The sequence below is a fragment of the Streptomyces sp. NPDC024632 genome (assembly GCF_055559175.1).
The window spans coordinates 115,344-171,726 of record NZ_JBVHLD010000013.1; the positions used below are offsets into that span (position 1 = coordinate 115,344).

Consider the following 56,383-nt stretch of genomic DNA (forward strand, 5'->3'; position numbering starts at 1 on the left):
TGTCGGGTGCCCCGGTGCGGTCGGCAGCAACAGGGCGTCGGCGTCGCCGAGTCGCGCCATGGCCTCGGTGCGCAGTGCGGCCAGCCGCCGCTGGTCGGTGAAGAGGCGGTGCGCGGGCAGGTCGCGGGCCGCCGTGATGACGGCCGCGACGGTCGGGTCCAGGTCGGGGGCGTCCCGGTGCGCCTCGATGAACTCGCCCACGGCTGACCAGCGTTCCGCGACGAAAGCGCCCTCGTAGAGCAGCGCCGCCGCCCGCGTGAACGGCGTCAGGTCCAGTGTCCGCAGCTCGGCCCCGGCGGCGGCCAGCCGGTCCGCCGCCGCCTCGTAGGCCGCCGCCCATCCGGCGTCCATCTCGCCGAGTTGCGCTCGCGCCGCCACCGCGACCCGCCACGGTCCAGGGCGGCGCGGCGGTGCCTCGCAGCTCGCGAGGAGCGCCATCGTGCGGCGTGCCTCGGGCAGTGTCCTGGCGAAGACGGACACGCAGTCCAGGCTCGCGCACGCCGGTACGACGCCGCGCGTCGACACCAGGCCGCGGGTCGGCTTCACCCCGACGATGCCGTTGAACGCCGCCGGGACGCGGCCGGAGCCGGCCGTGTCCGTACCGAGCGCCACGTCCACGAGGCCGAGTGCCACCGCGACGGCCGAGCCCGAGCTGGAGCCGCCGCTCACCCGCTCCGGGGTGACGGCGTTGCGCACCGCGCCGTAGGGGCTTCGCGTGCCGACCAGGCCAGTCGCGAACTGGTCCATGTTCGTGCTGCCCAGCACGATCGCGCCCGCCGCGCGCAGGGCCCGCACCGCCGGGGCGTCCTCCCGCGGCGCGTACGCGTACGACGGGCAGCCCGCCGTCGTCTCCAGGCCCGCCACGTCGATGTTCCCCTTCACCGCCAGCAGCCGCCCCGCCAGGGGCAGCGCCTCCCCGGCCGCCCTTCTCTCGTCCACCGCCGCCGCCTCTGTCCGCACCTCCTCCTCCGCGCGCAGCGCGATCCACACCTCCGGGCGGTCCACCTCCGCGATCCGCCGATACGCGGCCCGCACGCGGTCCTGAGCGCTCTCCATGGGCTTCCTCCGTCTGATGTGCGGGTGCGGGTGCGGGTGCGGGTGCCGGGGGGCCGCTCATTGCCGCTGGGGCTAGTCCTCAATCGCCGGACGGGCTGATTTTTTGCTTCTGGCGTGTCGCACACGCCTGGCCGCATGCGGGGTGAGTTGCCGATCGGCGGTGGCGGCACAAATCAGCCCCGCCGGCGATTGAGGCGGCGTGAGCCGGAAGGGGGTGAGCCAGGGCCTGTCCGGCGGATCACGAACGGCGTCTTCGGCGCCTGGACCGCCGATGATCCGCCGGACAGGCACTAGGGGGAGAGAGTCAGGAGGGGGGTGCCGGGGGTGACTTGGTCGCCGGGGGAGACGAGGACTTGGGCGACGGTCCCGCCGGTGGGGGCGGTGACGGGGGACTCCATCTTCATGGCCTCCAGGGTCAGGAGGTGCTGCCCGGCCGTGACGCAGTCGCCGGGGCGGACGGCGATGTGCCAGACGGCGGCGGCGAATTCGGCGTCGACCGTACGGCCGCCGGGCGGCACGGTGACGGCGGCGGGGGCCGGGACGGCGGCGGCCGAGTCGTCGGTGCGGGCGAACTCACCGGCGGCTTCCCACGCGTCGCGCTCCGCGGCGAACGCGGCCCCCTGCCGGGCGCGGAAGGCCGCGATGGACTCCGCGTTGTCGGCGAGGAACCGCTGATGGTCCGCGAGAGCGAAACTCCCGTCCTCCACCCGCAGCGGCAGCCGCCCGGCCGCCATGTCGGCCCGGAGGTCGAGGAGTTCGTCGGCGGAGACCGGATACCACTTGATGCGGTCGAAGAAGCGCAGCAGCCACGGCTGTCGGCGGGCGCGGCTGGACCAGACCTGGATCGTACGGCCGACGAACTGGTAGCCGCCGGGCCCTTCCATGCCGTAGATACAGAGGTAGGCCCCGCCGATGCCGACGGAGTTCTCCGCCGTCCAGGTGCGCGCCGGGTTGTACTTGGTGGTGACGAGCCGGTGGCGCGGATCGAGCGGCGTGGCGACGGGCGCGCCGAGGTAGACGTCGCCGAGCCCGAGCACGAGGTATTCGGCGTCGAAGACGGTCCGGTACACGTCGTCCACGGAGTCGAGACCGTTGACGCGGCGGATGAACTCGATGTTCCACGGGCACCACGGCGCGTCGTCGCGGACGCCCGCCATGTAGCGCTCGATGGCCTCACGCGTGGCGGGGTCGTCCCAGGACAGCGGCAGGTGCACGGTCCGGCTGGGCACCACGAGCCGGTCGGTGGGCGGCAGTTGCTCCTCCGCCTCGCGCACGGCGTCGAGCAGTTTGGCGGTGGGCAGCGCGCCCGGGTCGGCGTGGATCTGGAGGGAGCGGATGCCGGGTGTGAGGTCGACGACGCCGGGCAGGCGTTGGGCGGCGAGGTGTTCCGCCAGGGCGTGCACCCGCATCCGGAGCGCCAAGTCGAGCTGCATGGGCCCGTATTCGACGAGCAGATTGTCGTCGCCGCTGCGGCGGTACGTCACGGCCGGGCGTGTCGCGGTCGCTTCGGCGCGCCCGAGGACACCCCCGTCGGCGATGACGGGCCGCGACGGCGTCGGCATTGTTGCGGGCGCGCGCCGCAGCCCGGCGGCGGCGTCCTCGCTGACCGGCACGAATCGTACGGTGTCGCCCGGCCTGAGCTGCCCGAGCTTCCAGCGCTGACCGGTCACGACGGTCGCGGGGCACACGAATCCGCCGAGCGAGGGGCCGTCGGGACCGAGCAGTACGGGCATGTCGCCCGTGTAGTCGACGGCGCCGACCGCGTACGGCGTGTCGTGGATGTTGGACGGGTGCAGGCCCGCCTCGCCGCCGTCGGAGCGCGCCCAGCGCGGCTTCGGGCCGACGAGCCGTACGCCGGTGCGCGCGGAGTTGAAGTGCACGCTCCACTCGGCGGCGTAGAAGTCGCGGATGTCGTCCTCGGTGAAGAACTCCGGCGCGGCGTGCGGGCCCTCGACGGCGCCGATCAGCCACCGCGTCCCCCACTCCGGCCGCAGCGAGGCCGGTACGGGGCCGCTCGCCTCCGTCGTCGTACCGCCGTGCAGGACGTCACCGACGCGCAGCGCCCGGCCGCCGTGGCCGCCGAATCCGCCGAGCGTGAAGGTGGCCGCGCTGCCGAGGAAGCGGGGGACGTCGAGGCCGCCCGCGACCAGCAGATATGTGCGCAGCCCTGCCGCCTCCGGCGCGCCGATGTCGAGCAGCGCGCCCGCCGGTACGGTGACCGGCTCCCAGCGCGGCACCGGGTGTCCGTCGACCGTGACGGTCGCGGGCGCGCCGGTCACGCAGACGGTGGTGGGGTGGCTGAAGCGCAACGCCGGTCCCTGGAGGGTGCATTCGAGGCCGGGCGCGCCCTCGTCGTTGCCGAGCGCTTCGTTGCCGAGCCGGAAGGACAGGTCGTCCATCGGGCCGCACGGCGGAACGCCGACGTGCCACAGGCCGGTGCGGCCCGGCCAGTCCTGGACGCTGGTCAGGGTGCCCGCGCGGACCACGTCGATCCGGCGGGTGGGGTCGGTGACCGCGTCGAGGGTCGCGGTGCTGTGCGTCGCGGCGTGCAGCGCCGGATCGGCGACGGCGGCCCGCAGCAGCCCCAGATTGGTCTCGATGCCGTCGATCCTGGTCGCGGCGAGGGCGTCCGCGAGCCGGGAGAGGGCCTGCGCCCGGTCGGCGCCGTGCGCGATCACCTTGGCGAGCATCGGATCGTAGGAGGTGGTGACCTCGGTGCCGGTCTCGATCCAGGCGTCGACGCGGACCCCCGGCGGGAAGACCACCTCGGTGAGCCGTCCCGCGCTCGGCAGGTGGCCGCGCGTGGGGTCCTCGGCGTAGATCCGGGCCTCCACGGCGTGTCCCACTCGCTGTGTCGACAGGTCAATCGGCGTGTCGTCGCCGGTGCTCAGCGGTGTGTCGCCCTGCGCGAGCCGCAGCATCCACTCCACGAGGTCGACACCGTACGTCTCCTCGGTCACCGGATGCTCCACCTGGAGACGGGTGTTGACCTCCAGGAAGTACGCCTGGCCGCGCGCCGCGTCGTACACGAATTCCACGGTGCCCGCCGAGCGGTAGTCGACCGAGGCGCACAACGCCCGCGCGCTGAGCGCCAGTCGCTCCCGCAGGGCGTCGGGCAGGCCGGGCGCGGGGGCCTCCTCCAGGACCTTCTGGTGGCGGCGTTGGAGGGAGCAGTCGCGGTCGCCGAGGGTCAGGACGCGGCCGTGGCCGTCGCCGAAGACCTGCACCTCGACGTGCCGGGCGCTCTCCACCAGCCGTTCCAGGAAGACGCCCGCCGAGGAGAAGCTGGCCGCCGCTACACGCTGCACCGAGCCCCAGGCGTCGGTGAGTTCGGCGGGGGAGTGGCAGGCGCGCATGCCGATGCCGCCACCGCCGCCGGTCGCCTTGAGCATCACCGGGTAGCCGAGCGACGCGGCGGCCGTCAACGCGCTGTCCACGTCGGGCAGCAGTCCGGTGCCGGGCAGCAGCGGCACCCCGGCCGCCTCCGCCGCGGCGCGCGCGGTGTGCTTGGCGCCGAAGAGTTCGAGCTGGTCCGGCGTCGGACCGACGAAGGCGAGCCCCGCCGTTTCGCAGCGGCGCGCGAAGACCGCGTCCTCCGACAGGAATCCGTAGCCGGGGTGGACGGCGCCCGCGCCGGTCTCGCGGGCCGCCGCGAGCACCGCGTCCACGTCCAGATAGCTGGACTTGGCCGGTGCGGGGCCCAGCCGTACGGCGGCGTCGGCCAGGTGCACGTGCGGCGCGGCGCGGTCGGGGTCGGAGAAGACCGCGACCGTGCGCAGCCCCATCCGGCGGGCGGTGCGGATGATCCGGGCGGCGATCTCGCCGCGGTTGGCGACCAGCAGGGTGTCGAAGCGCGCGGGGGCGCGCTTCACGGGCTCGTCGGTCATCGGACCGCCTCTCCGGACGGCGCGCCGACCGTGTCCCCGGCCCGGCCCGGCGTCCTGACCGTCATCAGGACCGGCGTCGGATCGAAGCCGTTGCAGGGGTTGTTGATCTGCGGGCAGTTGGAGACCAGGACCAACACGTCGGTCTCGGCGCGCAGTTCGACCTCAAGGCCGGGCGCGGAGATGCCGTCCACGATGCCGAGGGTGCCGTCCTCCTCGACGGGCACGTTCATGTACCAGTTGACGTTGCTCACCAGGTCGCGCTTGCCGAGGCCGTAACGCGCGCCCTCGGACAGGAAGTTGTCCACGCAGGCGTGCTGCGACCACGTGTGGTGGCCGTAGCGCAGGGTGTTGGACTCCTTGGAGCACGCGCCGCCGATCGTGTCGTGCCGGCCGCAGGTGTCGGCGACCACGGTCATCAGCGGGGTGTGCTCGTTGGACAGCAGCACGCTGCCGGTGGTCAGGAAGAGGTTGCCCTGGGCCTGTACGGTGTCGGGCGCGCTGTAGCGGACGGCGGTGTCGTGGGCGTCGTAGACCAGGAAGTCCACGGCCTGGTTGCCGTGCAGGTCGGTGATGGTGAGGTGGCCGCCCGCCGGGATCACCGCGGACCAGGGTGCCCGCGCCGGTACGGTCACGGAGGTCGCGCCGCCCAGGGGGGACGGGCCCTCGGTACGGTCCTGGCCGCCGGTCCGGTCCGCGCCGTCCGCGCCGTCCGCGCCGTCCGTACGGCCCCGGTCGTCCGTCACATTCTGGCCGTTCATACGATCCCCCTGGCGGTCAGGTGTTCCGCGGTGTTGAGGAAGGCGCGGCGGCCCTCGGGCGTCGCGTCCCACAGCGGGTCGCCGGGCGCGGTGGCGGCGCCGGGCCGTGCGCGTACCTCCAACGGGCCGCAGGTGTAGGCCGGTCGGGGGTCCAGCGGGTGCGGCACATTGGCCAGCAGTACGGTCAGCGGCTGCTCGGCGCGCAGGGTCACGCTCGTGCCGGGCCCCGCGGAACCGATGAACTCCAGTGCCCCGTCGGGCTCCACGCGCAGTCCCTGGAAGAAGGAGAGCGACGGCGGGAGGTCGCGTGCCCCCAGCCCGTTCTTGGCGGCGGCCAGCAGGAACAGCTCGCGGCCCGCGGGGGAGCGGCCCTGCGCCGAACCGTCCCCGTACCGCGCGGTGTTGCGCGCAGCCGACGACGTACCGCACAGCGTGTCGTGCCGCCCGCTGGTGTCCGAGACCAGGGAGGCCAGGACGCGGCCCTGGTCGGACAGCAGGAGGCGGCCCGCGCCGAGATACGCGTTCCACTGGACCTTGACGGTGTCGGCCGCGTTCAGCCGCTCCCAGGGGCGGCCGTCCACGAAGAGCAGGACGTGCGCGCACGCGTCGCCGGTCGGGTCGGCGAGCCGCAGCTCGCTGCCGCGGGCCAGCACCTTGTGGGTGTAGCCGCCGCCCGCCACGGTCTCCGACCACAACAGGCCCTCAGGCGCGGGCACTTGAGGCATCGCGGCGGCGCGGGCCCCTTCCTGGGCGCGGGCGTGCTCCCTGGCCTCGTACGTGGTCCCGGTCGGGCGCGGGGCCCTGCGGGATGTCCTGCGGGCCGTGCTCTGGCCGGTCTTCCTTCCACCGGTCGTCCCTGTCGCCACGGGGCTGCACCTCCGTCGTCTCACGGCTCCTGCTCCACACGAATTTCTGTCGCTCGACAGAAATTAGGCGGCGGTGGCTTCACGGCGATTGCCCGGTTGTTGCCGCCCGGTTACTGGCCCCTCACCGGACTGCCCGCCGTCGTCGTCGCGTCGCCGCGTGCGACGATCGGCGGGTGAGCACGAGCGGAAAACGGGTCGGCAGGCCGCGCGCCCAGCAGCGACCGGACAGCGGCATGAGCGTGCGCGAGGAACTGCTCGCGGCGGCGGCCGAACTCTTCACCACGCGCGGCTACACCGCCACCACCACGCGGGCGGTCGCCGAGCGGGCCGGGATGCGGCAGGCGTCGATCTACCACTACGTCGGCGGCAAGGAGGATCTGCTCGCCGAACTCCTCGAAGGCACGGTCACCCCGTCCCTCGACCTGGCCCGCGCGCTGCTCGCCGACGACGCCCGCCCCGCCGAGGCCCGGCTCTGGGACCTGTGCCGCTACGACGCAGAACTCCTCTGCGCGGGGCCGCACAATCTCGGCGCCCTGTACCTCCTGCCCGAGGTCGCCGCCGAGCGCTTCACCGCCTTCCGCCGCGCCCGCGCCGACCTCAAGGCCGCCTACGCCCGCCTGCTGGCCGCCACCGCCCCGGGGCGCGCGCTGCCCGCCCCCGAACTGGCCCTCCGCACCGACCTGATCTTCGCCCTCATCGAGGGCGTCATCCTCGTGCACCGCTCCACCCCGGCCCGCCCCGTCCCCGCCTTCGCCCGCGCCGCCGCCGACGCGGCCCTGCGCATCGCGGACATCCCCGCTCCCTGAGCCGGGGGACCGCCGAGGAGGTGGCCGAACTGGGCTTTCCGCTCAGCTCAGTTGCTCGGCCAGCCCGACGATGATGCCCTCCGGGCCCCGGACGTAGCAGAGCAGGAAGCTGTCCTCGAACCGGGCGATCTCGCCGAGGACTTCGGCGCCGTGCGGGCGCAGGCGGGCGACGGTGTCCTCGATGTCGTCGACGGCGAACATGACGCGGTGGGTGCCCAGGATGTTGTGGGGCCGGTCGCGCGGTCCGCCGCTGATCGCCTCGGGGCTGCGGTACTTGGCCAGTTCGAGCCGGCTGTGACCGTCCGGGGTCCTGACCATCGCGATGTCGCAGTGGACGCCGTCGAGTCCGGTGCACTGGTCGGCGAAGCGGCCCTTGACCTCGGCCCTGCCCTCCAGCTCCATGCCGAGGTCCACGAAGAACGCGATGGCGGCGTCCATGTCCTCGACGACGATGCCGACGTTGTCCATCCGCTGAATGGCCATGCTGGTCTCTCCTTCGTCCTCGCGCGGCCGGTGGCGGCCGCCGCTGTCCCTGGGACGGAGCCGGTGGCTCGTTCTCGACATCTCTCGTGCCCGGCATCGCTCGTCCTCAACATCTCTCGTCCTCGGCATTTTCGGGCAGGGGCCGCGCCGCCGCGCGCCCTGAGCGCACCGGCGTCTCGTGCCGGTACACCGCCGAGAACCGGCAGGCCATGATGGACTCCCGGGTGGATTCGGCGCGGGTGGTCGGAAAGGCGATCGCCGCCGCCGCGCGGCCACCGCGCCTCTGGCTCCAGATGAGTACGGCGACGGTCTACGCCCACCGCTTCGACGCGGCACACGACGAGGCGACCGGAGTGATCGGCGGCTCGGAGGACGGAGTGCCGGACTACTGGGCGTACAGCGTCGCGATCGCCGAGAACTGGGAGCGCGCGCAGACCGAGGCGCCGACCCCCGTGACCCGCAAGGTGGCGCTGCGCTCGGCGATGGTCATGAGCCCGGACGTGTGTTCGACGTGCTGTCACGACTGGCGCGCCTCGGGCTCGGCGGTCCGGTCGCCGGTGGCGCGCAGTACGTCTCCTGGATCCAGGACGAGGACTTCGTGCGGGCGGTGGAGTTCCTGATCGCGCGCGACGACATCGAGGGGCCGGTGAACCTCGCCTCGCCCGGCCCCCTTCCCCAGCGCGACTTCATGCGGGCGCTGCGCGCGGCCTGGGGCGTACCGCTGGGGCTGCCCGCGACGCGCTGGATGGCCGAGCTGGGGGCGTTCGCGCTGCGCTCGGACACGGAGCTGCTGCTCAAGAGCCGTCGGGTGGTGCCGGGGCGGCTGCTCGCGGCCGGGTTCACTTTCGCCTGTCCCGAGTGGGAGAGCGCCGCCACGTCCCTCGTGGAGCGGGCCAGGACCCGGCGTGTTGCCACGAAGCGGGTCCGTGAATCGGGCGATGCCGCGTAACCGGCTACGGGCCTGCGGCTGACCTGGTCGTTGTCGCCGCGGGCCCGCCGTTTAGGATCCGGGCATGACGTCACAGACCTACCTCTCCGAACTGTTCTCGCTGGAGGGACGGGTCGCCGTGGTGACCGGCGGCAGTTCCGGCATCGGCCGCGCTGTCGCCGGGGCCCTCGCACACGCGGGGGCGAGCGTCGTGGTCGTGGCGCGCCGGGAGGCGGAGCTGGCCGCGACGGTCGGCGAGCTGGCGGCCGACGGCTGCCGGGCGGCCTGGGTGAGCGCCGACCTGAGTACGCGCGACGGCATGCGCGTGGCCGCCGAGGAGGCGGTCGAGGCGTTCGGCGAACCCGACATCCTCGTCAACTCCGCCGGGATCAACCTGCGGCCCCCGATGGGCGAGTTGGGCGAGGACGTGTGGGACACCACGATGGCGGTCAACCTGGAGGCGCCCTACCTGCTGGGGCAGCGCTTCGGGCCCGGCATGGCGGAGCGCGGCTTCGGGCGGATCATCCACATCACCTCCCAGCAGGCGCACCGGGCCTTCGTCCAGAGCGGCGCCTACGGCGTCTCCAAGGGGGCGCTGGAGTCACTGGCCCGCTCGCAGGCCGAGGCGTGGTCGCCGTACGGCGTCACGTGCAACACCCTGGTGCCCGGATTCGTCATGACCCCCCTCAATACGCGCCTGTCGTCCGACCCCGAGAAGGTGGCGGCCCTGGCCGCCCGCACGATGGTCGGGCGCAACGGCCTGCCCGAGGACTTCGCGGGCGCGGCGGTCTTCCTCGCGAGCCGCGCCTCCGGCTACGTCACCGGCCAGGCGGTCTTCGTCGACGGCGGATTCTCCGTTCACTGACGGGGCGGGACGGGGTGGGCCCCGGCAGGACGCGGTAGGCCCCGGTGCGAGCGGGTGCGGTCGCTCACGCGCCGGGAGGCCGCACAGGCGGCCACTCTTCGCTGCTCTCCTGCCGGAACAGCCTCCCGGACACATGAAGGGCCTGTTCCGGCAGCCACCCCTCGCAATAGTCCGGGTCGCCACGGAACGCCAGCGCCAGGCGCCGGACATGCAGGCAGGGCCACTGCTCCACGTCGATGCGGAAGAAGCTTGTGAACAGCGAGCCCGGCTCGATGCGCGAGCACGTGACGCAGCCCGTGAACATCACCATCCTCGACGCGAAAGCCGCGTCAAGGCGTCGGTGGAGTTGCGGAGTCGAACCATTGGCCGTCCAGGGTATCCGGGACGTTCGCGGGAAGAGTCCGGTAACCGGCCCCCTGTCGGCGCCGCCCCATAGGCTTTCGCCATGAGCGACGACACGCGTGTGATACGGATCAGGCCGGGCAGCCCGGCCGACGCACCAGCCGTGTTGGACATGCTCGACTCCGCCGTGGTCTGGATGAACGATCGCGGCAATACCGAGCAGTGGGGCACGACACCGTATTCGAAGAAGCCCGGTGGTGCGGAGCGGGTCGAGCGGTACATGACCGAAGGTGCCCCACATATAGCGGAGTTGGGCGGAGCACTGGTCGGGGCCATGGTGCTGGACTCCGGGCCAAGTCCCCAGATGCCGATCGCCCCGGCCGGGGAACCCGAGCGGTATGTACGGCTGTTGGTCTCCGACCGACGGCACGCCGGTCTCGGCATCGGGGCGACGCTGTTGGCCCATGCCGTGCGGGAGACCCGGCGGGCAGGCGTCGACCTGCTGCGGGTCGACTGCTGGGCGGGCGGCGGCGGCGAACTCGTCGCGTTCTACGAGCGCAACGGATTCGTTCCCACCGATCCTTTCCTGTTCGGGACGTGGCCGGGGCAAGTGCTGGCCCGACGGGTCGGCGCGCATCGCTGACCGGGAGAGACGCCGGAATCCACGCCAAAGGCCGGCCCCGCCCGGCGTTGACGGGCGCTCACGTCCGTGCGCATCGGCGCCCACCAGCAGCATGACCCCTGCGGGACACGCACCACGTCACCCATCGGACGCGACCGATCCAGTTCGCTCCCGATCCCGTCCCGCAGGGGTAATGCTGCGGCCCCAGCCTGAAGCCCTCGTCGGTCCACCGGTCGCCCGGATACAGCCACACAGGCTTGCCCACCAGATCGGCCGGCTCCCACCCGAACGCGGCCAGACGTGGGCATGCAAGTGAGCTCACGCCCGCGCGGGACCGCGGCTGCTCCTCAGGTGGCGCTGAGGGCCTGAGTCGGCGTCAGCCGGGAGGCCCGTACCGACGGGTAGGCGCCGGCGATCATGCCGATCAGGACCGCGCCCAGCAGGCCCGCGGCGAGGGCCGCAGGCGGGATGACCGTCGGCCAGCCCTGGTAGGCGCAGTAGGCGAAGCTCGCCGCGACCCCGATCAGCGTGCCCGCCGCGCCACCGATGCCGGACAGCACGGCCGACTCGGTGAGGAACTGGGCGCGGATCTGGCCGCGGTTGGCGCCGAGGGCCCGGCGCAGGCCGATCTCGCGGCGGCGCTCCAGGATGGAGATGTACATGGTGTTGGCCACGCCTATACCGCCGACCAGCAGGGCGACGGCCGCGAGGCCGAGGAAGAGCGCGGAGAAGGTGGTCCGGGTCGCCTGCTTGGCGGCGAGCACCGACGAGGGGTTGCTGACCCGGACGACGCCCGGCAGCCGCGGGTTGACGGTGGCGGGCAGGACGGCGTGCACCGCGTCGATCTCGTCGTCCGGGGCCTTGACGTAGATCACGGTGGGGCTGCGGTGGAAACCGAGCTCGGTCGCCGCGATGTCCCAGCCGACCAGCACCGACGTGTCGAGGTCCGGATGCAGCGGCACCGGCTTGAGGATGCCCGCCACGCTGAACCACGTCTTCCCGACGAAGATCAGCGGCGGTGTCCGGCCGGTGAGGACCTCGGGGAAGCCGAGCCGATTGGCTGCCGTCGCACCGAGGACGGCCACCGGGAACCGCTCCGTCGCCGCGGTGAGGAACGTGCCGGACGCCATGCTGCCGTTGACGGCGGGCAGCAGGTTGAGCTGGGTGGCGAGGGTGGTCAGCCCGGTGGCGTAGGTGGCCGGGATCTTGTCGGAGCGTTCGACGGGCAGATTGAGGTTGGCCACCGCGCTGGCGATGGTGACCGGGCCGATCCGGGAGACCATCGCCACCGACTCCGGCGGCAGGACCACGGCGGGTTTCGCGTTCGGGTCGTAGCTGACCTGGAGCATGTTGGTCCCCAGCGCGGTGAGCTGGTTGAAGAGGGATCGCTGGCTGGACGCCGGGATGCTGGTCACGACGATGAGCGTGGCGATGCCGATGGATATACCCAGCGCGGACAGCGCGGCGCGCAGCTTGCGGGTGCGGATGCCGAGAAGGCCGAGCCCGAGCAGGTCGAAGGGCGCCAATCGGACCGGCGCCGTGCGCAGGGGCGGTCGTCCCGCCCGCGCGGGAGCGGGCCCGGCCCCCGTACGAGCGGGTGGACCCGCGGCTGAATCCGAGTCAGAACCGAGGCCGGGACCGGAACCATGGCGGGGCGGCTGTCGGCGGGCCGCGTCGGGACCGCTCATACCGGCTCCCCCTGCCGGATGTCGGCGACCAGGCGGCCGTCGAGGATTTGGAGCCGGCGAGGCAGCCGGGCGGCGATGCCCAGGTCGTGTGTGATGACGGCGATGGTCGTGCCTTCCTCGTTGAGCCGGCCCAGCAGGTCCAGGACCGCCGTCCCGTTGGCCGTGTCCAGCGCGCCGGTCGGTTCGTCGGCCAGCACCAGCGCGGGATCGTTGACCAGCGCCCTGGCGATGGCCACGCGCTGCTTCTCGCCGCCCGAGAGCTGGTGCGGCAGATGCGCGGTCCGCCGGGCCAGGCCGACCCGCGCCAGGGCCTCCAGTGCCAGCCGCCGCCGGTTGCGCCGGGGGACCCCCGCGTACAACAGGCCGGTCGCGACGTTCTCGGCGGCGCTGAGCCCCTCGGTGAGGTGGAACTGCTGGAAGACGAAACCGAGCCACCGCCCGCGCAGCGCCGACAGGCGCCGGTCGGAGAGCAGCGCCGCGTCCTGCCCGGCGATCTCGACCACGCCGCTGGTGGGACGGTCCAGGGTGCCCATGATGTTGAGCAGCGTGGACTTGCCGGAGCCGGAGGGACCGACGATGCCCAGCAGTTCGCCTTCCTCGATGGTCAGCGAGACCCGGTCGAGGGCGAGAACGCCGCCGGGGTAGGCCATGCTGGCGCCGCGTACGGCCAGGACCGGGCTCACGCGGCCGTCACCACCCGGGTGCCGGCGGTGATACCCGTCCCGGTGATCTCGACGAGACCCTTGGCGAACATCCCGAGGCGCACCGCGACCAGGGTGCCGCTCCTCAACTGCACCGCGTAGCCGCCGCCGCTGAGCGCCAGCAGCGCGCCGACCGGCACCGCCAGCACCCCCTTCTCGACCTTGCCGGTGAACTCGACCTGCACGGGGGCGGAGTCCAGGTTCCGTACGTCGGCCGGCCGGTCCAGCGCCACCGAGACGTTCTGCTGGGGCGCGTTGCCGGAGTCGTCACCCGAGCCGCCGCCCGCCGAACCCTGCTCCTGGACGGTGGCGCTGACCGTGGCGACGTGGCCGGGCGTGGTGGAGCTGTCCGGCAGGGTGACGACGACACGGTCGTTCTCCTTGATGCTGCTCACGGCGTCCGGGTCGGCGGGCACGGTGACGGTCTTGTCGGCCAGGGTGACGGACATCAGCGGCTCGGCGGCGGGGTCCCCGAGGGCCGCCTGCACTCCGCTGACCCGGACCCTGCCGGGCAGCACCACCACGTCACCCGGGCTGAGGGTGCCGGTGGCCGGAAGGCCGAACGTCCGCTGAAAGCGCTTCAGCGCCGCCATGAGGGACGAGGTGAGCACACCGTCCCCGCGCCGCACGACGACCGTCGTCGGCGACGCCGGGGGCGCCGCGGGCGGGCCGTCGCCGGGCGGGGCCGTCGTACCGGCGGTCGCGGATGCCGGCCCGGAGCCCGAGCCGGCGCCGGGAGCCGAGCTCGCACCCGATCCGGAGCCGGAGCCGTGGCCCGGTCCTGAGCCGTCCGTGCCGGAGGTCGCGGACCCGCTGCCCGCCGCGGGCGCGTCGGCCTGCCGGATCGTGCTGCCGACGGGCGGCTGCGCGCCGATGTCGTAGCCGAGCGCCTTCAAGTTCGCCGCGACCATCGCCACGTCCCGGCCCACCAGCCCCCGCCGGTCCAGCGGCCGGAACAGCGGGGTGCTGCCGTAGAAGAGCATGACGGGGTGGTCGTCCACCCGCAGCAGCGGACGGCCGCGGGACACGTTCTCCCCCTGCGCGGGGAGCTGGGTCACCGTGCCGGTGCCCGCGCCCTTGACCGTCACCGGTTTTCCGAAGCCCAGCGTCCCGCTGAGGCTCTGCGAGCTGGACAGGTCGGTACGCACCACGGCGACGGTCTGCACCGGCGTCGACGCCGTCCCCCGGCCGGGGGACCTGCTGTCGTGGTGCATGACGACCGCCCCCACGGCCGCCGCCGCGACGGCTGCCGCCACCCCGAGGCTGACGAGCGCCCGCCCGCCCGGCCGCCGGGACGGCGCGGCCGACTCCTCGTCCCCGCGGCCGTCGTCGCCCGGCGGTCCGCCCCCGTCCCCGTCCCCGGCCCCGAGCAGATCACCGCCGGGCGACGCACCGCCGCCGCCCGCCCGGTGTCTGGGGCTCTTGCTGTCGGCCATGACCCGGCCCCTCTGTTTCATCATCGGTCGCACACGTACTTTCCGAGCTCCTGTTCACCACGGCCGCTGCCCGGCCCGGTCGGCGGCGGCCGTCACGGCACCGCCCCCGCGCACCCGCTCCCGTTTCCCTACGGGTACACGTGCGAGTACACCTGGATGTGGCAGGCACGCTCCGCCGCCATGGCCTTCTCGCCCTGCTCCTGGGTGCGGGGCGCCCGCACGTAGGTCCAGCTCAAGCCGCCCTCGTAGGCTCTGACCGTCTCGTAGCCCTTGCGGTTGATGCAGTTCACCTCGTCCCGCACGTAGTCCCTGGCGTGCGGGTTGTCCGGGTCCTCGCTGGTCGGCATGAGCGGCTCCTTCGACTCGCAGGCGATGATCGCGGCCCGCGGGGCACCGTCCTTCACGCCGATTGCCTGGATTCCGCCCTGCTCCTTGCCCGCACCCCCGGTCTCGCGGGTGGCACCGTGCTGGATCAGGCAGGACGCGTAGGCGTTGGTGAGGCGCATCTGGGTCGCGGGGGAGTCGTCGAGCCGTATCTGGGGACGACCGGAGGCGGTGTTGGACGGGTCGGGTGCCGGTGCCGCCGGGTTTTCGCCCGCCGCTGACGTCGAGGACCCCGACGACGGCACCGAGCCCGGTGCGGGTGGCGAGGTGGCGGCGAGCGATGCCACACCGCTGCCGCGGGCACCCTCGGAGGAGTGGGAACCGCCGCACGCGGTCAGGGAGGCCAGCGCGGTGACCGCGGCCAGACCGGCGGCGGTCAACGCCGCGTGACGGGACAGGCTGCGGCGGGGGAAGGGCGTGGCTGGGGTCGTGATCGGCATGACCACATCGTGGACAAGAGGTGTGGGCACCTGGTCAGAGACTTGTCAGAATTCTGTTTTTCGTATTTCCGGTCTCTTCGGATCGCACCTGTACGGCTCTACAGTCGTCGCATGAGCGCACGTGTCCTGGTCGCGGAGGACGACGAGACGCACGCCGAACTCCTCCAGCGGTATCTGGAGCATGAGGGCCACGGCGTGGTCGTCGCCCGCGACGGCCGTGAAGCCCTCGACCAGGCCCGCAGATTCCGGCCCGACCTGCTCATCCTCGACGTGATGATGCCCGAGGTGGACGGCATGGACGTGTGCCGGATCCTGCGCCGGGAGTGCGACGTGCCGATGCTGATGCTGACCGCGCGGACGGACGAGGAGGATCTGCTGCTCGGCCTCGGCCTGGGCGCCGACGACTACGTCACCAAGCCGTACAGCCCGCGGGAGTTGATGGCCCGGGTACGCACGCTCCTGCTCCGCTCCCAGCGGTCCGGCGGGTGGTCGCGGCTCACCCTGCACGTGGGCGGCCTCACCGTCGATCCGGCCCGGCACCAGGTGTGGATCGACTCCGATGTCGTGGACTGCACACGCGGCGAGTTCGAGATCCTGGCGGCGATGGCCGCGAAGCCCGACCGGGTCTTCACCCGCGCCCAACTGCTGCGGGAGGTCTCCGGCACGGACGCCTACACCTCCGAGCGCACCATCGACATGCACGTCATGAACCTGCGCCGGAAGACCGAGGCCGATCCGCGCCGCCCGGCGCGCCTGGTCACCGTCTTCGGGGTGGGCTACAAGTTGACGGACGGTGCGAACGGCCGGGACCGCACGGATCGCGGCCACCGTGCCCCGTAGCGACAGCCGCACCCGTAGGAGCCGTACCCGTAGCAGACGCGGCGTCCCGTTGCGCAAGAGCCTGATGGTGCGGCTGCTCGCCACCTCCGTGCTGATCGCGGTCTGCTCCATCGCCGCGACCGCCTGGCTGGCCGCGACGACCACGTCCCACGCGCTGCGGCAGGAGCAGGGGCAGGTACTGGCCCGGGACGCCCAGGTCTACGACGCGCTGCTCGGCTACGCGGCCACCCACCGCAACTGGGACGCGGTGGCCCCCGACGTGGCGTCGCTGGCCAAGCGCACCGGGCGCCGTATCGTCCTGACCACCCCGCAGCGCCGGACGCTGGCCGACTCCGCGGCGGCCGACCACGCCGCACTGCCCGCCGCGGTGTCCGCGGTCGTCAACCCGCTCGCGGTGGACTCCTCACTGACCGGTGGCACCGGCGCCACCCCGATCGACCCGCGGGCTGTCGGCCCCTATCGCCTCACCGCCGCGGAGCGGACGGCACTCGCGGCCTCGGCGCGGAGCATCACCGGGTGCCTGCTCAAACTGGGCGAGCCGTCACAGATCAGCTACGCCCCCAGCGGCCGGCCCCGGGTCACCACCGAGTCCCTCACCGCCGCCGCCCCCGTGATCCCCGACGTGTGCGGCGGCCAGAGCAGGATCCTGACCCGCCCCACCCCGACCGAGGCCGCCGCCCTCCACCAACTGGAGGGCCTGGTCAACCCGTGTCTGCGCCGCCAGGGGATGTCGCCCATCCGGATCGGTCTCGACTACATCGGCCCGCAGTCGATCGAGACGCTCTACGCGCCCATGGACGCAGGCCGGATCACCGAGGGCTGTGTCGAGGACGGGCGCCGCGAACAGCTCGCTCCCTACGTGGCGCCCAGTGCCCTGCTCTTCGTCACCGGCGTTCCGGGCGCCGACACCACCGGCTTCGCCCTGACCGGTGCGAACGCCGTCCGCATCGTCGAGGTCGCCGCCCTGGTGCTCACGGTCACCGTCGCCGCCGCTGTGCTGATGTCGACCCGGCTGATCAGGCCGCTGCGCACCCTGACCGAGGCCGCCCAGCGGCCCGACCAGGCGCGCAACCGGGTCCCGGTCTCCACCGACGACGAGATCGGCTCGCTCGCGGTCGCCTTCAACGACCTGTCCGCGCGCCGCGAACGCCTGGAGGACCAGCGCAAGGCGATGGTCCGGGACGTCGCCCATGAGCTGCGCACCCCGCTGAGCAACATCAGGGGCTGGCTGGAGGCGGTCGAGGACGGCGTGGCGGTCGCCGACCGGCCCCTGACCTCGCGGCTGCTGCGTGAGGCGCTGCTGCTCCAGCACATTATTGACGACCTGCGTGACGTGGCCGCCGACGACGCGCACACCTTCCGGTTGCACACCGAGCGGGTCCGGGCCGCGGAGGTCGTGGAGTGGGTCTGCGCCGCCCACCGTGACGCCGCCCGCACCGCGCGGGTCGCGCTGACCTGGTCCGCGGAAGGCGATCCGGAGCTGACTGCCGACGCGCTGCGGCTGCGGCAGGCCGTCGGAAACCTGCTGTCCAACGCGGTCCGGCACACCCCGCCGGGCGGCAGCGTCGAGGTCCGGACGTCCGTCCGGGACCGGTCGGTGCTGATCGAGGTCGCCGACACCGGCAGCGGCATCAGCGATGAGGAGCTGCCGCACGTCTTCGACCTCTTCTGGCGGTCGGAGAAGTCCCGCAGTCGGCTGACGGGCGGCAGCGGCCTCGGCCTTGCGATCGTTCGCCAGTTGACTGAGGCGCACGGCGGCCGGGTCACGGTGTCCAGCACTTTGGGCGCGGGGTCGCTCTTCACCCTCCACCTGCCGTCCGCCGCCGCACCGCCTCTGCGGCGCGACCCCGCCGGGGCGGCGAAGGACCGCCGGGAGCGCTGAGCTCGACACCTCAGGTGAACACGACGGCCTCGCCGCCCAGGATCACGCCGGGCGCCAGCGCCGTCCCGATCGCTTTGAGGTCGGGCCAGGATGTGGTGCTGTCCCGGCCGGGGCAAGAGACGTCTCGCTGCTCCGTCACCCCAGGTATCACCCGTCGGCGCCAAGGGCGGCCACTGCGGCCTCGTAGGCGTGCAGGCGGTGATGACCGCGGCGCGGTCCGCGGGGTCGAGACCGCGCATGACGCGTTCCCGGGCAGAGGCGCTGCCAGAGAGCCATTCGCCGATCGGTGCGGCGTAGGCGGGGGCGATGGCGACGATGCGGCGGCGGCCGATCCGCCGGTCGACGTGGGCACGAATTGGGAAGCGGATGCGCGAGGACGCGAACCGCGTCCTGATCGCTGTCGGATCGGTGGCGCGGGTGCCCGAGAAGCTGACGCTCCACGGGCTCCGCGACTGGTACGCCGTCGTGTCCGATCAAGAACAACGAGAAACGTGAAGACCGTTCAGGTGCGACTCGGCCACAGCAAGCCGTCGATCACGCTCGACGCGTACACAGGCTTGTGGCCGGTGGGCGACGACACCACGGCGGCTGTCATGGAGTCGGTTCTGGAAACGCTGCCCCTTCGGGAGCGATGCGCCCCCGATGTGCCCTCAGCGCCCTCCAGAGGAAGCCCACCAGCAGCACGGCCAGCAGAAACAGCAGGGTGAACCACTGGAAGTACCAGTGGCCGCCGGAGGGGTCGTAGACGGTGGCGCGGGGCCAGGCGAGGTTGACGGTCATGGCGAGGCCGTAGAGGAGGGCGAGGGCGTTGACGGGGAGGCCCCAACGCCCCAGGGAGAAAAGGGGGTTGCCGGAGGGGTCGGTGGCCGGGGGGAGGGGGGAGCGCAGGCGGCGCAGGAGTTGGGGGCCTGTGACCATCGCGTAGGCGAGGTAGAGCATGACGATGCAGGTGGTGCCGATGGCGAGAAAGGCGTCGGGGGAGCCGAAGTTGAGCAGCAGGAGGGCCGCGGCGAGCACGCCGACGACGAGGGCGGGGGCGGCGGGCTGGCCGGTGCGGGGGGAGACGCGGGCGAGGGGCCCGGAGAAGGGCAGTGCCCGGTCGCGGGCCATCGAGAAGAGCATCCGGGTGGCCGACGTCTGGATGGCGAGGGTCGCCACGGTGACGGCCACCGCGACGTCACAGAGCAGCGCGCGCCCGACACCGTCGCCCAGCCGGCTGGTGAGCACGTAGGACAGGCCCTCGGTGCCGAGCCGCCCGTCGGTGAGGCTGGGCGCGGCCAGCAGGGCGGCGAGGACGAGGAGCGTGGCCAGGGCGCCGGCCGCGGCGAGCGCGGACAGGATCGTACGGGGCGCGACGCGCTGCGGATCGCGGGTCTCCTCGCTCATCTCGCCCGCGCTGTCGAAGCCGATCATCACGTACGCGGCGGCGATCGAGCTGACGAGCAGCGCCGACGAGCCGCCCCCGCCGTGCACGGTCACCGACGGCGTGCGGTCGGCGTGCGTGAAGAGCAGCGTGACGATGAGCACGGCGCCGATGATCTCGGCGGTCACGCCGATCCGGTTGACCAGCGACATCACCGTGTTGTCGAGGAGGTTGACGACGGTGGTCAGGACGAGCAGCGCGATCCCGAGCAGCGCCGCGTTGGCCGCGCCGTCCGACGAGACCGGTGACGTATCGGTCCCGATGAGCTGGAAGCCGGACCAGACGGCGGGCAGGACGACCTGGAGGGCGAGCGCGGCGGCGGCCACCACCACGACCTGGCCGATGACCATGATCCAGCCCGCGTACCAGCCGAAGACGGCGTTGCTCAGCCGGGTCGACCACTGGTAGACGGCGCCGGAGATCGGGTAGCGGGCGGCGAGTTCGGCGAAGCAGGCGGCGACGAGGAGTTGGCCGATCAGGACGGCGGGCCAGGTCCAGAAGAAGCGCGGGCCGCCGAAGGAGTAGCCGAAGGCGAAGAACTGGAAGACGGTGGTCAGCACCGAGATGAAGGAGAAACCGGCGGCGAAGGACGCGTACCGGCCGAGGCTGCGGTGCAGTTCCTGGCGGTAGCCGAAGCCCGCGAGCCCCGCGGTGTCGGTGCCCCCGGTGTCGGTGCCCGGCGCGTCGGTGCCCGCGGCGTCGGCGGCGGTGCCGTGGTCCGGCGGGTCTGAGCGGACCTCGGAAGGTGCGGTGGCGGTCATGGGCCTGGCCCCCTGTCACGAATTCCTGTCGGGCGACAGAAATTAGGGACCCGGTGTTTCGCCGGAATGACACGGCCGTGTCGCGCGCGGGCCGAAGTCCTCACCCCGCCTCGCGCGCGGACGTCTCACCGTGCGGGAGCACCGACGGCCTGCGGAGAAGCACGGCTTCGTGGAGGTCGCGGGGGTCCAGCGGCAGGGCAACCGGCCGGAGCGCACGCTCTACGGGCTCACCGCCGAGGGCCGCACCGAGATGCACGACTGGCTCGCCGACATGGTGGCCGTGCCCGCCAGGGAGTACCCCGCCTTCGAGTCCGCGCTGTCGCTGATCACGGCGCTGCACCCGGACGAGGTGGCGGAACTGCTCGCCGAGCGGGCCAACACGCTGGAAGCGCACAGCGCGGCCCTGCGCGGCGTCCTGGACAAGCTGGACGGTGAACTGCCCCGGATCTTCGTGGTGGAGACCGAATTCCAGGCCCACATGGTCGCGAGAGCATCATCGGCATCAACACGTTCCTGCTGCTGCCGCTGACCTTCCTGTCCTCCGCCTTCATGGCACCCGGCCTGACGCCGTCCTGGATGCGGCACATCGCCGACGTCAACCCGGTCAACTGGGCTCTGGTCGCGGGCCGTTCCGCGATGTCCGCCGACCCCGACCGGAGCGACGTCCTCAGCCGCGGCGGCGGCCTGCTCGCCCTGGCCCTGGTCGCGGTGTGGCTGTCGACCCGCACCTTCCGCTCGTACCAGAAGCCGGTCCAGCCCTCCGGTCCGAGCGGCATCAACGGCCCGAGTGGTGATGGCGGCTCCCGGCGGCAGCGGTCCGCCCCGCGCGGCGGCGGCCCGCCCCCCCCGGGTCACCCACTCGGGCCGAACGGGCGGCGGGCCGCCGCCGCGCGTGTCCACGGTCGGGAGACGTTCCATCCACGGCCGGGCGGGCAACGGGTCGGCCCGGCTCCCCGTCCGTCAGGGACGCCCGCCGCGCGCTCACGCCCGCCGCGCGCTCACGCCCGCCGCGCGCTCACGCCCGCCGCGCGCTCAGCGCCCGGCGCCGCTCTCCTGCTCGCGCTCCACCTGCTCGTTCCACTCCCGCTTGGACGCCTGCCAGCCGTCCTCGTCGGCGCCGCGGCGCCAGTAGCCGGAGATCGACAGGCGCTCGCGGGGGATCGAGCGGTCGAGGCGGAGGTGGCGGCGGAGGTCCTTGACGAAACCGGCCTCGCCGTGGACGAAGACCTGGACGTCACCCGGCGGGAACTCCAGACCGGTGACGGCCTCGACCAGCGCCTCGCCGACCGGCCGGGCACCGCGGTGCAGCCAGACGATCTCGGCGTCGCCCGAGGTGGCCAGCTTCTGCTCCTCCGCCGGGCCCTCGACCTCCACGAAGACCTTCGCCCGTGCCCCCGGCGGCAGTTGCTCGACCGCCGCGGCGACGGCGGGCAGCGCGCTCTCGTCGCCCGCGAGCAGGTGCCAGTCGGCGGCGGGGTCGGGCGCGTAGGCACCGCCGGGGCCCATGAAGTAGATGCCGTCGCCCGGCCGGACACCGGCCGCCCAGGGCCCGGCCAGCCCTTCGTCGCCGTGGTGGACGAAGTCGATCGTCATCTCGGGCGCGACCGGGTCCCAGGCGCGCACGGTGTACGTACGGGTGGTCGGCCACTGCTCGCGCGGCAGGTCGCGGCGGACGGCCTCCATGTCCAGCGGCTCGGGGTACGTGACCCCGGGAGGCGCGAAGACCAGCTTGACGTAATGGTCGGTGTAGTCGCCCACGGGGAGCCCGGCGAGCCCGTCGCCGCCGAGCACCACCCTGATCATGTGCGGGGTGACGCGCTCGGAACGGATCACGCGGGCGTGGTTCAGCCGCGGGGCCCGGCGCGCGGGGCGCTCGGCGGCGGCGGGCGCCGCCCGCTCCTCGGCCCGCGGGTCCTGCGTCGCCGCGCCCGTCTGCTGGTCCGTCGCCCGTCCCACCGGTCGGTCTGCCATGGGCGTGCTCCGCTCTCTCGGTGCTGTGCCGTACTGCGTGGTTCGCGCTGCGCCCGGACTTTTCCCCCAGGCTTAGTTAGGTAAGCCTAACTGATTACGGGCCAGGTGTCGGCGACCCCGCTCGTATGACTCCCTGAGCCCATTCCGACACCTCTTCGGTACTGCCCCCGGCCCCGCCCCCACCCGGCTTCACTACTTGAAGCCTGTGTTTCCTCTTGACGCCACTCGCGTGTCCTCGCTTCCATACGGTTACGAATGGGAGCGCTCCCACCAGGCTTCCGCCGTCCACCCCCACCACGAACTGAAGCGTTCCGTCCCCCCACCGAGAGGAATCGCCACCGTGGTCCCCTTTCCGGGCTCGCTGAGCCCCCTGAGAAAAACGAACAGGCTGCGGGTCTTTCTGGCCGCCGCCGTCGCGGCGGCCCTGCTCGCGCTGCTCTCCCTCGCCGGACAGACGCACGCCACGGCGGCGGGCGCGCCCGCGGCTCCGGCGGCGGCCGAGGCCGCCACCGGCTACTGGCACACCAGCGGACGCCAGATCCTGGACTCCACGGGCAAGTCGGTCCGCATCGCGGGCGTCAACTGGTTCGGCTTCGAGACCAGCAACTACGTGGCCCACGGCATCTGGTCGCGCGACTACAAGAGCATGATCGACCAGATGAAGCAGCTCGGCTACAACACGATCCGACTGCCGTACAGCGACGACATCTTCAAGGGCACGATGCCCTCCAGCATCAACTACTCCGGCGGCATGAACGCCGACCTCCAGGGCCTCAACTCCCTCGGCGTAATGGACAAGATCGTCAACTACGCCGGTTCCATAGGGCTGCGGGTCATCCTGGACCGGCACCGTCCGGACTCCGGCGGCCAGTCCGCGCTCTGGTACACCGCCGCCGTCCCCGAGTCGACCTGGATCACCAACCTCAAGGCGATGGCGACCCGTTACCTGAACAACCCGGCGGTCGTCGGCATCGACCTGCACAACGAGCCGCACGACCCGGCCTGTTGGGGCTGCGGCGACACCACGATCGACTGGCGTCTGGCGGCCGAGCGCGGCGGCAACGCCGTCCTCGGCGTCAACCCCAATCTGCTGATCTTCGTGGAGGGCGTCCAGACCTTCAACGGGACGTCCGGCTGGTGGGGCGGCAACCTGATGGGCGCGGGGCAGTACCCGGTCGAGCTGAACGTGGCGAACCGGGTGGTCTACTCGGCGCACGACTACGCGACCAGCGTCGCCCAACAGCCGTGGTTCAGCGACCCGAGCTTCCCGGCGAACATGTCGGCGATCTGGGACAAGTACTGGGGCTATCTGTTCAAGCAGAACATCGCCCCGGTCTGGGTCGGCGAGTTCGGCACCACCCTCCAGTCGACCGTCGACCAGACCTGGCTGCGGACGCTGGTGGACTACCTGCGGCCGACCAGCACCTACGGCGGCGACAGCTTCAGTTGGACCTTCTGGTCGTGGAATCCCAACTCCGGTGACACCGGCGGCATCCTCAACGACGACTGGACGACGGTGAACACCGTCAAGGACGGCTACCTGGCCAGCATCAAGGCGCCCGGCTTCGGCGACTCGGGCGGCACGACCGGCGGCACCACCAACGGCGGTACGTCGACCGGCACGTCGTCGGGCACGTCGAGCGGCACGTCCTCCGGCACCTCGTCCGGCACCTCGTCGGGCACCTCCTCCGGTACGACGACCGGCACGTCGACCGGTACGACCTCCGGCTCCACCGGCGGTCCGACCGGCGGCAGTTCCGGCTGCACGGCCACCTGGCACACCGACAACCAGTGGAGCGGCGGCTTCACCGCCACCGTGACCGTGGCCAACTCCGGTACGGCCGCGACCAAGAGCTGGAAGGTCACCTGGACGTGGCCGGGCGGGCAGCAGGAGACCAGCGGCTGGAACGCGGACATCCACCAGACCGGAGCGGCGGTGACCGCGGGCAGCCTCGCCTACAACGCCGCGCTCGCCCCGGCCGCCACGACCACCTTCGGCCTCCAGGGCACCTCCAGCGGCACCCTCGGCGCACCCGCGCTGACCTGCACCGCCACCTGACGCACCACTGATGTGCCGGCGCTCCCCGCGGGGCGCCACCGACCGGCGGGTCCCGTCCAGGGGCCCGCCGGTCCCCGTTGCGCGCGGGGCCGGCGCGGCCCGCCCCGGCCTTGATGCGACGCGGAATTGACCCCGTGCAGACCCCTAGGCATACCGACCAGTCGGTACTAGCCTCTGGCCACACCTTCGGGGCCCGCCGCACCGCACCCCCGAGGGACCGCAGCAGTGCCGTCCCCGTGCCACTCCACCCGGTCTCCAAGCATCTCCAGGAGGAGCCGTATGTCCGCCACCCCGACGCCGCTCGACGCCGACAGACCCGGGCCCGACGCCCGGTCCGCAGGCGCCCGTACCGCGCTCAGTCGGCTCTACCGCCGTGACCTGGCCGAATATCCGGCCACCGGGCGTCGTATGGCGTATCTGGCGATCGTGGTGATCACCACGGTCGTGCTGTACTACATGCTCTACATCCAGTACGCGGTCGCCACGTCGATCATCACGCACTTCGACATGACCTACCGCTACTTCGTGTGGGTCTCGGTGATCGGCAACGCGGTGGGCGCCTTCGCCTCGCTGGTGGCCGGGCTCGCCGACCGCTGGGGGCGGGCGAATCTGGTGGTCTACGGGCTGCTCGTCGCGTCGCTGCTGGTCTTCCTCGGACTGCCGAACGCGGGCGGCAAGACCACGTATCTGGTGCTGTTCGCGCTGGTCAGCTTTATCGAGGGCATCGTGCTCGTGGCCACGCCCGCGCTGATCCGCGACTTCTCGCCGCAGGTCGGGCGGGCCACCGCGATGGGCGCCTGGACGATGGGGCCGGTGATCGGCAGCCTCGTCGTCACCACCGTCACCAGCAACACCCTGGACACGTCGAGCTGGCAGGACGAGCTGCGCTACTCCGGCGTCTCCGGCCTGGTGGTCTTCGTGATCGCGCTCTTCGCGCTGCGCGAGCTGTCCCCCGGACTGCGCGACCAGATCATGGTGACGCTGCGGGACCGGGCGCTGGTCGAGGCGCGCGCCAAGGGCATCGACCCGCAGGCCGCGAGGCGCGGCGAGTGGCGGCAGATGCTCCGGCTCGACGTGGCGGGCTCCGCGCTGGCGATCTCGCTCTTCCTGCTGCTGTACTTCGCGGCCGTCGGCAACTTCGTCGTCTACTTCGCGACCACCTACGGCTACACCGAGCAGCGGGCCAACGCGGTCGCGAACTGGTACTGGGCGGCGAACGCCATCGCCCTGGTGGTGATCGGCGTGATCTCCGACCGGCTCAAGGTGCGCAAGCCGTTCATGATCGTGGGCGCGGTCGGTTCCATCGTGGTGACCGCGATCTTCGCCTCCCGCGCCACCCACCCCACCACCGGCTACTACACCTTCGCGTGGCTGTTCATCGGGATCGGCGTCTTCAGCGGCATCGCCTACGGGCCGTGGATGGCGAGCTTCACCGAGACCGTCGAGAAGCACAATCCGGCGGCCACCGCGACGGGCCTGGCGGTGTGGGGCTGGACGATCAGGATCGTGGTGGCGGTCTCGGCCGCCTTCATCCCGGTGCTGGTCACCTCCGTCACCCCGCTGGTCGACCACGGCACCGAGGTCACCGTCGCGCAGCGGCAGGCGGCGCCCGCGCTCGCCGTCGTCAACGCCCATCCCCAACTCTTCGCGGAACTGGGCAAGTACCCGCCGGGCAAGGCGCCCGCGGCCCTCACCCAGCAGGCGGTCCAGGAGGTCGGCCCCGCCGACCTCGCCGTGGTCCAGAAGGCGCAGCCGCAGTTGGCGGTGCTCACTAAGTACGGCGCCAAGGTGCAGAAGGCCGCGCACGACGGCCCCGGCCAGTGGCGTACCTGGTGGTGGATCTGTGTCGGCGGCCAAGTCCTCTTCCTGCCGTTCGTGTTCGTGATGGCCGGTCGCTGGAGTCCCAAGCGGGCCAAGCAGGACGCCGATGAGCACCAGGCGGCGGTGGACCGCGAAATGGCGGCGCTCGCGGCGGAACCCGCCTGAGGCACACGGCACACCCGCGAAATCGCCCGCCGTGCTCAAGAAATGACACAGCGTCAGTCATGCGGGGGTAATGGCCCGGTCATGGGCCCGTCAGGTGCCTCGGCGCCCGGCGGGCCCATGAATGATGTGCGACGGCCATGGCGCGCCTGTGTGAATCGCCGGTCTCGGCGGCCCGTGAGGGCTACAGTCCCGATCATGAGCGAACGTCCGTTTGAGGCTCTGGGGTTGAGTGCCGACGCGGACCGGGCCTACCCGTTGCTGGTGGCCACGCGGGGAGTGGCCGATGCGGAACTGGCTCGGCAGATGGGGGTGTCGAGGGCGCGGGCGGAGGAAGCCTGCGGGGAGTTGGCCGGGCGCGGCCTGGCGAAGCTCGGGCGCGACGGGCGCTGGTATCCGGTGCCGCCGCAGAGCACGCTGCTGCCGCTGGTGTCCCGCGCCCAGGAGCAGTTGCGGCGCGGCCGGGAACTGCTCGACCGGCTGGGCGTGGAGTACCAGCGGGTGCACGAGGGCCACCGGGCGGAGGAGATCGTCCGGGTGGTCGAGGGCCAGGCCGCCATCGGCCGCTGGGCGGAACAGCTCCACGCCTCGGCCGTCTCGGAGTTGATGGCCTTCGTCCGTACCGACAAGGACACGGCGGACGACACCGTCCCCGACCCGCTGGCCTGCGGCTCGGCCGCCGTGCCGGGGATACGCCGCCGGGTGGTCTTCGAGCGGGCGGGCCTGGAGTCGATGGGCCTGGACCCGCTGGCCGCGCTCGACCCGCCGGGCACCCGGCAGCAGGCGTTCGTCCGGGTCACCGACCGGCTGCCGGTGAGGCTGTGCGTCGCCGACCACTCGCTGGCGCTGCTGCCGCTGCCCGCCGACGCGCGGCCACCGGACCCGGTGATGCTGGTGATCCGGCCGAGCGGACTGCTCGACGCGCTGGTCACGCTCTTCGAGTCGGTGTGGGCGGACGCGGTGCCGCTCGGCCGCCCCGACGCCGGACCCTCGCCGGCCCGCGCCGACGCGGGACCGGCCCGCAGCGCCGTCCAACTGCGCATCCTGGCCATGCTGGTGAGCGGCAGCACGGACGCGGCGATGGCCCGCGCCCTGGGTGTCGCGGTGCGGACCGTGCAGCGGCACATCGCGGCGATGCAGCGGGACGCCGGAGTCGACAACCGTATACGGCTGGTCTGGCACGCGGCCCGGCACGGCTGGCTGGACGACGGATACGGACGCGGTGAGGTTGTGCCGTCTGGTTGACGTGAACGCGACGTGCAGTTCCGGTGTGGGTGATGTCAGGTATCCGACAATCACTTCGGGTTCCAGTGGTGCGTGTGAGGCACAGGTATACGCCAGCGGTTCGATCGGACCGCAACCGGCCACGACCTCGTCATGGCACGGTCCCCTCCGGCATCACGGAGTCCCGCCTTGCGCATATTTCCCAGACGGAGCGGAGGTCGGCGCGCCGCTACCGCGGTAGCCGCCCTCGCGTCGGCCACCATCGCCCTGCTCGGCCTTCAACTGCCCGCCGCGGCAACGGCGTCCGCCGCACCCTCCTCCCGGCCCGACGTCGTACGGCAGTGCGGCGACGCCGAGCCGGGTCAATTCCGCTGCTTCGCGCTGCGCCGCACCGACGTGGCCGCGCACAAGGGCATCCAGCCGCTCGCCGCCACCCCGGCCGGCTTCGGTGCCACTGACCTCCAGGACGCGTACAACCTGCCCGCCGACGGCGGCGCGGGCCAGACCATCGCCATCGTCGACGCCTACGACGACCCCACCGCCGAGGCGGACCTGGCGATCTACCGGGCGCAGTACGGCCTGCCCGAGTGCACCACCGCCAACGGCTGCTTCAAGAAGGTCAGCCAGCGCGGCGGCACCGACTACCCGTCACCCGACCCCGACTGGGCGGGCGAGATCTCGCTCGACGTCGACATGGTCTCGGCAGCCGCCCCCAACGCCCACATCCTGCTCGTCGAGGCCGACTCGGCGAACTTCGCGGACCTGGGCGCCGCGGTGGACGAGGCGGTCGCGCTCGGCGCGAAGTACGTCTCCAACTCCTACGGGACCGGCTACAGCAGCACGCCGGGCAGCGGCGAGGACCCGTCCGAGACCACGGACATGGACCCGTACTACAACCACCCGGGTGTCGCGGTGGTCGCCTCCTCCGGCGACGACGGCTTCGGCGTCAGCTACCCGGCGGCCTCGCAATACGTGACCTCCGTCGGCGGCACCGCGCTCGCCAAGGACACCGGCACCAGCCGCGGTTGGACCGAGTCCGTGTGGAACAACACCTACGGCGGCCCCGGTTCGGGATGCTCGCTCTACGAGCCCAAGCCGGCCTTCCAGACCAACGGCTTCTGTGACAAGCGGTCCGTCGCCGACGTCTCCGCGGTCGCCGACCCGGTCACCGGCGTCTCCGTCTACCAGGGCTACGGCGGCAACGGGTGGGCGGTCTACGGCGGCACCAGCGCCTCCTCCCCGCTGATCGCGGGCGTGTACGCGTCGGCCGGCACCCCGGCCGCGGGCACGTACCCGAACTCCTACCCGTACGCGCAGGCCGGCGCCCTCAACGACGTCACCGCGGGCAACAACGGCACCTGCTCGCCCACCCAGCAGTGCACCGCGGGCCCCGGCTACGACGGCCCGACCGGCCTCGGCACCCCGAACGGCCTGGCGGCCTTCCGCAGCGGCCCGCACGGCGTGCTCACCGGCAAGGTCACCGACCACGCCACCGGGGCGGCCATCGCGGGCGCCAAGGTGACCGCGGGCGACTACAGCGCCACCTCCGACGCGACCGGCGGCTACAAGCTGGACGTCCCGCCGGGCAGTTACGACCTGACCGCCGCCGCCTACGGCTACGCGAGCAAGACCGCGTCCGCCGTCGAACTGGCCGACGGCGCCACCGTCACCACCTCCTTCGCCCTGGACGCGGTGGCCAAGCAGACCGTCGCGGGCAAGGTCACCGACGGCTCGGGCCACGGCTGGCCGCTGTACGCGAAGATCACCGTCGACGGTGTCCCCGGCGCGCCGGTCTACACCGACCCCGTCACCGGTGACTACTCGCTGACGCTCCCTCAGGGCAGCGCGTACACCCTGCACGTCAGCGCCAACTACCCCGGCTACAAGACGGTCGACAAGAGCCTCCAGATCGGCACCGCCGACCAGACGCTCAACGTCCCCGTGCCCGTCGACCCGTCGTCCGACCAGGCGCCCGGCTACGCGGTGCACCTGACCGGCAGCAGCGAGGCGTTCACCTCCACCACCGGCCCCCCGGCGGGCTGGTCGGTGACCAACGCGGACAGCACCAACGGCGGTTGGGTCTTCAACGACCCGGGCGCCCGCGGCAACAGGACCGGCGGCAGCGGCGGTTTCGCCAACATCGACAGTGACAACATCGGCCAGGGTCTCAGCCAGGACAGCTCGCTGCTGTCCCCGTCCTACGACCTCACCGACGTCGCCGCCCCGGTGCTCGGCTTCGACACCGACTACAAGGCGTTCAGCAACTCCACCGCCGACGTGGACGTCTCGACCGACGCGGGCGCCACCTGGACCACCGTCTGGCACAAGACGACCACCTCGGTGGCCGGTCCCACGCACGTCGAACTCCCGCTGGCCGACTACGCGGGCAAGAGCGACGTACGGCTGCGCTTCCACTACAAGGGCAACTGGGCCTACTGGTGGCAGCTCGACAACGTTTTCGTCGGCAAGCGGACCTACGACCCGGTCAGCGGCGGCCTGATCGTCGGCAACGTGACCGACAGCAACACCAAGGCGGGCGTCAACGGCGCCACCGTCACCAGCACCGACGCGCCCGACGACCACACCACCACCAACGCCACGCCCGACGACCCGAACCTGGGCGACGGCTTCTTCTGGATGTTCTCGCACCTCACCGGCAAGCACCCGATCACGGCCACCGCGTCGAAGTACACCTCGGCGACCGCGACCGTGAACGTCCCCAGGGACGGCGTCGGTTCGCACAACCTCGCCCTCAAGGCGGGCCAGATCAAGGTCACCCCGGCGAGCATCAGCAAGACCGTCGCCTGGGGCAAGAGCGCGAGCCAGGTCGTGACGGTGAAGAACACCGGTAACGCCCCGGCCACCGTCACCCTCGGCGAGACGCCGGGCGGAGTCGTCCTCCAGAAGGCCGGCGGCGCCCCGCTCAACCTCGTCAAGGGCCACTACTCGCCGCTGTCGCTCAGCACGCACGGCGCGAGCGCCAAGAAGGGCGCGCTGTCGCCCGGCGGCAAGGCCACCACCGACGCCGCCGCCAACGCGCAGGGCGCGGCGGGCGACGCCTGGCAGACCATCCCCGACCTGCCCGTACCCACCGGTGACAACGCGGTGGCCGTGCACGACGGGACCGTCTACTCGGCGTTCGGCTTCACCGGCGTGGCCGACACCAGCGACCTGTACGCGTACAGCGCGGACAGCGGCGCCTGGACCAAGCTCGCCTCCGCCGCCGACACCCGTGAGGCCCCGGTCCACGGCGTGATCGGCGACAAGTTCTACGCGGCCGGCGGCTGGGGCGCCAGCGGCAACCCGGACGCCAAGCTGGAAATCTACGACATCGCCTCCAACACCTGGAGCACCGGAGCCAATTCGCCCAAGCCGTACGCGGGCGCGGGCAGCGCGGTGCTCAACGGCAAGCTGTACTCGGTCGGCGGCTGCACCGCCACCGCGTGCGGCACCGCCGACGTCACCTCCTTCGACCCGGCGACCAACACGTGGGCCAGCGCCGCCGCCTACCCGGAGCCCATCGCCTGGGAGTCCTGCGGCGCGGTCACCGGCAAGCTCTACTGCTCCGGTGGCACCACGGACGCGGGCAGCACCACTCACGCGTACGTCTACGACCCCGCCGCCGATTCCTGGTCGCCGATCGCGGACCAGCCGACCGACGCGTGGGGCGCCACGTACACCTCGGCCAACGGCGTGCTGCTGGTCAAGGGCGGTGCCATCAACGCGGGCGCCGCGCTGACCAACCAGACGTGGGCCTACCAGCCCACCGACAACACCTGGACGGCGCTGCCCAACGCCAACGCCTCGCTCTACCGCGGCAGCGGCGGCGCCGGCTTCTACTCGGTCGGCGGCCTGGCGGGCCAGACCCCGGCCAAGAACGCGGAAGTGCTCCCCGGCTACGACCAGCCCGACGTCACCGATGTCACCTGGCTGTCGGAGAGCGCCACGTCCGTCACCGTCGCACCCGGCGCCAGCACCACGCTGACCGTCACCCTGGACGCGTCCGTCCCCGAGATCACCCAGCCGGGGACGTACTCGGCCTCGATCGGCCTGGCCAGTGACACGCCGTACAGCATCGCCCCGATCCCCGTGTCGCTGACCGTCAAGCCGCCCGCCACCTGGGGCAAGATCACCGGCACCGTCAGCGGCGGCGGATCGCCGCTGGCCGGGGCCACCGTCCAGATCAACACCTGGGCGACGCACTACACGCTGAAGACCGCCCCCGACGGCACGTACGCCCTGTGGCTGGACGTCCGCAACAACCCGCTCCAGCTCATCGTGGCCAAGGACGGCTGGCAGCCGACCGTGGCCACCGTGAAGATCACGAAGGGAGCGACCGTCACCAGCAACTTCACCTTGCTGAAGGACTGATCGGGACTCCTTCGCAGCAGCGCGCCCCCGTCGCCGGTTCCCACCGGCGGCGGGGGCGCCGCCGTGCGAGGGGCCTCAGTCGGTGAGGCCGGTGACGCGCAGCGTCAGATTGAGGCGTCCGCCGCTCAGCCCGACGGCCGGATCGCCGGTGTGCGGAAGGACTTTGGGCACCCCGTGGAAGGCGTAGCGGGACGGCCCGCCGAAGACGAAGAGGTCACCGGAGGCCAACTCCACGTCGGTGTACGGCCTTCCGCGCGTCTCGGTGTTGCCGAAGCGGAAGACGCAGGTGTCGCCGATGCTCAACGACACCACCGGGGCACCGGACTTCTCGTCCTTGTCCTGGTGCATGCCCATCGTGGCGCCCTCGCCGTAGAAGTTCACCAGCACCGTGTCCGGCGCGTACGCCGCCCCCGCGGCCCCGTCCTCGTACGCGTCCGCCACCGCGCGGCGGCCCAACTCGCCCAGGCGCTCGGGGAACGCGGCGACCCGGGCGCCGTTCACGTCGTGCGCGATCCGCGAGTACGCGTACGGGCTCCAGTGCCAGCCCAGACACATCGTGTGCACCGACATGACGCCGCCGCGCGGCAGCCGGGTGCGCCGCATCGGCACCGGGCCGCGCGCCCACGCGCGGCACGCCGCCACCAACTCGGCCTGTTCCTCGGGGGAGAGCCAGCCGGGCACGTGGACGGCGCCGGGCGCGGGCCGCGAGCGCGGCCGGGGGATGAGCGCGTTCACGCCGCGCTCCTGGCCCGCGCCTCGCGCAACAGGCGGGCGATGACGTCGAGTTCGGCCGCGACCAGGCGCTCGGCCGCGTCCGCGTCGCCGTCGAGCACCGCCGCGACCAGCGCTTCGTGACCGTCAGGACCCGCGGTCCCCACGGCCAACAGGGCCTCGCGCAAGGCGGGTGCGAACTCGGCGAACAGATCGGTGAGTACGGGATTGCCGGCCGCGGCCACCAGCGCCGCGTGCAGCGTGAGGTCGGCGTCCACGCGGGCCGCCGGATCGGCGGCGGCCTCCGGCCGGGCGGCGCGTGCGGTGGCCGTGAGCGCCGAGGCCAGCGCTGCGTCGAGCGCCGTCGCGTCCTCGTCGGTACGGCGCCGCGCCGCCAGCCGTACGGCCCGCGTCTCCAGCAGCGCGCGCACCTCGTGGACGTCCGTCGCCGCCGCCCTGCCGAGCTTGGCCGACCACTCCTCGACCGGTTCCGTGGCGATGACGAACACCCCGGCGCCCTGCCGGGTCCGCAGCTGCCCGGCACCGGCCAGGGCGCGTACCGCCTCGCGGACCGTGGACCGGCCGACACCGAGCGACGCGGCGAGCGCCGTCTCGCCCGGCAGCCTGGCGCCCACCGGCCAGCGTCCCTCGGCGATCTGGTCCCGCAGGCGCTGCGCGGCCTGCTCGACGAGCGGACTGGGGCGCAGTGATCCGACGGTCATCGGCGTCTCACCTCGCAGGTCTCAGGTTCTCTGAGGAGTCGTCCCAAGATCAGTTTACTCGGGGCCACCGGGACGGCGACCCGAGCGGGACGGCGGCCGAAAGCGGGGCTCGATGTACGGGAGGGGCGCACGGGCCCGGTGCGCGGGAGGGGCCTCAGGGCTTGTAGATCTTCCCCGGCTCCGGCTTCGCGGGGGCCATCAGCTCCGGCACGGTCACCAAGGTGTAGCCCTCGGCGCGCAGCGAGTCGATGATCCCCGGCACCGCGGGCACCGTCCCCTTGTAGAGGTCGTGCAGCAGGATGATCCCGTCCCGGTGCGCGTCCTTGAGGATGCGCTTGTGGATCAGCGCGGAGTCGGTGGTCGCGTAGTCGCTCGCCGTGTCGTTCCACAGCACCAGCGACAGTCCCAACTCCTTGGAGATCTTGGCGACTTCCTTGTTGGTACGGCCCTGCGGCGGGCGCATCAGCGTCGGCCGCTTGCCGGTCAGCTTCTCGACCGCCGTGTTGAGCCGGTCCAACTCGGTGCGGATCTCGGCCGGTTTGAGGTCGGTCAGCCTGCGGTGGGTCCAGGTGTGGTTGCCCAGCACATTCCCGTTCCGCCCCATCTGCGCGACCAGGTCCGGGTACTTGTCCACGTGGTTGTGGCCCAGCAGGAAGAAGGTGACCCGCACCTTCTTCTCGTCGAGGACCTTCAGCAGCGCGGGGGTGTGCTCACTGGGACCCGCGTCGAAGGTCAGCGCGATGCACTTGGCCTTGCGGCAGTCGACGGCTCCGGCGGGCAGCGCCGCGTCGGCCCCGGCCTTCTTCGCCGCCGCGTTCCGCGCGCTGCGCGGGGACTGCGTGTCATAGGTGGTGCACCCGCTCAGCGCCGTCGCCAGCGCCACCGCCGCCACCGCGGCTCCGGCGCACCGGCGTCGTATGGCTGAGGGCGTTCCTGGCATGGCGGGTCCTCCGGGTCTGTGCGTGGGCGCGCCGCGCGGTGGCTCGGAACGGCACCGCGCGGCTGCGTACGGCTGCTCGGCACGGGGCTCCGCCCGGCCCGCCGCGCGGGCTCGCCGGGCGACATCCGTGCGAAGTCTGTATGTCCGCTCTGTGTCTGCTGAGCGGACGGAGACTCACCCTACACACCCGCTATGTACGGCATGTATAGCGGGGTGTTTCGGCCACGCCGCAGGTGGGACAGGGGTGCCCCGGTGCATGAATGTCCGTTGTGTCGACACTTCGGGCAGAACCGGTCGCCCTCGTGCCATATCGAAAAGGATCTTCGCGCAAAACAGCGCGCGACCGATCGGTTCCAGTGTGTACTGGGCACGGCCCGCCCCCGGGCGGCCCGCCGTCCCGCCGTTCCCTGATCCTCCGAGGCCGATTCGATGATCGAGATACCGGACCTGGCCGTCGCCGGCCTGGCCGCCGGGACCGTGTCCGCCTTAGTGCTCGGTGGCGGCCTGCTGCGCTCCTTACGGCACAGGACCCGGCAGCGCGCGGAGATCGCCGGGCTGCGGTCCCGGCTCGACGAGGCGCGGCAGGAGACCGAACGGGTCACCACGGCCGTCGCCGCCGAGATCGCCCACCTGGCCGCCGCGCGCATCCCCGCCGAGGCCACCCGCGCCGCCCACCCACACGTCCGGGTGCCGGGACCGCTGCACCCCGGAACCCTCGGCGGCCGGGCCACGGCGGACGGCGAATCCCCGGACGGCCGACCGCCGCACCCCGACCCCCCGCACTCCGGACCCCCAGCCGGTGAACGCCCGGCCGCCGGACCCCCGCCCGCCGACATCGAAGCCGCCCTGGGGGACGTCCTCACCGCCGTCCTCGCCGCGACCGCCCGGGAGCGCAAGCGGGTCGACGCAGCCGCCCGCGCGGGCATGCGCGGCGCCACCCGCGACATCCAGGCCGGGCTCTACCGCCTCCAGGACGTCCTGCGCGGACTCCAACAGCGTTACGACGAGCCCGAGTTGGCCCAGACGCTGTTCGCCCTCGACCACGAGAACGAGCAGTCGCTGCGCCGCGCCCAGGTGACGGCCGTGGTGTGCGGGGCCTGGGTCGGCCTGGCCCGTGAGGAGTCGCACCTGGTCGAGGCGGTGACCGGCGGCCAGTCCCGGCTCGTCGGCTACCACCGCGTCCGGGTCAACAACCACCTCGAACCCGGTACGGCGCTGGTCTCGCACGCCGTCGAGCCCGTCGCCATCATCGTGGCCGAGCTCTTGGACAACGCGCTGCGGCACTCCGCGCCCGACACCGCCGTGGTGGTCAACCTCGAAGCCGTCCACCACGGTGTCTCCGTCACCGTGGACGACTCCGGCGTCGGCATGGCCGCCGACGAGCGGGCGTACGCGCAGAAGATGGTCGCGGGCACCGACCCGATCCTGCTCTCCGACCTCGGCGACCCGCCGCGCATGGGCCTGGCCGCGATCGGCCAGCTCACCCGGCGCTTCGACCTGTCCGTCGACCTCTCCTCGCCGTCGCCCTACGGCGGCGTCCGGGCCGTCCTGCTGGTCAGGAAGCACCTGCTCAGCCATATCGACCCGGTCGAGCAGCCGCCCGCCGCCAGCACGCCGCGCTCCACCCGCCCGGCCGTCGCGGACGACGGCGCGCCCGACCCGGCCCACGCCCGCGCCGGGTCCCCGGCGGACACCGCCGCGGAGGTGCTGCCGCAACGGCGACGCAAGGCCCGCGCCGCCCACGGGAGGGCGGCGGAGAACGGGACCGCCGCCGCGCCCGCGGCACCCGCCCGCACACCGGAGGAGGCCGCCGCGGCCCTCGGCGCCCTCCAGGCCGGAACCGCCGCGGCCAGAAACGCCGTCGACACCGAAGGGAACGACCCGCGATGACCAGCCGCGACACCGGCGACACCGCGTGGGTGCTGGATCCGATCCTGGAGATCCCGCATGTCACCGCAGCCGTCCTGCTCACCAGGGACGGTCTCGTCTCCGGGTACTCGGAGGCGCTGTCCCAGGCCACCGCCGAGCGCACCGCAGCGATCACCAGCACCGTCCAGGGCGCCTGCCGTACGGCCGCCGCCGCCTTCGCGGACCGGACCGACGCGCGAATCCGGCAGGTGGTGATCGAGTCCGACCACGGCTACATCCTGGTCGCGCCCACCGAACACGGCACGTGCGTGGCCGCGTTCGGCGGTCCCGAGGTCCGTCTCGACCTGCTCGCCCACCGGGTCCACTCGCAGGTGGCCAGGCTCGGGGAGAAGGCCATGACCGCCGCGCCCCGCGCGGGCGATGGCGGCACCGCGGAATGACCGGCCGCCGGACCGGCCGCCCGCTGGTCCCCGCCTATCTGTCCACCGGCGGGGTGGCGCGGCCGAGCCGGGACAGCCTGGAGCGGCTGTCGGTGCTGACCAGCACCGACGCCGACGGCGCGATTCCCGCCGAACTCCCCGCCGCCCAGCACGCGTTGCTGGAACTGCTGGACGGCGGATCCCTCACCGTGGTGGAGACGGCGGCCCTGCTGGGGCTGCCCGTCTCCGCCGTCCGGGTACTCGCCGCGGAGCTGACCGACCGGGGGCTGGTCAGCATCCGTCCGCCCGTACCCGTAGCCGACCTGCCGGAACCCGACCTGCTGAAGAGAGTGGCCGATGGCCTCCGCGCCCTCAAGCACTGACCCCCACCGAGGCGACGTACATCTGCCGGACAGCGCCCGCGAGTTGGTGAAGATCCTGGTGGCGGGTCCGTTCGGGGTGGGCAAGACCACGCTGATCGACTCGGTCTCCGAGATCCGCCCCCTGCACACCGAGGAACACCTCAGCGAGGCGTCCGCCGCCGTCGACGACCTCGACGGCGTCCGTGACAAGACCACCACCACCGTCGCCATCGACTTCGGCCGGATCAGCATGGCGGGCGGCGTCGTCCTGTACCTGTTCGGCACCCCGGGGCAGGAACGGTTCCGCTCGCTGTGGGCCGACATCGCGTACGGGGCGCTGGGCGCGCTGGTGCTGGTCGACACCCGCAGGATCAACGACTCCTTCGACGTCCTCGGCCTGGTGGAGGAGACCGGCCTGCCGTACGCCGTCGCGCTCAACACCTTCCCCGACGCGCGGACGTACACCGAGGCCCAGTTGCGGCAGGCGCTCGACCTGGAGCCCGGCACGCCGATGGTGGCGTGCGACGCGCGCGACACCAACTCCTCCGTCGACGCGCTGCTCGCGCTGGTGCAGCACCTGATCGACCGCAAGGACGCCGACCCAACGCCCGGAGCCCTCTGATGAATCACCCTCCCGCAGCGCCCTCTCCCGCGCCCGCCGCGCCGTCTTCCTCCCCATCGTCCTCCTCCGCGCCCGCCACTCCCGCCGACACCTTCGCCCGGTCGGCGCCGGTCCGGCTCTGGGAGGACGGCTTCGCCGCCGACCCGCACCGCTACTACGCGGCGCTCAAGGCGCAGGGCCCGCTCGGCTGGGCCGAACTCGCGCCGGGCGTACCGGCGTACGTCGTCACCGACCGGCGCGCCGCGCTCGACCTGCTGCGTGACGCGGAGACCTGGTCGCACGACCCGCGCCCGTGGGAGTCCACGGTCGCCGAGGACGCGCCGATCCTCGGCATGATGCGCTGGCGGCCCAACACCCTGTTCTCCGACGGCGACGCGCACGTCCGCTACCGCCGCGCCTTCGCCGACGCGGTCGACCTGGTGGAACCCGCCGATCTGCGCGAGCGGGTGCACCGCGCGGTGGACATCCTGATCGGCCGCTTCGGACCCGTCGGCCACGCTGACCTCGTCGCCGACTTCGCCCGCCCGCTGATGTCGCTGATCTTCAACAACCTCTTCGGGCTGCCGGACAGCGAGAGCGGCCGACTGGAGGTCGCGCTCGGCAAGATGATGGAGGGCGGCGTCCAAGCGGCCGAGGGCGAGGCCGAGTTCGGGGCGTACGTGCTCGGACTGATCGCCGCCAAGAGCGAGACCCGCGGCCCCGACCTGACGAGCTGGCTGCTGGACCACCCGGAGGACCTGACGGCCGAAGAGGTGACCTGGCAGGTCTTCCTCACCCTCGGCGCGGGCCACGAGCCGACCGCGAATCTGGTCTCCAACGCGCTGTCGCGCATCCTCGGCAACCCCGACTTCTACACCACGCTGACCAGCGGCTCCCGCCCGGTCATGGACGCCGTCGTCGAGGTCCTGCGGTACGAGACGCCGCTGTCCAACTACGGCATCCACTTCGCGCGCGAGCCGCTGAGCTTCCACGGCGTGTGGGTGCGGGCGGCCGTGCCCGTCGTCATCTCCTACGGCGCGCTGGGCCACTTCGCCGAGCAGGAGTCGGGCGGCGCCCACCACCCGGGCGACGCCTCCCACCTGTCCTGGTCGGCGGGCGAGCACTCCTGCCCGGTCAAGCAGCACACCCTGCTCATCGCCACCGAGGCCATCGAACGCCTCACCCAGTGGCTGCCCGACCTGGAACCGACCACCGACCGCGACCGCCTCACCTGGCGGCCGGGCCCGTTCCACCGCTCGCTGACGGCGCTGCCCGTCCGCTTCACCCCGCGCACCCCCGACCAGACCGGAGACCGCGCATGACCGCGCCCGCCGCCCGTGTGGCCATCGACCCGTTCGGCACCGACATCCCCCTGGAGAGCGCCGAGTTACGGGCGCTGGGCCCGGTGGTGCCGGTCGAGTTGCCGGGCGGCATCCCGGCCTGGGCGCCCACCGGCTACGACACGCTCAAGTCGCTGATCCTCGACCCGCGGGTCAGCCGCGACCCGCGGCAGCACTGGGCGCTGTGGTCCGAGGTCGGCGACCACCCCGCCTGGGGCTGGGTCCTCGGCTGGGTCGGCGTGGTCAACATGCTCTCCACGTACGGCTCCGACCACGCCCGGCTGCGCAAGCTCGTCGCGCCCAGCTTCACCGCCCGGCGCACCGAGGCGATGCGGGTCCGCGTCGAGACGATCACTCAGGAGCTGCTGAGCGCACCGGAGTTGGCGGCGGCCGACGGCCGGTCGGTCGACCTGCGCGCCGCGTACGCGCACCCGCTGCCGATGCGGATGATCTGCGAACTCTTCGGCGTCCCCGACCACTTGACGGAGGCGACGGGCACGCTGATCGCCGCCATCATGGACACCTCCGACCCGACCCCGGAGCACGGACGGTTCGTTCAGGAGCAGATCGGTGTCGTGCTGCCCGCGCTGATCGGCCACAGGACCGAGCACCCCGGCGACGACATGACCACCGAGCTGATCCGGATGCGCGCCGAGGACGGCGACCGGCTCAGCGACGAGGAGTTGCTCTACACCCTGCTGCTGGTGATCGGCGCCGGGTTCGAGACCACGGTCAACCTCATCGGCAACGCGGTGGTCGCGCTGCTCACACACCCCGGCCAACTCGCCGCCGTACGGGCGGGGGAGATCTCCTGGGACGCGGTCATCGACGAGGTGCTGCGCGTCCACCCCTCGATCGCGGCGCTGCCGCTGCGCTTCGCGGTCAGCGACATCACAGTGGACGGGGTCACCATCCCGGCGGGCGACGCCATCGTCACCACGTACGCCGCCGCCGGCCACGACCCGGCGCACTACGGGCCCACGGCCGCCGAGTTCGACGCGACGCGGGCCGCCGACGACCATCTCGCCTTCGGCATCGGCGTGCACCGCTGCATCGGCGCCCCGCTGGCCCGGATGGAGGCGCGCACCGCCCTCCCGGCCCTCTTCGAGCGCTTCCCCGACCTCCGACTCGCCGTCCCGCAGGACGAGTTGAAGCAGGTGCCGTCCTTCATCGCCTACGGCTGGCAGCGAATCCCGGTCCATCTGCACGGCTGACGCCGCTGCCGCACGGCCGCGCGCGAAGGCCCCAAGCACGTAAGGGCAGCACGTCAAGGCCGCACGTGAGGAGGATCAGCGCGCGCCCTTGGCGGCGAGCGTGTCCAGCAGCCGGGTCAGCGAGCCGCCGAGCCCCCAGCGCTCCGCGAGCGACTCCAGCACCTCGGGGTCGGCGGCCTCGCCCGGCAGCGTCGGATCGAAGTCCGGCAGCGGTACGTCGGCGGCGACGGCCACGACCTTGGGCGCCACGTCGAGATAGGCGGCGGCCTCCACGATGTTGCGCCGCCTGGCCGGGGTCAGCTTGGACATCGGGTCGGTCGCGGCGGCCCGCACACCGGCCAGGTCCCCGTACTCGGTGACGAGTTGGGCCGCCGTCTTCTCGCCGATGCCCTTCACGCCGGGCAGCCCGTCGCTCGGGTCGCCGCGCAGCGCCGCGAAGTCCGCGTACTGCCCGGCCCGCACCCCGTACCGGTCCTGGATGGCTGCCTCGTCGATGACGTCGCAGTCGCCGACGCCCTTGCGGGGGTAGAGCACGCGCACGCCCCGCGCGTCGTCCACGAGCTGGAACAGGTCGCGGTCCCCGGTGACGATCGCGACCGGCGTGCGGGAGGCGGTGGCGAGGGTGCCGATGACGTCGTCCGCCTCGTAACCGGCGACGCCGACCCGGGTGACGCCGATCGCGTCGAGCACCGCCTCGATCACCGGCACCTGCGGGGACAGCGTGTCGGGCACCTCCTCGACGCCCTCGGTGTCCTCGACCACGCGGTGCGCTTTGTACGACGGGATCAGGTCCACCCGCCACTGCGGGCGCCAGTCCGCGTCCATGCAGGCGACCAGCGCGGTGGGGGAGTGGTCGGCGACCAGCCTGGCGATGAAGTCCAGCAGCCCGCGCACCGCGTTCACCGGTGTGCCGTCCGGTGCCTTCACCGATTCGGGCACCCCGAAGTAGGCGCGGAAGTACAGGCTCGCGGTGTCGAGCAGGAGCAGTTTGCCGCCGGGCGTGTCGTCAGTCACGGCGCCAGCATCGCACGGGGGTCGGACAGTCCGTCGTACGGTGGGCGGGTGAATCAGCGCCGTTACGCCGTACGCCGGGTGGTCTCGCTGGTGCCGTCGCTGACCGAGGCGGTCGCCGCCACCGCGCCGGAACTGCTGGTCGGCGCGACCGACTGGTGCACCCATCCGGCGGACCTCGACGTGGTGCGGATCGGCGGCACCAAGAACCCCGACGTGCCCGCCGTCGTCGCCCTCGCCCCCGACCTCGTGGTCGCCAACGAGGAGGAGAACCGCGCCCCCGACCTGGCCGCGCTGCGGGCCGCGGGAGTGCGCGTCCTGGTCACCGACGTACGGACGCTGCCCCAGGCGTTCGGCGAGCTGCACCGGATGCTGGTCGACGGCTGCGGGGTGCCGCGCCCGCGGTGGCTGGACGAGGCGGAGGCGGCCTGGCGGGGGATTCCGGCGGCGCCCGCGGTCACGGCGACGGCGGTCGTACCGATCTGGCGGCGGCCGTGGATGGTGCTCGGCCGCGACACCTTCGCCGGTGACCTGCTGGCCCGGCTCGGCGTGCGCAACGCCTACGCCGGACACGCCGAGCGCTACCCGGCGGTCCCGGTCGAGGAGCTGCGGGCCGTGGGCGCCGACCTCGTCGTCCTCCCCGACGAGCCGTACCGCTTCACCGCCGACGACGGCCCCGAGTCCTTCCCCGGCCTGCCCGCCGCCCTGGTCAGCGGTCGCCATCTCACCTGGTACGGGCCCTCGTTGGTGCGAGCGCCCGCCGTCGTGGGGGCCGCGCTGAAGGCGGCGCGCACGTACTGAGACCGGTCAAGCCGGTCACCCCGTGGGCGCCGCCAGCAGCCGGCCGCTCACCGTCCCCCGCAGCGTGCCCGCGCCCGCCGCCAGCCAGGCCACGACCAGCGCCGCGTACAGCCCGACCGCCAGCCAGCCCAGCGCGTGCAGACCGGTGTGCCGGGCCAGGCTCGCCGCGCCGGTCACGCAGGTGCCGACCGGGAAGGTGAAGGCCCACCAGGTCATCGCGAACGGCATCCCGCGCCGGGCCGCCCGTACCACCAGGGCCGCCGCCACCGCGAGCCACAGCAGCGCGAAGCCCATCACCGGGACGCCGTACAGCACCGCGAAGCCGCGCAGCGCCGTCGCGTACGGGGCGGGGACGGCGCCGGAGGCCACGTCGGCGCCCTGGCCGACCGCCGTCGTGGACTGCCCGAGCGGACCGAGCACCAGGAAGAGCGTCGGGGTCAGGGCGAGCGGCAGCGGCCCGCGGCGCACCAGGCGCGACCACACCAGCGGCAGCATCGTCAGCGTCGCCAGCAGGCTCAGCCCGAACATCGCGTAACAGCCCAGCAGCAGCGCCTCCCTGGCCTGCACGGCGTCGGCGGGCAGACGCGGGATCAGCGCGGGCCCGGTGGCCGCCGCGACCATCGGCGCCACCACCGGCAGCAGCCACACGGGCGAGCCGTCGTCGAGGCCGATCCGGTGTCTGGCCACCATCAGATACGGCACGGCCGCCGCGACCACCAGCGACGACGCCGTCCCGACCGCCCACAGCGCCGCGTCGACCGTGACCGCCGTACGCTCCCCGAGCACCGGCGGCCCGAGCAGCAGCGTGCCCGCGCCGACGGCCAGCAGCGCCATCGGCAGACAGCCGTAGAACGGCGCCACGGCCGGGTCGCGCAGATGGCGCCGCGCCTGGTCGGTGTGCCAGGCCCAGTGCGCGCAGCGGGCCGCGAGGACCGCGAGGAGCAGGACCGCGGACAGCGCCCACACTCCGGTGCACACGTCCCGCAGCCAGCGCTGCCCGCCCGGCAGCGCCACCCCGGCGTTCGCCACGATCGCCGTCCCCATGACGGTGGCGTACCAGTTGGGACCGACGTGCCGTACCGCGGGGACACGGGTACGGACCTGGGCGAACGGCTGCGCGGCGTGAACAGTGGCCATGCTCCGACCCTCCCCTCCCGCGGGCCGCCCCGGTAGAGCCCGCGAGGCTATGAGGGCATAACGTGGGCTTATGGCTCAGCCGTCCACCGCGCCGCCCCCACCAGGCACTCCGCTCGCCCGCCGGGTCCCCGACCTCGCCGCCATGGAGCTGCTGCTGGCCGTCGCGCGGCTCGGCAGCCTCGGGCGGGCCGCGCGGGAGCTGGGCATCAGCCAGCCCGCGGCCAGCGGGCGGCTGCGCGGCCTGGAGCGGCAGCTCGGCGTGGCGCTGGTCCGCCGCTCGCCCGGCGGCTCGCGCCTCACCGACGAGGGGGCGCTGGTCAGCGAGTGGGCGCGCAAGGTGCTGGAGGCCGCCGAGGCGTTCGACGCGGGCGCGCGGGCGCTGCGCGGCAGGCGCGACTCCCGGCTCCGGGTCGCGGCCAGCATGACCGTCGCCGAATACCTGCTGCCCGGCTGGCTGATCGCCCTGCACGGCAGCCACCCGGACACGGCCGTCTCGCTCGCCGCGGGCAACTCCGCGGCCGTCGCCCGGCAGGTGCTCGCGGGCACCGCCGACCTCGGCTTCGTCGAGGGCGTGGACGTCCCCGCGGGTCTGGACGCCGTCGTGATCGCGCACGACCTGCTGCTGGTCGTGGTCGCGCCCGCCCACCCCTGGGCCCGCCGCCGCAAGGCGCTGACCGCGGCCGAACTCGCCGCGACCCCGCTCGTCCTGCGCGAGGAGGGCTCCGGCACCCGGCAAGTGCTCGACGCGGGCCTGGCGGGACACGGCGGCCCGGCCGTACCGCTGCTCGAACTCGCCTCGACCACCGCCGTGAAGGCCGCCACCGTCAGCGGCGCGGGGCCCGCGGTGCTCAGCGAACTCGCCGTCGTGGAGGAGTTGGCCGCCCGCCGCCTCGTCCGCGTCCCCGTCGCCGGTCTCGACCTCGGCCGGTCGCTGCGCGCGGTGTGGACGGCGGGCCACCGCCCGGCGGGCCCGGCGCGCGACCTGCTGACGCTGACCCGAGGCAAGAGCGGCAAGAGCGGCAAGCGGTAAGAGCGGCGAGGGGTGAGAGGGACGGGCAGCACGGGGACGGGCGGCCGGGCGGCCGGAAATCGCGGTGACAGAACGGGTGTAACCGGGCTGTGACCGACGCCCTTACGGGATTCTCATGCAGGGGCCATAGGGTGACGGCCGTGACGACGACGACCCCGCCCGGCTGGTATCCAGAACCCGGGCACACAGGCAACGGCCCGGCCATGGAACGCTGGTGGGACGGGAGTACGTGGACGGAGTACACCAGGACCGCGCCCGTCCCGGTGGACGCGGTCCAGCAGCCCTACGCGGGCTACCCCGGCACGCCGGGCTATCCGGGCGACGTCGTGGCCGGCGGCCCCGGCGGCGGCGGTCGCCGTACCGGTGCGGTGGTCATCGCGATCGTGGCCGCGCTCGTCCTGATCGGTGGCGTGGTCGCCGGAATCCTGGTCCTGGGCAAGGACGACAAGAGCGACAAGAACGCCTCGCCGACGCCCAGCGCCTCGGCGCCGCACCGAGGCGAGTCCCGGACACCGCGGTCGCCGGGCGGCGGGTCGCCCGACCCCGACTCCCCGGACGGCTCGCAGGGTCCCGACGGCGGCAGCGACGGCAAGGCCGTGGACGGCTACGACGGCATCAGGCTCCCCGTGCTCAACGGCTGGACCGGCACCTCGGGCGCCAACGGCATCGGCGCCAGCGTGGTCACCGGCGGCTACCCGTGCCCCGGCGACGCCACCAAGGACTGCGTGCGCGGCGGCGTCTTCGCCCAGCCCGCCGAGGCGCTCAAGCTCACCGCGACCGGAGCGGAGGCCGCCGCCAAGGCGGACATCGCGCAGAACGCGGCCGACGCGTACAGCACCGACATCTACGGCGCCACGACCTCGCACCAGCAGATCGCGTCGCAGCCGGTCACGGTCGCCGGACAGAAGGGGTACTTCGTCCGCTGGAAGATCGTCACGAAGTCCGGCACCAGCGGGTACGTGGAGTCCCTCGCCTTCCCCTCGCCCCGCGACCCGAAGAACATCGCGGTCGTCCGCTTCGGCTTCGACATCGGCTCCAAAGCCCCGAGCCTGGCCGTCATGGACCAGATCACCCAGGGCATCAAGGCCGACAGCAGCGGCGGCACCGGCGGCACGGGCGGCACCGGCGTCTGACCCGCGGCCCGCGCGAGGCCGTACGCGGCAGGGGGCGGCGCCCGGACCCCGGGTGCCGCCCCCTGTCGCCTTCAGCGGCTACAGGAACGTCTTGCCCTCACCGCGGTACGTCGGCACCGTCGCCGTCACCCGGTCGCCCTCGACCAGGTGCAACTCGGCGAAGCGCTCGCACAGTTCACCGGCCTTCGCGTGCCGGAACCAGACCTTGTCGCCGATCAGCAGGTCGTCCGCGGGCGACCCCAGCAGCGGGGTCTGCACCTCGCCGGGACCCTCCTGCGGGTCGTAGCGCAGCCCCTCCGGCAGATACGGCACCGGCAGCCGGTCGGGCCCGGCCGCGCCGGAGGCCGGGTAGCCGCCGCCGAGCACGGTCACCACGCCGACGCCGGGCCTGCGCACCACCGGCTGCGCGAAGAGCGCGGCCGGACGGCCCCGGAAGGACGTGTAGTTGTCGAACAGCCGCGGCACATAGAGCCCGGAACCCGCCGCGATCTCGGTCACCGCGTCCTCGGCAGCGGTGGTCTGCACGCTGCCGGTGCCGCCGCCGTTGACGAATTCCAGCTCCGGCGCGACCGCCCGCACCGCGCGGACCGCCTCCGCGCGCCGCGCCGCCAGCTCCTTGCGGGCCGCCGACTGCATCAGCCGTATGGCCCGCGACCGCAACGGACGGCCCGCGACCGCGTCGCCGACCCCCGCGACATGCCCCTCGTACGCCATGATCCCGGCCAGCCGGAAGCCGGGCCGCGCGGTGACGGTACGGGCCAGCGCCGCCATCCGCTCCGGGTCGTGCAGCGGCGAGCGCAGCGCGCCGATCCGCAGCCGACCGCCCAACTTCCGCAGGCTGGTGTCCATTTCGAGACAGACCCGGACGGTCTCGTCGCCGCCGCCGCGGGCCGCGTCGATCAGGTCGAGGTGCGAGACGTCGTCCACCATCACCGTGACGGCGGCGGCCAGCTTGGGATCGGCGGCCAACTCCGCGAAGCCGTCCCGGTCCGCCGACGGATACGCCAGCAGGATGTCGGTGAAGCCCGCGCGCGCCAGCCACAGCGACTCGGCCAGGGTGAACGACATGATGCCCGCGAAGCCGTCGCGGGCCAGCGCCCGCTCCAGCAGCGCCCTGCACCGCACCGACTTGGACGCCACCCGGATCGGTTTGCCGTCCGCGCGGCGCACCAGGTCGTCGGCGTTGGCGTCGAACGCCTCCAGGTCGACGATCGCCACGGGGGCGTCGAGATGGGCGGTGGCCCGGTCGTACCGGGTGCGGTCGGCAGCGCGTTCTGACATGTCATGAAGCTTGCCAGACAGGGGCTACCGGGCGGTAGGGGCGTACGGGGCACGTCCGCCGCCGTGTCACGCGGACGGATGCCGGACGGCCTGCTGGACCACGACGTCCGGTCGACCCCGTAGAGTGACGCGCAAGCCGTGAGGACATGTCACGAGGGGGCGCCGGTGAGCACTGGAGTGGACAACGGAGGAGGCTCCACGTCCCCGTCGTTCCCCCCGCTCCAACCTCGCCGGGAACAGAGCCCGCAGACTCCGCCGACGGTCCCCCCGCACCCCGAGGGACCTCCGCCGCCCGCGGCCGAACCGCCCCCGGCCGTCCCCCCGCCTCCGGCGCGGCCCCCCGCACCGCCGTACACCCCACCGCCCGCCGCCGCGCCGCGGTTCACGGCGTACGGTCCCGGCGGATACGCGCCCGCCGGATACGACCATGGGCCCGCGCAGGCCGTCGCCCCCGCCGCCCGCGGGGCTTCGGCCCGGATCTGGGCGGCGCTCTGCCTGGTGCTCGGGCTCGGGCTGATCGGCGGGGCGGTCGCCGGGAGCGCGATCAACCACAAGCCGCGGGCGGAGCCGCCGTTGGTGGACGGGAGCGTCAAGGCGTTCGCCGCCGTACGGGAGGTGTGGCGCAGCACACCGGTCGACGCGCTGTTCCCGCGCACGGTGTCCGCGAAAGGCGCGGGTCCCGGCGGGGCCGACCGCGCGTGGACCAGGATCGGCGTCGCCGCGCCCGGCGGCTGCGCCGCCGCCTTCGACCCGCTGCTCCAGCAGGTACTCGCCCCGGTCGGCTGCGCGCGCCTGCTGCGCGCGACCTACGTGGACAGCACGTCGACCTCGGTCACCACGGTGGGCCTGCTGGTCACCACCGCCGAGTCGGCCACCATGCGCGGGTTCAGCGGACGCTGGGCCTCGCAGCACCTCGGCGACCGTGCGGACCTGATCCCGCGTCCGGTGGCCTTCCCCGGCACGGCCGCCGACTCCTTCGGCGTGAAGCAGCGCGGCAGCTGGGACGTGCAGGTCTCCGCCGACCTGCCCTTCGTCGTGTACGCGGTCACCGGCTTCGCCGACGGGCGCACCCTCACCCCGCAGTCCGCCGACAAGGCCACCAAGTCCGGCGCCACCAGCGTGGCCGCCCAGGCCGGCCTCGGCTACGACGCAACCGGCCTGGCCTCGGCCGTCGACGACCGCCTGCACAGTGCGGTGACCGCGTTGCTCAGGCCGTCCAGCAGCCCTGGCGGTCCCGGCGCCACCGGTACGGAGAAGTCCCGATGAGCCGCCCCTCCCGTCTCCCGGCCCGCCGCCTGCTCGGCGCCCTGACCTCGCTCGCCGCGGGCGCCGCGGCCCTCGTCCTGGCCGCCCAGCCCGCCGCCGCCGACGCCGTGCGCAACGCCGACTGGGCGCTGAGCGCCCTGCACGCCGAGAGCGCGTGGCGTACGAGCCAGGGCGCGGGCGTCACGGTCGCGGTGCTCGACACCGGGGTGGACGCGACGCACCCCGACCTGACCGGGCAGGTGCTGACGGGCAAGGACATGGTCGGCTTCGGCGCCGGCCGCGGCGACCGCTCCTGGGCCCGGCACGGCACGGGGATGGCCGCGATCATCGCGGGGCACGGCCACGGTCCCGGCCACGACTCGGGCGTCATGGGCATCGCGCCCAAGGCGAAGATCCTGCCGGTGCGGGTGATCCTGGAGGACAAGGACCCGCAGCGGTCCAAGGCGCGTACGAGCAAGGGCAACGCGCTGCCCGACGGCATCCGGTGGGCGGTCGACCACGGCGCCGACGTCATCAATCTCTCGCTCGGCGACGACAGCGCCACCGCCGCGCCCGTCGCCGCCGAGGACGAGGCGATCCGGTACGCGCTCGGCAAGGGCATCGTGGTCGTCGCGTCCGCGGGCAACGGCGGCGAGGAGGCCGACCGTTCCTCCTACCCGGCCGCGTACCCCGGAGTGATCGCGGTCGCGGCCGTCGACAGGAACGGGCAGCACGCCGCCTTCTCCACCCGCCGCTGGTACGCGTCCGTCTCCGCGCCCGGCGTCGACGTCGTGATCGCCGACCCGGACCGCACCTATTACGAGGGCTGGGGCACCAGCGCCGCCTCCGCGTACGTCTCCGGCGCCGCCGCCCTCATCAGGTCCGCCGACCCGAGGCTGAGCCCGGCCCAGGTCAAGCGGGTGCTGGAGGACACGACGCGGGACCGGCCCAAGGACGGGCGCAGCGACGAGATGGGCACCGGTCTGATCGACCCGGCCGCCGCGCTGAAGGCCGCCGCGAAGCTGAGGCCCGCGCCCCCCGTACCGGCCGCCGTCGGCTATCCGCGGACGTACTTCAGCCCCGGCCCCGCGCCGCCGGTCCGCGCGCCCGAGCCCGCCCGCTTCCTCGGCGACGGTGTCGCGACCGTCTTCGCCGTGGCCGGAGCCGCCCTGGTCGTGGTCGCCGCGCTGCTGTGGTTCCGCCCCCGCCGCGCGGGACGGCCCGCCCACGGTCTGTCGGCGGACGGCGGATAGGGTTCCGGGGTGGCGCTGAAGAACATCCCCGACCCCGGTTTCTCCGACGACGACGGCTCGGCCGACGCGGCACTGGCCGACGCGTTGACCGGCTACGCGCGGGACCCCGGCACGGAGGCGGCCGTGGTCGCCGCGCTGCACGGGGCCCGGCTGCTGGTGCCGGTGGTCGCGGTGCTCGGCGAGGCCGAGACCGGCGAGGACGGGCTGCGCCGCGAGAAGAGCAGCGACATGGCGGTGCCGACGATCCAGGCGCCGGACGGGCGGCGGGCGCTGCCCGCCTTCACCTCCGTGGCGGCGCTGGCCCGCTGGCGGCCGGAGGCGCGGCCGGTCGCCGTACCGCTGTCGCAGGCCCTCCAGGCGCTCGCGCACGAGGGGGCCGACACGCTGCTGATCGACCTCGCGGGGCCGGTCACGTACGAACTGACCGGACCCGCCCTGCGCGCCGCCGCCCTCGGGCCCGGCCGCGCGGACCCGACCGCCGACCCCGCCGTACGGGAGGCGCTGCGGGCCGCGGTGGCCGCCGAGCCCGGTGTCGTACGGGCGCACCTGACGCCGGGGACCGACGGCGACGGCACGCTCGGCCTGGTGCTGGCGCCGGACGCCGACGTCCAGGAGACCGGGCGCAGGATCGCCGCCGCGCTGGCCGCCGACGAGGTGCTGCGGGCTGGCCTGGTGCGCGGCCTCGACCTGGCACTGCTGCCGCCGGGCGCCGTACTGCCGGGCGAGCCGCTGTTCGCGCGCTGAGACCCGTGAGCTGAGCCTCGCGCGCTGAGACCCATGAACTGAGCCTCGGGCGCTGTGACCCGTGAGCTGAGACCCGCGCGCTGAACCTCGTGCGCTGGACCTCGTGCGTCGAGCCGACGCCCTTCGGGTGGTCGGCACCGCTCCAGAACGCCGTCCGGACCGGTTCATTTGCCCTAAATTACCCGAGATGTGGATTTCATCAGCAAGGCCGAGAATGGCGTGAGCAGGCTGTGCTCGTCACAAGGAGGTCCGATGGACAAGCGAACAGTGACCTGTGAATTCCTCGGCACGCTCCTGCTGGTCTTCTTCGCCGTGGGGGCCGCCGTGCTGTCCGGCGAGTACATCGGCACCCTCGGTATCGCGCTGGCCTTCGGCTTCGTCCTGCTCGCGCTGGCCTACACCTTCGGCCCCATATCCGGCTGCCACGTCAACCCGGCCGTCACGCTGGGCATGCTCGTCGCCCGGCGGATCACGGTGCGCACCGCCGTCGAGTACTGGATCGCGCAGTTCCTCGGCGCCATCGCGGGCGCCGCGCTGCTCCTGCTGGTCGCCAAGCAGGTGCCGGGTCTCAAGACGCACGGCGCCTTCGGCACCAACGGCTACGGCTACCGGTCCGCGGTCGGCATCAACACCGCGGGTGCCTTCATCGCCGAAGTGGTGCTGACCTTCCTGCTGGTCTTCGTGGTGCTCGCGGTGACCCACCGGGTCGCGGTGGTCGGCTTCGACGGCCTGCCCATCGGTATGGCGCTCGCCGTCATCCACCTGGTCGGCATCCCGCTGACCGGCACGTCGGTGAACCCGGCGCGGAGCCTGGGCCCCGCGCTCTTCGCGGGCAGCCCGGCGCTCTCGCAGCTCTGGCTGTTCATCGTGGCCCCGCTGATCGGCGGCGCGCTCGCCGCCCTGGTCCACCAGGTCACCCACCCGGCGCTGGTCGCCGCCAAGGCCGCGCGGGCCGCCGCCGTCGACGAGGCGCTGGCCGACAAGGGGGACGGCGCGACCGAGGCGTCATGAGGTCCCGCGGGCCGCGCCGCCCGGCACCGGCCGCGCCGGTCCCGGACCCCCTCGGCGGCAGAGGTCAGACGTAGACGGGCCCGGTGTACTTCTCGCCGGGCCCCTGGCCCGGCTCGTCCGGCACCAGCGACGCCTCGCGGAAGGCGAGCTGGAGCGACTTGAGCCCGTCGCGCAGCGGGGCCGCGTGGAAGGAGCTGATCTCGGTGGCGCTCGCCGTCACCAGACCGGCCAGCGCCTGGATGAGCTTGCGGGCCTCGTCCAGGTCCTTGTGCTGCGGGCCCTCCTCGGCCAGCCCCAGATTCACCGCGGCGGCGCTCATCAGGTGCACCGCGACCGTGGTGATCACCTCGACGGCGGGCACATCCGCGATGTCGCGGGTGAGGCTGTCGAAGTCCGGGGTCTGTTGTTCGTCGCTCATGCCGCACACGATATGCCCCGTCCGGCGGATTACGGGCTTCGGTCAGCCTTTGGTATGGTGGGAGAACGACCGGCCGGGCACCCGTGTGTCCCGGCCATCAAGTGGAGGCTCCGATCTCCCACCTGGTTGGCCTTTCGGCCGACGGGTCCCCGGTCAGACGGTTTCCGGTCAGCATGACACCACCGGGCACCGTCCGATGCGCCCCGCGGAATAACGCGGCGGTGCTCCCCGGTTGTGAGGAGCCCCGCCTGTGTACCGTACGGGGCGTTTTTTGCGCCTTGGGTACGGGGTCGGAAGAACCAGACAGACTCATGCGCGGCTGTCGGCCAGTCAGCCGCGTGGTGCAACCGAGGAGGCCCCATCAGCGCCGAGCCCCGCATCAACGACCGGATTCGCGTTCCCGAGGTTCGACTTGTCGGTCCCAGCGGCGAGCAGGTCGGCATCGTGCCGCTTGCGAAGGCCCTGGAGCTTGCGCAGGAGTACGACCTCGACCTGGTCGAGGTCGCGGCGACCGCCCGTCCGCCCGTGTGCAAGCTCATGGACTACGGGAAGTTCAAGTACGAGTCGGCCATGAAGGCCCGTGAGGCGCGCAAGAACCAGGCGCACACGGTCATCAAGGAGATGAAGCTCCGGCCGAAGATCGACCCGCACGACTACGACACCAAAAAGGGTCACGTCGTCCGGTTCCTCAAGCAGGGTGACAAGGTCAAGATCACGATCATGTTCCGTGGTCGCGAGCAGTCCCGGCCGGAGCTGGGTTACCGGCTGCTGCAGCGGCTCGCGGAGGACGTCCAGGACCTCGGCTTCATCGAGTCGAACCCGAAGCAGGACGGCCGGAACATGATCATGGTCCTCGGTCCGCACAAGAAGAAGACCGAGGCAATGGCCGAGGCCCGCGAGGCGCAGGCCGCCCGCAAGGCCAGCCGCCTGGGTGAGGCCCCGGCCGACGACGACGACGTCTCCCACGACGAGGCCGTGTCCCACGACGACGTCGAGGTGCCGGACGAGGCCCAGGCCGACGCCTGAGACGAGACGAACACCCCGGAGCCTCCGGCTCCGGGCCGTAATGCAGGACTGACGCTCTCCGTGCGCCCACCGGCGGACGGGAGGGCCAGCGACGAGGAGACTACGGCGCCATGCCGAAGAACAAGACGCACAGCGGTGCGAGCAAGCGCTTCAAGATCACCGGCTCCGGCAAGGTGCTGCGCGAGCGCGCCGGCAAGCGCCACCTGCTTGAGCACAAGCCGTCCAGCAAGACGCGCGCCCTCACCGGCACCGTCGAGGTCGCCAAGTCGGACGCCAAGAAGATCAAGAAGCTTCTCGGCAAGTGACGGCGGTGCCCCGACGGGGGCACGCCGTTCCGATCCGGGACCTCATTCGCTTTCGGACCGTGTGAGCATCACCGCGGTCCCCTAGAAGGAGTTATCAAGTGGCACGCGTCAAGCGGGCAGTCAACGCCCAGAAGAAGCGCCGGGCAATCCTCGAGCAGGCCAGCGGTTACCGCGGTCAGCGTTCGCGCCTGTACCGCAAGGCCAAGGAGCAGGTCACCCACTCCCTGGTCTACAACTACAACGACCGCAAGAAGCGCAAGGGCGACTTCCGTCAGCTCTGGATCCAGCGGATCAACGCCGCTGCCCGCGCCAACGGCATCACCTACAACCGCTTCATCCAGGGCCTGAAGGCCGCCAACGTCGAGGTGGACCGCAAGATCCTCGCCGAGCTGGCCGTCAACGACGCGAACGCCTTCGCGGCGCTGGTCGAGGTCGCCCAGAAGGCGCTGCCTTCCGACGTGAACGCGCCCAAGGCGGCCTGACGCCGACACGCGCCCTGTTCACGGTACGGTTCCGGGCCCGCGGGTGGTTGTCCCCTGCGGGCCTGTGCCATGCCCGCTTCCCCCGTATCCGGAAGGCGAGTCACCCATGCCAGCCCCCGAGCTGACCTCGTTGCGTTCGACGCGCGTCACCGCCGCGCACCGGCTGGCCAAGCGCAGCTTCCGCGGCAAGGAGCGCCGCTTCCTCGCCGAGGGACCGCAGGCCGTACGGGAGGCCATCGCGCACCCCGGCACCGAGGGCGGCAGGACCCTGGTCGAGCTGTACGCCACACCGGAGGCCGCCGAGCGGCACGCCGACATCGTGGCCGCCGCCCGTACCGTCGGCGCGCCCGTACTGACCGCGACCCCCGAGGTGATGGCGGAGATCTCCGACACCGTCACCCCGCAAGGTCTGGTTGGTGTGTGCCGCTTCCTCGACTCGCCGTTCGAGGAGATCCTGCGCGCCGGGCCCCGGCTGGTCGCCGTGCTCGCCAACGTCCGCGACCCCGGCAACGCCGGTACGGTGCTGCGCTGCGCCGACGCCGCGGGCGCCGACGCGGTGGTGCTCACCGACGCGTCCGTGGACCCGTACAACCCCAAGGCCGTACGCGCCTCCGCGGGCAGCCTGTTCCACCTGCCGGTCGCCGTCGGCGTGCCCGTCGACACCGCCGTGGCAGGACTGCGGGCCGCCGGGGTACGGGTGGTGGCCGCCGACGGCGCGGGCGGGCGGGACCTGGACGGCGAGCTGGACGAGGGCACCATGAACGGCCCCACCGCCTGGATCTTCGGCAACGAGGCGTGGGGCCTGCCCGAGGAGACCCGCGCGCTGGCCGACGAGGTCGTCCGCGTCCCGATCCACGGCCGCGCCGAAAGCCTCAACCTCGCGACGGCCGCCGCCGTCTGCCTCTACGCCTCCGCGCGGGCGCAGCGCGCGCCCGGAGGGTGCCGCAGCGTCACATCCACCTAGTAGGGTGGCGGCCCGGGGGCCCTGAAAGGGGAGTGGCGGGGATGGATGTGACGGTGCCAGAGGACGAGGCGCGCAGCGCCGTCCTGGGCCGGACCGCGCGCTCCGCGGGACCGCGGACCCCGGGGCCCGCGGGCCACGAAGCGGAATCGCGGGACACCGCGGCACGCGCCGCCCGCCCGCTCGGCGCGGAACCGTTCGGCGTCGACTCCCTGGGCCTGGACCCGGACGACCTCCCCGACGGCCTGGTGGTCGCCGACGAGCGCGGCCGGGTGATCGCCTTCAACGCCGCCGCCGCCCGGATCACCGCCCTGCACCCGCGCGACGTGCTCGGCAAATCCGTGGAGCGCGCGCTGCCGCTGGAAGACCTCGAAGGCCGCCGCTGGTGGGCGCTCACCGACCCGTACGGCGGCCTGGCCATCAGGGTCGGCCAGCCGGAACGCAATCTGCTGCTGCCCGGCGGACGCGAAGTGCTGGTCGCCGCCCGCTACGTGCGCGAATACCCCACGGGACCGGTGCGCCGTCTGGTGGTCTCGCTGCGCGGCACCGAGGCCCGCCGCCGTACCGAACGCAGCCACGCCGAGCTGATCGCCACCGTCGCGCACGAACTGCGCTCGCCGCTCACCTCGGTCAAGGGCTTCACCGCCACCCTGCTCGCCAAGTGGGAACGCTTCACCGACGACCAGAAGAAGCTCATGCTGGAGACCGTCGACGCCGACGCCAACCGGGTCACCCGGCTGATCGCGGAACTCCTCGACATCTCCCGGATCGACTCCGGCCGCCTGGAAGTGCGCCGCCAGCCGGTGGACATGGCGGCGGCCGTGCAGCGCCACGTGGACGGCCATGTCGCCGCGGGCCAGCGGGCCGACCGCTTCCGGGTGCGGGTCACCCAGCCGCTGCCCGCGCTGTGGGCCGACCCCGACAAGGTCGACCAGGTCCTCGGCAATCTGCTGGAAAACGCGGTGCGGCACGGCGAGGGGACTGTCACCATCGACGTAGAGCCCTCGTTCTCCGCGCAGGAGCGGAGCTGCACCGGCACAGCGGTGACCGTGAGCGACGAGGGCCCCGGCATTCCGGAGGAGTCGATGGGCCGCGTCTTCACCCGCTTCTGGCGGGGCAGCAAGCGCGGCGGCACCGGCCTCGGGCTGTACATCGTCAAGGGCATCGTCGAGGCGCACGGCGGCACCATCTCCGTCGGCAGGGCCCCCGGCGGCGGCGCCCAGTTCCGATTTATTCTGCCCGTCGGGGCACCCGCTTTCATGGCCTGACCGGCCGCGCGGGCAGAGCGTTCGCCGGGGATGTCGTCCCGGCGGACCCCCGACGGGCGTGATCAGGCGGTCCACGCGGCGCCGGTAGAATCGGGCTTCGGTATGTGTCCGGTCGGGCAGAGCCTCCACTCGGAGACTCCGTCCTGGGAGGCGCCCCCACCACCATCCACTGCGGAACGGGAAAAGATGTCGGCACCGAACAAGTCGTACGACCCTGTGGAGGTCGAGGCGTTGAAGCCGGAGGAGATCGAGCGGATGCGCGACGCGGCGCTGGCCGCCGTCGCCGCCGCCACCGACCTCGACGCGCTCGCGCACGCGAAGACCGCGCACACCGGCGGCGCCTCGCCGCTGGCGCTCGCCAACCGCGAGATCGGCGCGCTGCCGCCGCAGGCCAAGGCGGAGGCGGGCAAGCGCGTCGGCCAGGCGCGCGGCGCGGTCAACAAGGCGCTGGCCGCCCGGCAGGCCGAGCTGGAGGCGGAGCGCGACGCCCGCGTGCTGGTCGAGGAGGCCGTGGACGTCACGCTGCCCTACGACCGGCGCCCGGTCGGCGCGCGGCACCCGCTCACCACGCTCTCCGAGCGCATCGAGGACATCTTCGTGGCCATGGGCTACGAGGTCGCCGAGGGTCCCGAGGTCGAGAGCGAGTGGTTCAACTTCGACGCCCTCAACTTCCCGCCCGACCACCCCGCCCGCGAGACCCAGGACACCTTCTTCGTCGAGGGCCCCGGCGGCAGCGGCGAGTCCGGCGTGGTGCTGCGCACCCACACCTCCCCGGTGCAGATCCGCGCACTGCTGGAGCGCGAGCTGCCCGTCTACGTGATCGCGCCGGGCCGCGTCTACCGCTCCGACGAGCTGGACGCCACCCATACCCCGGTCTTCGCGCAGGTCGAACTGCTCGCCGTGGACGAGGGCCTGACCATGGCCGACCTCAAGGGCACCCTCGACCACATGGTGGTCTCGCTGTTCGGCGAGGGCATGACGACGCGGCTGCGGCCCAACCACTTCCCGTTCACCGAGCCGTCCGCCGAGATGGACATGCTCTGCTACGTCTGCCGCGGCGACTCGGTCGGGAATCCCGACCGCCCCTGCCGCACCTGCTCCTCCGAGGGCTGGATCGAGCTGGGCGGCTGCGGCGTCGTCAACCCCAGGGTGCTCACCGCCTGCGGCGTCGACCCGGAGAAGTACAGCGGTTTCGCGTTCGGCTTCGGCATCGAGCGGATGCTGATGTTCCGCCACAGCGTCGAGGACATGCGAGACATCGTCGAGGGTGATGTGCGCTTCACCCTTCCGTTCGGGATGGAGATCTGATGCGGGTCCCGCTTT

General features: G+C 72.9%; 51 protein-coding genes and 3 pseudogenes (2 of these 54 only partly in view). 33 read left to right on the top strand and 21 right to left on the bottom strand.

The genetic code is table 11. From position 1 onward, the window contains the following. The 4 genes from atzF to ACZ37P_RS26180 form a co-directional block, all read right to left on the bottom strand. A protein-coding gene (gene atzF, locus ACZ37P_RS26165; RefSeq protein ID WP_467348882.1) for an allophanate hydrolase crosses the window boundary here: on the bottom strand, nt 1-1,056 show its 5' portion. 585 nt of this gene lie to the left of the window's left edge; 1,056 of the gene's 1,641 nt are visible here — the first part of the coding sequence; it begins with the start codon at nt 1,054-1,056; the stop codon falls past the left edge of the window. Nucleotides 1,057-1,346: 290 nt separating this feature from the next. Next, the gene (gene uca / locus ACZ37P_RS26170) at nt 1,347-4,943 is read right to left on the bottom strand and encodes an urea carboxylase (RefSeq protein WP_467348884.1); all 3,597 of its coding nucleotides are present in this window, start codon (nt 4,941-4,943) and stop codon (nt 1,347-1,349) included. After that, a complete protein-coding gene (locus ACZ37P_RS26175) occupies nt 4,940-5,701 on the bottom strand; it encodes an urea amidolyase associated protein UAAP2 (RefSeq protein ID WP_467348886.1) in 762 nt (253 codons plus the stop codon). The genes uca and ACZ37P_RS26175 overlap by 4 nt, the downstream gene beginning before the upstream one ends. Beyond that, entirely contained in the window at nt 5,698-6,567 is an 870-nt protein-coding gene (locus ACZ37P_RS26180; protein ID WP_355332959.1) for an urea amidolyase associated protein UAAP1, read from the bottom strand. Before ACZ37P_RS26180 ends, ACZ37P_RS26175 begins: the two co-directional genes overlap by 4 nt. 233 nt (nt 6,568-6,800) lie before the next feature. Between ACZ37P_RS26180 and ACZ37P_RS26185 the strand changes: the two genes are divergently transcribed. Then, nucleotides 6,801-7,373, top strand: a complete 573-nt coding sequence (locus ACZ37P_RS26185; protein WP_467348974.1) for a TetR/AcrR family transcriptional regulator — start codon at nt 6,801-6,803, stop codon at nt 7,371-7,373. Nucleotides 7,374-7,415: 42 nt separating this feature from the next. On the opposite strand, the gene ACZ37P_RS26190 is transcribed toward ACZ37P_RS26185, so the two are convergent. Then, the gene (locus tag ACZ37P_RS26190) at nt 7,416-7,856 is read right to left on the bottom strand and encodes a VOC family protein (RefSeq protein ID WP_391046260.1); all 441 of its coding nucleotides are present in this window, start codon (nt 7,854-7,856) and stop codon (nt 7,416-7,418) included. 173 nt (nt 7,857-8,029) lie between these two features. Between ACZ37P_RS26190 and ACZ37P_RS26195 the strand changes: the two are divergent. Continuing rightward, nucleotides 8,030-8,805 (top strand): annotated as a pseudogene (locus tag ACZ37P_RS26195) (DUF1731 domain-containing protein); the annotation flags it as partial. A 64-nt stretch (nt 8,806-8,869) separates the two neighbouring features. Continuing rightward, nucleotides 8,870-9,649 (top strand): SDR family NAD(P)-dependent oxidoreductase, encoded by a 780-nt coding sequence (locus tag ACZ37P_RS26200; protein ID WP_401721172.1) that lies wholly within the window; start codon nt 8,870-8,872, stop codon nt 9,647-9,649. 64 nt (nt 9,650-9,713) lie between these two features. Here ACZ37P_RS26200 and ACZ37P_RS26205 read toward each other — a convergent pair whose 3' ends face one another. Beyond that, a complete protein-coding gene (locus ACZ37P_RS26205; RefSeq protein ID WP_355332951.1) occupies nt 9,714-9,959 on the bottom strand; it encodes a hypothetical protein in 246 nt (81 codons plus the stop codon). A gap of 135 nt (nt 9,960-10,094) precedes the next feature. Between ACZ37P_RS26205 and ACZ37P_RS26210 the strand changes: the two genes are divergently transcribed. Next, entirely contained in the window at nt 10,095-10,634 is a 540-nt protein-coding gene (locus ACZ37P_RS26210; RefSeq protein ID WP_467348890.1) for a GNAT family N-acetyltransferase, read from the top strand. Nucleotides 10,635-10,762: 128 nt separating this feature from the next. On the opposite strand, the pseudogene ACZ37P_RS26215 reads toward ACZ37P_RS26210, so the two are convergent. The 5 genes and pseudogenes from ACZ37P_RS26215 to ACZ37P_RS26235 all read right to left on the bottom strand — a co-directional run. Next, nucleotides 10,763-10,925, bottom strand: a pseudogene (locus ACZ37P_RS26215) (diadenosine tetraphosphate hydrolase); the annotation flags it as partial. Between the two features lie 35 nt (nt 10,926-10,960). Further along, on the bottom strand, nt 10,961-12,139 hold the full coding sequence (locus ACZ37P_RS26220; protein ID WP_355332948.1) for an ABC transporter permease: 1,179 nt from the start codon (nt 12,137-12,139) through the stop codon (nt 10,961-10,963). 158 nt (nt 12,140-12,297) lie between these two features. After that, complete coding sequence (locus ACZ37P_RS26225; protein ID WP_355332945.1) at nt 12,298-12,984, bottom strand: ABC transporter ATP-binding protein; 687 nt, start codon at nt 12,982-12,984, stop codon at nt 12,298-12,300. After that, nucleotides 12,981-14,438, bottom strand: a complete 1,458-nt coding sequence (locus ACZ37P_RS26230; protein ID WP_467348893.1) for a peptidoglycan-binding protein — start codon at nt 14,436-14,438, stop codon at nt 12,981-12,983. The genes ACZ37P_RS26225 and ACZ37P_RS26230 overlap by 4 nt, the downstream gene beginning before the upstream one ends. A gap of 128 nt (nt 14,439-14,566) precedes the next feature. After that, on the bottom strand, nt 14,567-15,262 hold the full coding sequence (locus ACZ37P_RS26235; RefSeq protein ID WP_401721186.1) for a hypothetical protein: 696 nt from the start codon (nt 15,260-15,262) through the stop codon (nt 14,567-14,569). Between the two features lie 111 nt (nt 15,263-15,373). On the opposite strand from ACZ37P_RS26235, the gene ACZ37P_RS26240 reads away from it, so the two are divergent. Continuing rightward, nucleotides 15,374-16,102: a response regulator transcription factor gene (locus ACZ37P_RS26240; RefSeq protein WP_355332939.1), complete on the top strand. Its 729-nt coding sequence runs from the start codon at nt 15,374-15,376 to the stop codon at nt 16,100-16,102. A 49-nt stretch (nt 16,103-16,151) separates the two neighbouring features. Beyond that, nucleotides 16,152-17,984: a sensor histidine kinase gene (locus ACZ37P_RS26245; protein WP_467348895.1), complete on the top strand. Its 1,833-nt coding sequence runs from the start codon at nt 16,152-16,154 to the stop codon at nt 17,982-17,984. 10 nt (nt 17,985-17,994) lie between these two features. Here ACZ37P_RS26245 and ACZ37P_RS26250 read toward each other — a convergent pair whose 3' ends face one another. Beyond that, a complete protein-coding gene (locus tag ACZ37P_RS26250; protein WP_467348897.1) occupies nt 17,995-18,123 on the bottom strand; it encodes a hypothetical protein in 129 nt (42 codons plus the stop codon). A 167-nt stretch (nt 18,124-18,290) separates the two neighbouring features. On the opposite strand from ACZ37P_RS26250, the gene ACZ37P_RS26255 reads away from it, so the two are divergent. Continuing rightward, nucleotides 18,291-18,479 carry a hypothetical protein gene (locus ACZ37P_RS26255; protein WP_391046286.1) on the top strand — a complete coding sequence of 63 codons (189 nt, stop codon included), beginning with the start codon at nt 18,291-18,293 and terminating at the stop codon, nt 18,477-18,479. Nucleotides 18,480-18,575: 96 nt separating this feature from the next. On the opposite strand, the gene ACZ37P_RS26260 is transcribed toward ACZ37P_RS26255, so the two are convergent. Further along, on the bottom strand, nt 18,576-20,168 hold the full coding sequence (locus tag ACZ37P_RS26260) for an amino acid permease (protein ID WP_467348899.1): 1,593 nt from the start codon (nt 20,166-20,168) through the stop codon (nt 18,576-18,578). A 130-nt stretch (nt 20,169-20,298) separates the two neighbouring features. On the opposite strand from ACZ37P_RS26260, the gene ACZ37P_RS26265 reads away from it, so the two are divergent. Together ACZ37P_RS26265 and ACZ37P_RS26270 are read left to right on the top strand one after the other, a co-directional pair. Then, nucleotides 20,299-20,697, top strand: a complete 399-nt coding sequence (locus tag ACZ37P_RS26265) for a hypothetical protein (protein WP_467348901.1) — start codon at nt 20,299-20,301, stop codon at nt 20,695-20,697. Continuing rightward, nucleotides 20,652-20,921: pseudogene (locus tag ACZ37P_RS26270) on the top strand (ABC transporter permease); the annotation flags it as partial. The gene ACZ37P_RS26265 and the pseudogene ACZ37P_RS26270, both read left to right, overlap by 46 nt. A gap of 279 nt (nt 20,922-21,200) precedes the next feature. Here ACZ37P_RS26270 and ACZ37P_RS26275 read toward each other — a convergent pair. Beyond that, a complete protein-coding gene (locus ACZ37P_RS26275) occupies nt 21,201-22,139 on the bottom strand; it encodes a siderophore-interacting protein (protein ID WP_467348902.1) in 939 nt (312 codons plus the stop codon). A 361-nt stretch (nt 22,140-22,500) separates the two neighbouring features. On the opposite strand from ACZ37P_RS26275, the gene ACZ37P_RS26280 reads away from it, so the two are divergent. From ACZ37P_RS26280 to ACZ37P_RS26295, 4 genes are all read left to right on the top strand, one after another. Next, entirely contained in the window at nt 22,501-24,198 is a 1,698-nt protein-coding gene (locus tag ACZ37P_RS26280) for a cellulase family glycosylhydrolase (RefSeq protein ID WP_402712542.1), read from the top strand. Between the two features lie 279 nt (nt 24,199-24,477). Beyond that, nucleotides 24,478-26,184, top strand: coding sequence for an MFS transporter (locus tag ACZ37P_RS26285; protein ID WP_401306807.1), 1,707 nt, complete (start codon nt 24,478-24,480; stop codon nt 26,182-26,184). 195 nt (nt 26,185-26,379) lie between these two features. Further along, nucleotides 26,380-27,426: a helix-turn-helix transcriptional regulator gene (locus ACZ37P_RS26290; RefSeq protein WP_391161009.1), complete on the top strand. Its 1,047-nt coding sequence runs from the start codon at nt 26,380-26,382 to the stop codon at nt 27,424-27,426. A gap of 240 nt (nt 27,427-27,666) precedes the next feature. After that, nucleotides 27,667-31,776, top strand: a complete 4,110-nt coding sequence (locus ACZ37P_RS26295; protein WP_467348976.1) for a carboxypeptidase regulatory-like domain-containing protein — start codon at nt 27,667-27,669, stop codon at nt 31,774-31,776. Nucleotides 31,777-31,851: 75 nt separating this feature from the next. Here ACZ37P_RS26295 and ACZ37P_RS26300 read toward each other — a convergent pair whose 3' ends face one another. The 3 genes from ACZ37P_RS26300 to ACZ37P_RS26310 all read right to left on the bottom strand — a co-directional run bounded on the left by ACZ37P_RS26300 (nt 31,852) and on the right by ACZ37P_RS26310 (nt 34,149). Further along, entirely contained in the window at nt 31,852-32,511 is a 660-nt protein-coding gene (locus tag ACZ37P_RS26300; protein WP_467348905.1) for an alpha-ketoglutarate-dependent dioxygenase AlkB family protein, read from the bottom strand. Continuing rightward, complete coding sequence (locus ACZ37P_RS26305; RefSeq protein ID WP_467348906.1) at nt 32,508-33,209, bottom strand: FadR/GntR family transcriptional regulator; 702 nt, start codon at nt 33,207-33,209, stop codon at nt 32,508-32,510. Before ACZ37P_RS26305 ends, ACZ37P_RS26300 begins: the two co-directional genes overlap by 4 nt. Before the next feature lie 154 nt (nt 33,210-33,363). After that, a complete protein-coding gene (locus tag ACZ37P_RS26310; RefSeq protein WP_355332910.1) occupies nt 33,364-34,149 on the bottom strand; it encodes a polysaccharide deacetylase family protein in 786 nt (261 codons plus the stop codon). Nucleotides 34,150-34,578: 429 nt separating this feature from the next. Here ACZ37P_RS26310 and ACZ37P_RS26315 point away from each other — a divergent pair, with 429 nt between their 5' ends. Genes ACZ37P_RS26315 through ACZ37P_RS26340 form a run of 6 tightly spaced genes read left to right on the top strand, consistent with a single transcriptional unit; the run spans nt 34,579 to nt 39,954 of the window. Then, entirely contained in the window at nt 34,579-36,039 is a 1,461-nt protein-coding gene (locus ACZ37P_RS26315; protein ID WP_467348908.1) for an ATP-binding protein, read from the top strand. After that, on the top strand, nt 36,036-36,458 hold the full coding sequence (locus ACZ37P_RS26320; RefSeq protein ID WP_355332904.1) for a roadblock/LC7 domain-containing protein: 423 nt from the start codon (nt 36,036-36,038) through the stop codon (nt 36,456-36,458). Before ACZ37P_RS26315 ends, ACZ37P_RS26320 begins: the two co-directional genes overlap by 4 nt. Beyond that, on the top strand, nt 36,455-36,820 hold the full coding sequence (locus ACZ37P_RS26325) for a DUF742 domain-containing protein (protein ID WP_467348910.1): 366 nt from the start codon (nt 36,455-36,457) through the stop codon (nt 36,818-36,820). The genes ACZ37P_RS26320 and ACZ37P_RS26325 overlap by 4 nt, the downstream gene beginning before the upstream one ends. Then, nucleotides 36,795-37,421 (top strand): GTP-binding protein, encoded by a 627-nt coding sequence (locus ACZ37P_RS26330; RefSeq protein WP_355332899.1) that lies wholly within the window; start codon nt 36,795-36,797, stop codon nt 37,419-37,421. Before ACZ37P_RS26325 ends, ACZ37P_RS26330 begins: the two co-directional genes overlap by 26 nt. Then, entirely contained in the window at nt 37,421-38,722 is a 1,302-nt protein-coding gene (locus ACZ37P_RS26335) for a cytochrome P450 family protein (RefSeq protein ID WP_391046311.1), read from the top strand. The genes ACZ37P_RS26330 and ACZ37P_RS26335 overlap by 1 nt, the downstream gene beginning before the upstream one ends. After that, nucleotides 38,719-39,954 carry a cytochrome P450 family protein gene (locus ACZ37P_RS26340; protein ID WP_467348912.1) on the top strand — a complete coding sequence of 412 codons (1,236 nt, stop codon included), beginning with the start codon at nt 38,719-38,721 and terminating at the stop codon, nt 39,952-39,954. The genes ACZ37P_RS26335 and ACZ37P_RS26340 overlap by 4 nt, the downstream gene beginning before the upstream one ends. Nucleotides 39,955-40,029: 75 nt before the next feature. On the opposite strand, the gene ACZ37P_RS26345 is transcribed toward ACZ37P_RS26340, so the two are convergent. Next, the gene (locus ACZ37P_RS26345) at nt 40,030-40,968 is read right to left on the bottom strand and encodes a 5'-3' exonuclease (RefSeq protein ID WP_355332893.1); all 939 of its coding nucleotides are present in this window, start codon (nt 40,966-40,968) and stop codon (nt 40,030-40,032) included. A gap of 48 nt (nt 40,969-41,016) precedes the next feature. Here ACZ37P_RS26345 and ACZ37P_RS26350 point away from each other — a divergent pair, with 48 nt between their 5' ends. Next, nucleotides 41,017-41,766 (top strand): helical backbone metal receptor, encoded by a 750-nt coding sequence (locus ACZ37P_RS26350; RefSeq protein WP_467348914.1) that lies wholly within the window; start codon nt 41,017-41,019, stop codon nt 41,764-41,766. Between the two features lie 15 nt (nt 41,767-41,781). Here the strand turns inward: ACZ37P_RS26350 and ACZ37P_RS26355 are convergent, their stop codons facing one another. Then, complete coding sequence (locus ACZ37P_RS26355; protein WP_467348915.1) at nt 41,782-42,903, bottom strand: TDT family transporter; 1,122 nt, start codon at nt 42,901-42,903, stop codon at nt 41,782-41,784. Between the two features lie 70 nt (nt 42,904-42,973). Here ACZ37P_RS26355 and ACZ37P_RS26360 point away from each other — a divergent pair, with 70 nt between their 5' ends. Then, nucleotides 42,974-43,933 (top strand): LysR family transcriptional regulator, encoded by a 960-nt coding sequence (locus ACZ37P_RS26360; protein ID WP_391046321.1) that lies wholly within the window; start codon nt 42,974-42,976, stop codon nt 43,931-43,933. Nucleotides 43,934-44,073: 140 nt separating this feature from the next. Then, nucleotides 44,074-45,066, top strand: coding sequence for a DUF2510 domain-containing protein (locus ACZ37P_RS26365; RefSeq protein ID WP_355332884.1), 993 nt, complete (start codon nt 44,074-44,076; stop codon nt 45,064-45,066). 78 nt (nt 45,067-45,144) lie between these two features. Here ACZ37P_RS26365 and ACZ37P_RS26370 read toward each other — a convergent pair whose 3' ends face one another. Next, the gene (locus ACZ37P_RS26370; RefSeq protein WP_467348917.1) at nt 45,145-46,347 is read right to left on the bottom strand and encodes an amino acid deaminase/aldolase; all 1,203 of its coding nucleotides are present in this window, start codon (nt 46,345-46,347) and stop codon (nt 45,145-45,147) included. 165 nt (nt 46,348-46,512) lie between these two features. Here ACZ37P_RS26370 and ACZ37P_RS26375 point away from each other — a divergent pair, with 165 nt between their 5' ends. From ACZ37P_RS26375 to ACZ37P_RS26390, 4 genes are all read left to right on the top strand, one after another. Next, nucleotides 46,513-47,613 carry a hypothetical protein gene (locus ACZ37P_RS26375; protein WP_467348919.1) on the top strand — a complete coding sequence of 367 codons (1,101 nt, stop codon included), beginning with the start codon at nt 46,513-46,515 and terminating at the stop codon, nt 47,611-47,613. Beyond that, complete coding sequence (gene mycP, locus ACZ37P_RS26380; protein WP_467348920.1) at nt 47,610-48,845, top strand: type VII secretion-associated serine protease mycosin; 1,236 nt, start codon at nt 47,610-47,612, stop codon at nt 48,843-48,845. Before ACZ37P_RS26375 ends, mycP begins: the two co-directional genes overlap by 4 nt. A 9-nt stretch (nt 48,846-48,854) precedes the next feature. Next, nucleotides 48,855-49,589, top strand: a complete 735-nt coding sequence (locus tag ACZ37P_RS26385) for an SseB family protein (RefSeq protein WP_401857778.1) — start codon at nt 48,855-48,857, stop codon at nt 49,587-49,589. A gap of 252 nt (nt 49,590-49,841) precedes the next feature. Further along, a complete protein-coding gene (locus ACZ37P_RS26390) occupies nt 49,842-50,600 on the top strand; it encodes an MIP family channel protein (protein ID WP_355332870.1) in 759 nt (252 codons plus the stop codon). Nucleotides 50,601-50,664: 64 nt separating this feature from the next. On the opposite strand, the gene ACZ37P_RS26395 is transcribed toward ACZ37P_RS26390, so the two are convergent. Next, nucleotides 50,665-51,018 (bottom strand): DUF1844 domain-containing protein, encoded by a 354-nt coding sequence (locus ACZ37P_RS26395; protein ID WP_188281368.1) that lies wholly within the window; start codon nt 51,016-51,018, stop codon nt 50,665-50,667. Nucleotides 51,019-51,378: 360 nt separating this feature from the next. Here ACZ37P_RS26395 and infC point away from each other — a divergent pair, with 360 nt between their 5' ends. The 7 genes from infC to pheT form a co-directional block, all read left to right on the top strand. Beyond that, entirely contained in the window at nt 51,379-52,044 is a 666-nt protein-coding gene (gene infC, locus ACZ37P_RS26400; RefSeq protein WP_355333576.1) for a translation initiation factor IF-3, read from the top strand. 110 nt (nt 52,045-52,154) lie between these two features. Further along, a complete protein-coding gene (rpmI, locus tag ACZ37P_RS26405) occupies nt 52,155-52,349 on the top strand; it encodes a 50S ribosomal protein L35 (RefSeq protein WP_327291998.1) in 195 nt (64 codons plus the stop codon). 98 nt (nt 52,350-52,447) lie between these two features. Beyond that, the gene (gene rplT / locus ACZ37P_RS26410; protein WP_018564305.1) at nt 52,448-52,831 is read left to right on the top strand and encodes a 50S ribosomal protein L20; all 384 of its coding nucleotides are present in this window, start codon (nt 52,448-52,450) and stop codon (nt 52,829-52,831) included. Nucleotides 52,832-52,937: 106 nt separating this feature from the next. Then, on the top strand, nt 52,938-53,795 hold the full coding sequence (locus tag ACZ37P_RS26415; RefSeq protein ID WP_401721246.1) for a TrmH family RNA methyltransferase: 858 nt from the start codon (nt 52,938-52,940) through the stop codon (nt 53,793-53,795). Between the two features lie 209 nt (nt 53,796-54,004). Further along, nucleotides 54,005-55,060, top strand: coding sequence for a sensor histidine kinase (locus ACZ37P_RS26420; protein ID WP_391161384.1), 1,056 nt, complete (start codon nt 54,005-54,007; stop codon nt 55,058-55,060). A 186-nt stretch (nt 55,061-55,246) separates the two neighbouring features. Then, a complete protein-coding gene (pheS, locus tag ACZ37P_RS26425; protein WP_401721248.1) occupies nt 55,247-56,368 on the top strand; it encodes a phenylalanine--tRNA ligase subunit alpha in 1,122 nt (373 codons plus the stop codon). Continuing rightward, on the top strand, nt 56,368-56,383 hold the 5' portion of the coding sequence (pheT, locus tag ACZ37P_RS26430) for a phenylalanine--tRNA ligase subunit beta (RefSeq protein WP_467348922.1). 2,510 nt of this gene lie beyond the right edge of the window; 16 of the gene's 2,526 nt are visible here — the first part of the coding sequence; the start codon lies at nt 56,368-56,370; the stop codon falls past the right edge of the window. The genes pheS and pheT overlap by 1 nt, the downstream gene beginning before the upstream one ends.

What these genes read in the sequence shown, in the direction of transcription:
- uca (WP_467348884.1), bottom strand. Translation starts at nt 4,943, where the DNA reads ATGACCGACGAGCCCGTGAAGCGCGCCCCCGCGCGCTTCGACACCCTG.
- ACZ37P_RS26175 (WP_467348886.1), bottom strand. Translation starts at nt 5,701, where the DNA reads ATGAACGGCCAGAATGTGACGGACGACCGGGGCCGTACGGACGGCGCG.
- ACZ37P_RS26185 (WP_467348974.1), top strand. Translation starts at nt 6,801, where the DNA reads ATGAGCGTGCGCGAGGAACTGCTCGCGGCGGCGGCCGAACTCTTCACC.
- ACZ37P_RS26190 (WP_391046260.1), bottom strand. Translation starts at nt 7,856, where the DNA reads ATGGCCATTCAGCGGATGGACAACGTCGGCATCGTCGTCGAGGACATG.
- ACZ37P_RS26200 (WP_401721172.1), top strand. Translation starts at nt 8,870, where the DNA reads ATGACGTCACAGACCTACCTCTCCGAACTGTTCTCGCTGGAGGGACGG.
- ACZ37P_RS26205 (WP_355332951.1), bottom strand. Translation starts at nt 9,959, where the DNA reads ATGGTGATGTTCACGGGCTGCGTCACGTGCTCGCGCATCGAGCCGGGC.
- ACZ37P_RS26210 (WP_467348890.1), top strand. Translation starts at nt 10,095, where the DNA reads ATGAGCGACGACACGCGTGTGATACGGATCAGGCCGGGCAGCCCGGCC.
- ACZ37P_RS26230 (WP_467348893.1), bottom strand. Translation starts at nt 14,438, where the DNA reads ATGGCCGACAGCAAGAGCCCCAGACACCGGGCGGGCGGCGGCGGTGCG.
- ACZ37P_RS26235 (WP_401721186.1), bottom strand. Translation starts at nt 15,262, where the DNA reads ATGCCGATCACGACCCCAGCCACGCCCTTCCCCCGCCGCAGCCTGTCC.
- ACZ37P_RS26240 (WP_355332939.1), top strand. Translation starts at nt 15,374, where the DNA reads ATGAGCGCACGTGTCCTGGTCGCGGAGGACGACGAGACGCACGCCGAA.
- ACZ37P_RS26255 (WP_391046286.1), top strand. Translation starts at nt 18,291, where the DNA reads ATGGCGACGATGCGGCGGCGGCCGATCCGCCGGTCGACGTGGGCACGA.
- ACZ37P_RS26260 (WP_467348899.1), bottom strand. Translation starts at nt 20,168, where the DNA reads ATGACCGCCACCGCACCTTCCGAGGTCCGCTCAGACCCGCCGGACCAC.
- ACZ37P_RS26275 (WP_467348902.1), bottom strand. Translation starts at nt 22,139, where the DNA reads ATGGCAGACCGACCGGTGGGACGGGCGACGGACCAGCAGACGGGCGCG.
- ACZ37P_RS26285 (WP_401306807.1), top strand. Translation starts at nt 24,478, where the DNA reads ATGTCCGCCACCCCGACGCCGCTCGACGCCGACAGACCCGGGCCCGAC.
- ACZ37P_RS26290 (WP_391161009.1), top strand. Translation starts at nt 26,380, where the DNA reads ATGAGCGAACGTCCGTTTGAGGCTCTGGGGTTGAGTGCCGACGCGGAC.
- ACZ37P_RS26305 (WP_467348906.1), bottom strand. Translation starts at nt 33,209, where the DNA reads ATGACCGTCGGATCACTGCGCCCCAGTCCGCTCGTCGAGCAGGCCGCG.
- ACZ37P_RS26310 (WP_355332910.1), bottom strand. Translation starts at nt 34,149, where the DNA reads ATGCCAGGAACGCCCTCAGCCATACGACGCCGGTGCGCCGGAGCCGCG.
- ACZ37P_RS26315 (WP_467348908.1), top strand. Translation starts at nt 34,579, where the DNA reads ATGATCGAGATACCGGACCTGGCCGTCGCCGGCCTGGCCGCCGGGACC.
- ACZ37P_RS26320 (WP_355332904.1), top strand. Translation starts at nt 36,036, where the DNA reads ATGACCAGCCGCGACACCGGCGACACCGCGTGGGTGCTGGATCCGATC.
- ACZ37P_RS26325 (WP_467348910.1), top strand. Translation starts at nt 36,455, where the DNA reads ATGACCGGCCGCCGGACCGGCCGCCCGCTGGTCCCCGCCTATCTGTCC.
- ACZ37P_RS26330 (WP_355332899.1), top strand. Translation starts at nt 36,795, where the DNA reads ATGGCCTCCGCGCCCTCAAGCACTGACCCCCACCGAGGCGACGTACAT.
- ACZ37P_RS26335 (WP_391046311.1), top strand. Translation starts at nt 37,421, where the DNA reads ATGAATCACCCTCCCGCAGCGCCCTCTCCCGCGCCCGCCGCGCCGTCT.
- ACZ37P_RS26340 (WP_467348912.1), top strand. Translation starts at nt 38,719, where the DNA reads ATGACCGCGCCCGCCGCCCGTGTGGCCATCGACCCGTTCGGCACCGAC.
- ACZ37P_RS26355 (WP_467348915.1), bottom strand. Translation starts at nt 42,903, where the DNA reads ATGGCCACTGTTCACGCCGCGCAGCCGTTCGCCCAGGTCCGTACCCGT.
- ACZ37P_RS26360 (WP_391046321.1), top strand. Translation starts at nt 42,974, where the DNA reads ATGGCTCAGCCGTCCACCGCGCCGCCCCCACCAGGCACTCCGCTCGCC.
- ACZ37P_RS26370 (WP_467348917.1), bottom strand. Translation starts at nt 46,347, where the DNA reads ATGTCAGAACGCGCTGCCGACCGCACCCGGTACGACCGGGCCACCGCC.
- mycP (WP_467348920.1), top strand. Translation starts at nt 47,610, where the DNA reads ATGAGCCGCCCCTCCCGTCTCCCGGCCCGCCGCCTGCTCGGCGCCCTG.
- ACZ37P_RS26390 (WP_355332870.1), top strand. Translation starts at nt 49,842, where the DNA reads ATGGACAAGCGAACAGTGACCTGTGAATTCCTCGGCACGCTCCTGCTG.
- ACZ37P_RS26395 (WP_188281368.1), bottom strand. Translation starts at nt 51,018, where the DNA reads ATGAGCGACGAACAACAGACCCCGGACTTCGACAGCCTCACCCGCGAC.
- rpmI (WP_327291998.1), top strand. Translation starts at nt 52,155, where the DNA reads ATGCCGAAGAACAAGACGCACAGCGGTGCGAGCAAGCGCTTCAAGATC.
- ACZ37P_RS26415 (WP_401721246.1), top strand. Translation starts at nt 52,938, where the DNA reads ATGCCAGCCCCCGAGCTGACCTCGTTGCGTTCGACGCGCGTCACCGCC.
- pheS (WP_401721248.1), top strand. Translation starts at nt 55,247, where the DNA reads ATGTCGGCACCGAACAAGTCGTACGACCCTGTGGAGGTCGAGGCGTTG.